Genomic DNA, 57671 nt, shown 5'->3' with positions numbered 1-57671 from the left:
CGCCTCGACATCGGGCCAGATGGAGTTGTCGGCCAGATTGGTCATGTCCGGCACCGGCACCTGAACGGAGAGCTCGACGGTCTTGGTCGACGCCGGCGCCACGATGGTGGTCGGGGACCCGCCGGAAAGGAAGCGCGCCACCTCCTCGGGCGGACGCACGGTGGCCGACAACCCGATGCGCTGGGCCGGGCCCCGCTCGGACAGATCGCGCAGCCGTTCCAGCGACAGCGCCAGGTGTGCGCCGCGCTTGGTGGCCGCAATGGCGTGGATTTCGTCGACGATGACCGTCTGCACCCCGGCCAGTGTCTCCCGGGCTGCTGAGGTCAGCATCAGAAACAGTGACTCGGGAGTGGTGATCAGCACATCGGGCGGGTGGGTGATGAGTTGGCGGCGCAGTGCCGGCGGGGTGTCACCGGACCGGACGCCCACGCTGATCTGCGGTGCGGGCAGGCCGCGGACGTGCGCGAGGCGGGTCAGTCCGGCCAGCGGGGTGCGCAGGTTGCGTTCGACGTCGACGGCCAGCGCTTTGAGCGGCGAGACGTACAGCACCCGGGTGCCTGCCGGCCGGTCCGACGAGGCCAGTCTGGCCAGGTTGTCTAACGCCCACAGGAAGGCCGCCAGTGTCTTGCCGGACCCGGTGGGCGCCACCACGAGCGTGTGGTCACCGTCGGCGATGGCATTCCAGGCGGCGTCCTGCGCGTCGGTGGGCGCGGCGAAGGTGCTGGTGAACCAGTCACGCGTGACCGCACTGAACCGGGCCAGCGCCCCAGGTGGATTACTCACCACACCATCGTGCCAACAGGCACCGACAACACCGGTGGAGCCGTGTCAGGCCTGCGGCTTGAAGCGCGCGGTCGACATCGCCTCGGCCAACTCACCCGGGATGTCCGGGACCCGCGCGATCGCCTCGAGCAGCGTATGCGCGCAGGCGTCGGCCAGCCGGTCGGCCTCCAGGGTCATATCCATGATGCGCTGCCGGCAGATCTCGAAGGTGAACGCGAGCCAGCCGTGGATGATCACCCGCAGGTCGCGCTCGACGTCGGGTTCCAGCACCTGCGTGCCCGGCATGCCGCTGACGACCTCGCCGATCCGGGTCATGATGTGTTCCATCTGCCGGTTCTTGGCTTCGTCGTCGATACCCAGCAGAACCGGGTCGGACCGGCCCAGACCGACGTATGCCGCCCAGGCTGCCTCCGGGTTCTGCTCGTGGTAGGCCATGTAGGCCAGCACGCCGGTGCGGATCTCCTCGAACATCGTCATACCGGACGTCGGCTGGATGTTGGTTGCCGAGTAGAGCCGGTCCGCCTCGTCCTTGACGACCGCGGCGAAGAACGCCCGCTTGTCCGGGAAGTAGTGGTACATCAGCGCGCGCGAGACACCGGCACGCTCGGCGATCTCGTCGATCCGCACCTCGTCATAGGGCCGCTTACCGAAGACTTCCGCCCCCAGGGCAAGCAGTTCCGCACGTCGATCCTCAGGCGATAACCGCCTCCTGGCTGTCGCCATAAGCAGTGATACTACTCACGGTCGGGGTGGGCTCCGCCATACCGGCGGGATAGCGGACTTGCCCGGGCCCGGTGGTCGGCCGGCGCGGGCAGGCGTTCTAGGTGCTCCAACCGGCCCCGCGACGGGTGTGAGCTGCGCTTCGAACCGGGCGCAGCGGTTTGCTGAGTGGTACCGCGGGGTACTGAATGACAACGGGTTCCAAGTTGGTTCAGCCAGCAGATACGAGGTGCTCCGATGCATACGGCAGACGAGAGGGTGCGTGGTGACCGCATAGGTCACGACGACAGGGAAGTCCACGCTGCCATCAAATTCGCCGTCCTGGCGACGCTGGCCGGCATCGGATTCGTAGTGGTGGCCGCGATGTGGGTCAGCACGTGCGGCGGGGGCAGCATCGACACGGTGGCGTGTGGTCCACCCGAACGCACCATGCTCGCGCTCGGCGGCCCCCTGATTCTGCTGCTGGCCGGCCTCTGGGCGTTCTTCCGCACCTACCGGGTCTGGCACGAGCAAGGGATCTGGTGGGGCTGGCACGGCGCCGGCTGGTTCCTGCTCACGTTGATGGTGATCACGGTGTCGATGGGAGTTCCGCCGATCGCCGGCCCGGTGCTGGGCCTGTAACGGCAACGCTTTTCCGCGGCGGTAAAGTTCGAGGCCGACGCGGGGGGTGCTGGCCGTTGGTAACTCCGGATGTCGTAGTTTTACCCGCGCTGACGACTGGGTATCAGGAGTAGACCATGATGAGCACCGGCACGAGTCCAATAGCGTGTGCGCCGCATCATGCGGGACAGAATCACCAGCGCTACCACCCCCACTCCAACTGGAACCACGATCACCCCGACCTACCCCCCGGCAATCACCGCGATGCTCTGTTGTCAGCGCGCGCAAGTCGTGTCGGAACCGTCTGTCTCGCCGGCAACTGGCGGCGACCATGACCAACCGTCTCGATCCATTGGTCCACGGCGGGTCTCAACCCGGCGCCACAGGCCGTGACCATGCCAGGAGTAGTGTCGGTCGAATATTGCCGGGAGGCCACATGACCGATGCGGATCTACGCGCTGACGGGCGTCAACGCGGTTATCGCGCCGTCGAACTCAAGGTAGCTGCACGGCTGGAAAACCTGGCCATGCTACGCACCCTGGTCGGCACCATCGGCACCTTCGAAGACCTGGATTTCGACGCCGTGGCGGACCTGCGGCTGGCCGTCGACGAGGTGTGCACCCGACTGATCCGTTCGGCAACCCCCGGCGCCTCGCTCACCCTGGTGGTGGATCCGCGAGACGACGAGCTAGTGGTCGAGGCTTCCACGGCCTGCGACACCCACGACGTCGTGTCTCCTGGCAGCTTCAGTTGGCACGTGCTCACCTCGCTGGCCGATGACGTCCAGACGTTCCATGACGGTCGCGAGCCCGATGCCACGGGCAGTGTCTTCGGCATATCGTTGACCGCACGACGGGCGGCCCCCGGTAAGTGACGGCCAGTTGACACAGCAAACTGCCGGCGGTTCAAATTCTCGACCGAATGAATACGCCGATGTCCCGGACATGTTCCGCGAGCTGCGGGTCTTTGCTGCCGGCTCAGCGGAGTTCCAGCGTCACCAGGACAAGATCGTGGAACGCTGCCTGCCGTTGGCGGATCACATCGCGCGGCGCTTCGAGGGTCGCGGCGAACCACGCGACGACCTGATCCAGGTGGCGCGGGTCGGGCTGGTCAACGCGGTCGTCCGGTTCGACGTGGAAACCGGTTCGGACTTCGTCTCCTTCGCGGTGCCGACCATCATGGGTGAGGTCCGGCGGCACTTCCGCGACAACAGTTGGTCGGTCAAAGTGCCGCGCCGGCTCAAGGAACTGCACCTGCGGCTGGGTACCGCCACCGCCGAGTTGTCCCAGCGACTCGGCCGCGCTCCCACCGCCACCGAGCTGGCCGTCGAACTCGGCATGGACCGCGCCGAGGTGGTCGAGGGGCTGGTCGCCGGCAGCTCCTACAACACGTTGTCCATCGACAGCGGTGGCGGCAACGAGGACGACGACGCCCGCGCAATCGCCGACACCCTGGGCGACGTCGACTCCGGTCTGGACCGGATCGAAAATCGCGAGGCGCTGCGCCCGCTGCTGGAGGCGCTGCCGGAACGCGAACGCATGGTGCTCGTGCTGCGGTTCTTCGAGTCGATGACGCAGACCCAGATCGCCGAACGAGTCGGCATCTCGCAGATGCACGTGTCGCGCCTGCTGGCCAAATCGCTGGCCAGGCTGCGCGATCAGCTGGAGTGAACCCGCCTACTTGATTTCGGCGAGCACCGTGCCCTGAGTGATGGCGGCGCCCTGCTCGACCGCCAGGCCGGTGATCACACCGTCCTTGTGCGCGGTGACCGGGTTCTCCATCTTCATCGCCTCCAGGACCACCACGAGATCGCCGGCGGAAACCTCCTGGCCTTCTTCGACGGCGACCTTCACCACGGTCCCCTGCATGGGGGCGGTCACCGCGTCACCGGAGGCCGCAGCGCCGCCGTGGCCGCCGCGCTTGCGTGGCTTGGGCTTGCGGCGCACCACCCCGACCGCGTCGGGAGCGCCGCTGGCCAGCGCCAGATCGCCGGGCAGGGAGACCTCGACGCGACGGCCGTCCACCTCGACGACCACCTTCTGCCGGGGCCGGGTCTCCTCCTCGTCGATGGGCTCACCGCCGGTGAACGGCTCGACGGTGTTCTCCCACTCGGTCTCGATCCAGCGGGTGTGCACCGTAAAGCCGTTCTCGTCGCCGATGAAGGCCGGATCGGACACCACGGCGCGGTGGAACGGGATCACGGTGGCCAGACCTTCGACGTGGAACTCGTCCAACGCGCGCCGCGAGCGGGCCAGCGCCTCGTTGCGGTCGGCGCCGTAGACGATCAGCTTGGCCAGCATCGAGTCGAACTGGCCGCCGATCACCGAACCGGCGTGCACCCCGGAGTCCAGCCGCACCCCGGGCCCGCTGGGGGTGTCATACCGGGTAACCGGGCCCGGCGCGGGCAGGAAGCCGCGCCCGGCGTCCTCGCCGTTGATCCGGAATTCGATGGCGTGTCCGCGCGGCGTGGGGTCTTCGGTGATGTCCAGTTTCTCGCCGTTGGCGATCTTGAACTGCTGCAGCACCAGGTCCAGGCCAGCGGTCTCCTCGGTGACCGGATGCTCGACCTGCAGGCGGGTGTTCACCTCCAGGAACGAGATCAGCCCATCCTGGCCGACCAGGTATTCGACGGTTCCGGCGCCGTAGTACTGGGCCTCTTTGCAGATCCGCTTGGCCGACTCGTGGATTTCCTTGCGCTGGGCGTCGGTGAGGAACGGCGCCGGGGCTTCTTCGACCAGTTTCTGGAACCGGCGCTGCAGCGAGCAGTCCCGGGTACCGGCCACGACGACGTTGCCGTGCTGGTCGGCGATCACCTGGGCCTCGACGTGGCGGGGCTTGTCCAGGTAACGCTCCACGAAGCACTCGCCGCGACCGAACGCGGCGACGGCCTCACGGGTAGCGGACTCGAACAACTCGGGGATCTCTTCGAGCGTGCGGGCCACCTTCATGCCGCGGCCGCCGCCGCCGAAAGCGGCCTTGATCGCGATCGGTACGCCGTGCTCCTTGGCGAAGGCCACCACCTCGTCGGCGTCCTTGACCGGGTCGGGGGTGCCGGGCACCAGGGGCGCCTGCGCGCGGGCCGCGATGTGGCGCGCAGTGACCTTGTCGCCGAGGTCGCGGATCGACTGCGGGCTGGGCCCGATCCAGATCAGCCCGGCGTCGATCACCGCTTGGGCGAAGTCGGCATTCTCCGACAGGAAGCCGTAGCCGGGGTGAATGGCGTTGGCGCCGGACTTGGCGGCCGCGTCGAGCAGCTTGCCGAAATCCAGGTACGACTCGGCCGAAGTCTGACCGCCCAGCGCGAACGCCTCGTCGGCCAGAGCGACGTGCGGAGCATCGGCGTCAGGCTCGGCGTAGACGGCCACGCTGGCCAGGCCGGCGTCCTTGGCCGCCCGGATCACCCGGACTGCGATCTCGCCGCGGTTTGCGACCAGAACCTTGGCGATTCGCGAGCTGGCGTGACTGGGCACTGCGCCTCCTGTTTTAGGCTTGGTCGTCTCTAAGAGAATTTCTTACAAGTCTTGTGCGGGAAGTTTATGCGGCGCGCCGAAGCCGGTGGAAACCGGTCTACCGTCACGCGGATTCGCGCAGCCGGCGCTTGATCCTGGCGAGCATCGCCGACATGCCGCGCAGCCGCAACGGGCTGATCAATTCGCCCAGCCCGAGGTCGGTGTAGAAGTCCTCCGGCACCGCCAGGATGTCGGCGGCGGGCTGTTCGTCGAGTCCGGTCGCCAGGATCGAGGCGAAGCCACGGGTGGTCGGAGCCTCGGCCGGCGCGCTGAAGTGCAATCGCACCCGATCCGGATCGCTGGCGTCGACATGCAGAAACAACGGCGACTGGCACTCGGGCACCGGCTCCATCGCAGACTCGGCCAGGTGCGCCGGAAGCGCCGGGAGTTCATTGGCGAACTCCAATAACAGCTGCAGCTTGTCCTGACCGTGCACGTCGGCGAAGTCGGACACCACCTCCGCCAGGGGCGCAGGCATGCTCATCCGGCGGGCGTCGCTGCCGGAGCCCGCCCAGGCTCGGGACCGCCGACGATCGGCACCCGCACGGTGTTGCCCCACTCGGTCCACGAGCCGTCGTAGTTGCGGACACCCGACTTGCCCAGCAGGTAGGTGAGCACGAACCAGGTGTGGCTGGACCGTTCACCGATGCGGCAATAGACGATGGTCTGGTCGTCCGGGTTCAGGAAACCGTAGAGCTCCTGGAGTTCCTCCGGACTGCGGAAGCGGCCGTTGTCGTCGGCTGCCTTGCCCCACGGAATCGAGCGCGCCGTGGGGATGTGGCCACCTCGCAACGCCCCCTCCTCCGGGTAGTCGGGCATGTGGGTGCGCTTGCCGGTGTACTCGTCGGGAGAGCGCACGTCGATCAGCGGCTGGCTGCCCAGCGCCGCGAGGACGTCCTCCTTGAAGGCCCGGATGGGTGCGTCGTTGCGTTGCACGACGGGGTAGCCGGTCGAGGTCTTGGTCGGCACGTCCAGGGTGGTGTCGCGGCGCTCGGCGAGCCAGAGGTCGCGGCCGCCGTTGAGCAGGCGGACGTCGGGATGACCGAACAGGGTGAACACCCACAGCGCGTAGGCGGCCCACCAGTTGCTCTTGTCGCCGTAGATCACCACGGTGTCGTCGCGGGCGATGCCTTTGCTGTCCATCAGCGCGGCGAACTGCTCGCCGTCGATGTAGTCCCGGACCCGGGGATCGTTGAGGTCGGTGTGCCAGTCGATCTTGACGGCTCCGGGAATATGCCCGACGTCGTAGAGCAGCACGTCCTCGTCGGATTCGACGATCGCCAGGCCGGGTGCGCCGATGTTGGCCGACAACCAGTCGGCGGTGACAAGCCGTTCGGGATGGGCGTAGCCCGACAGGGTGGGGCTGGGATCTGGGGGAAGTGGCACGTCATCGAGCCTACCCAGTGCCTGGCTACGACGGGTTGGCCGACCACAACGCAGCCACCGACACCCCGCACCGGGTCAGCAGGGTGCGCAGCAGCGGCAGGCTGACCCCGATCACCGTCGACGGGTCGCCGTCGACGCCGTCCACGAACCAGCCGCCGAGTCCGTCCACCGTGAAGGCGCCCGCGACCCGCAGCGGCTCCCCGCTGGCCAGGTACGCCTCCAGATCCGCACTCGTCGGGGTGCCGAAATGCACTGTGGTGACCGATGTTTGGGCCTCGATCTGCACCACGGCATGGTTGCGCAACCGGACCAGGCAATGCCCGGTGTGCAGGTGCCCGGCACGCCCGGCCATCGACTGCCACTGTCGGCGGGCGTCCTGGACCGACGCGGGCTTGCCACACAGCCGACCGTCGAGGTAGAGCATCGAATCGCAGCCGATCACCACGCAATCCGCGGTCACGTCAGGGTCGGTGAGCCGCGTCGTGACGTGTTCGGCCTTGGCGCTCGCCAGGGCTCGCACCACCTCGTCGGGTGCGGCGCCCGGGCCCAGCGCCGCGATCAGCGCGTCCTCGTCGACGCCGGAGACCACCACCAGCGGGTCAACGCCCGCCTGGCGAAGCACCTGCAGCCGGCCGGAGGAGGCCGACCCGAGCACCAGCCGGGTCATCGACGCATGTGCGTCAATTCCTGCAGGGTGATGCGTTGCCAGCTGAAGACGGGGTAGCGCAGCTTGTCCACCGGCAGGCCCCAGCGGGCCGGCTCGGGTTCCGGCGGCGCCGTCTGACCGCCGATGCTGCCCAGCAGGGCGATCAGCGCCGCCAACTCCTGGTCGGTCGGATGGCCTTTGACGATCCGGATGTGCGGCTCGTGCAGCAGCTGCGGCGCCTCGGGTGCCTCGGTCACGTCGCTCACCTCGCTCACAGGGGGATGTTTCCGTGCTTCTTCGGCGGCAACTGCGCGATCTTGCGCTCCAGCAGCCGCAGCGCCGTGCCGATGTACCCGCGGGTGTACGACGGCGGGATCACCGCGTCGACGTAGCCGCGCTCGGCGGCGATGTACGGGTTCACCAGGGTGTCCTCGTACTCCTGCTGCAACTGCAGCCGCAACGCGTCCACGTCCTCACCGTTCTGGGCCGCTTCCTTCAGCTTCTGCCGGTAGACGAAGCCCACCGCGCCGGAGGCGCCCATCACCGCGATCTGCGCCGTCGGCCACGCCAGGTTGACGTCGCAACCCATGTCCTTGGAGCCCATCACGCAGTACGCGCCGCCGTAGGCCTTCCGGGTGATGACGGTGATCTTGGGTACGGTCGCCTCGCCGTAGGCGTACAGCAGCTTGGCGCCGCGGCGGATGATGCCGTTGTATTCCTGACCGGTGCCGGGCAGGAAGCCGGGAACGTCGACCAGCATCACGATGGGGATGTTGAAGCAATCGCAGGTCCGCACGAAGCGGGCCGCCTTCTCCGAGGCGTTGATGTCCAGGCAGCCGGCGAACTGGGTGGGCTGGTTGGCCACGATCCCGACCGGCCGGCCGTCGATGCGGCCGAACCCGACGATGATGTTCTGCGCGTAACCCGCCTGGACCTCGAGGAACTCGTCGTCGTCGAGGATCCGGACGATCACTTCGTGCATGTCGTAGGGCTGGTTCGGTGAGTCCGGGATCAGGGTGTCCAGCTCGAGGTCCTCGTCGGTGAGGTTGTCCTCGATGGCCCCGACCGGCAGCGGGGCCGGCTCCCGGGGGGCGTCGGTGGCATTGTTGGGCGGCAGGTAGCTCAGCAGGTCGCGGACATAGTCGAAGGCGTCGTGCTCACCGGACGCCACGTAGTGCAGCGTGCCCGATTTCGCCATGTGGGTGTGGGCGCCGCCGAGTTCCTCCATGGTGACGTCCTCGCCGGTGACGGTCTTGATGACGTCGGGCCCGGTGATGAACATCTGGCTGGTCTGGTCGACCATGATCACGAAGTCGGTCAGGGCGGGGGAGTAGACGTGGCCACCGGCCGCGGCGCCCATGATCAGTGAGATCTGCGGGATCACGCCGGACGCCAGGATGTTGTTGCGGAAGATCCGGCTGTACAGACCCAGCGAGACGACGCCTTCCTGGATGCGGGCGCCGGCGCCGTCGTTGATGCCGATCAGCGGCCGGCCCGTTTTGATCGCCAACTCCTGGACCTTGACGATCTTCTCGCCGTAGACCTCGCCGAGGCTGCCGCCGAACACCGTGGCGTCCTGGCTGAAGATGCACACGTCGCGGCCCTCGATGGTGCCGTAGCCGGTGACCACACCGTCGCCGACCGGACGGTTGGCTTCGAGGCCGAAGTTCTTGCTGCGGTGTTTGGCCAGGGCGTCGAGTTCGACGAAGGATTCATCGTCGAGCAGCGCCGTGATGCGTTCGCGCGCAGTGAGTTTGCCTTTGGCGTGCACCTTCTCCACGGCGGTCTCGCCGACCGGGTGCAGCGACTCTTCGCGGCGCTTGTGCAACTCCGCGAGCTTGCCGGCGGTGGTGTGGATGTCGATGACGTGCTCGGCGGCGGGCTCGGCAGTGTGGTCGGCAACGCTTGTCATGGGAGTCGATGCTATCGGCAGACTCAGCCCGCCCGGTGGGAGGCCCTTAATATGCCCTTAAGTAGTCTCCGCTGATGGGCGACCATGCGGCGATCGAGTGGGCAGCCGAGACCGACGTAGTGGTCGCGGGCTCCGGCGGCGGGGGAGTGACCGGCGCGTACACCGCCGCCCGCGAGGGCCTCGACGTGCTGCTGGTCGAGTCCACCGAGCGGTTCGGCGGCACCACCGCCTACTCCGGCGGCGGCGGGGTGTGGTTTCCGTGCAATCCGGTGCTGCAGCGCGCCGGAACGGACGACACCATCGAGGACGCGCTCGCCTACTACCGCGCCGTCGTCGGCGACCGGACCCCGGTCGAGCTGCAGGAGACCTATGTGCGCGGCGGTGCGCCGCTGATCGAGTATCTGGAGCAGGACCCCGCCATCACGTTCGTGCCGCTGCCGTGGCCCGACTACTACGGCAGGGCGCCCAAGGCCCGGTTGGACGGCCAGCGGCACATCGCGGCCAAGCCGCTGAAGGTGGCCGCCGCCCCGGAACTGCGCGACGCCATCCGCGGGCCGCTGGACACCGACCGGCTCGGGGCGGCTACCCCGGCGGACTACTACGTCGGGGGCCGGGCGTTGATCGCGCGGTTCCTGACGGCGATCAAGCAGTACCCGAACGCGTCGCTGCGACGCGACACGGCGCTGGTCGAACTCGTGGTGTCCGACGGTGAGGTGGTGGGGGCCATCGTGGACAGCTGGGGCGAACGCACGGCCATTCGCGCCCGGCGGGGAGTGTTGCTGGCCGCCGGTGGTTTCGAAGGTAACGACGAGCTGCGCCGCCGGTACGGCGTGCCCGGCCACGCCCGGGACACGATGGGCGGGCCCGGCAGCCTCGGGCAGGCGCTGCAGGCCGGCATCGCCGTCGGCGCCGACACCGACCTGCTGGACCAGGCCTGGTGGTCGCCGGGCATGACGCACCCCGACGGCCGTTCGGCGTTCGCGCTGTGGTTCACCGGCGGCATCTTCGTCAACCAGGACGGCAACCGTTTCGTCAACGAGTCCCGGGCCTACGACCGGGCCGGCCGGGAGATCATCGCCCAGTTGCAGGACGGCTCGATGACGCTGCCGTACTGGATGATCTACGACGATCGGGAAGGCGAGGTGCCGCCGGTCAAGGCGGCCAACGTGTCGATCGTCGAGACGCAGAAGTACGTCGCGGCCGGGTTGTGGCACAGCGCCGACACCCTGGCGGAGCTGGCCGCCAAGATCGGGGTGCCACCGGCCGCGCTGGTGGCGACGGTGGCCCGGTTCAACGAATTCGCCGCGGCGGGTGTCGACCAGGACTTCGGCCGCGGTGACGAAGCGTTCGACCGCGCCTTCTCCGGCGGGGCCTCGCCCCTGGTGCCGATCGACACGCCGCCGTATCACGCTGCGGCCTTTGGCATCTCGGATCTGGGCACCAAGGGCGGGTTGCGCACCGATGCCGCCGCGCGGGTGCTCGACACGGCGGGCAACCCGATCCCGGGCCTGTACGCCGCCGGCAACACGATGGCCGCGCCGAGCGGCCTGGCCTACCCCGGCGGGGGTAACCCGATCGGGACCAGCATGCTGTTCAGTCACCTCGCGGTGCGGGACATGCTGCAGCGCAGCGGGAGCCTGCGGCGTTGAGCGTGAGCCCTGGGCGGCAATTTCACGTTTTTCCCGCCCAGGCTGCACCCGCTACGCCCACGATTCACACCAGATGGCGCGGTGCGGGACATGCTGCAGCGCGCCCGGAGCGGACCGGCCGCGTCTTAAGCTGAGCCGATGACCGACTCCGATCAGCCGGCCCTCGACGAAGCCGCCCTGCGCGCCGACGTGCTCGGCGACTCCTACTGGCGGCACCTCGACGTCGTCGCCCAGACCGGGTCCACCAACGCCGACCTGCTGGCCCGCGCGTCGTCAGGCACCGACATCGACGGCGCGGTGCTGATCGCCGAGCAGCAGACCTCCGGACGTGGGCGCCACGGCCGGCAATGGTCGGCCGCGCCGCGCGGACAGATCGCGCTGTCGGTGGGAGTGCGGGTGGACGACGTGCCCACCGCCGGGTGGGGTTGGTTGTCGCTGGCCACCGGGCTGGCGGTGGTTGATGCGGTGGCCTCCGTCAGCCCCGTGGAAGCGGGCCTGAAATGGCCGAATGACGTGCTGGCCGGCGGCGGCAAACTGGCCGGCATCCTGGTCGAGGTGACCCAGCCGTTCGCGGTGATCGGCATCGGCGTCAACGTGACCGAGGCGCCCCCGGACGTCGGGGCGACCTCACTGCGGGCTGAGGGCGTCGCGCAGCCCGACCGCGACCTCCTGGTCCGCCGGCTGCTGCGGGACCTCGGGGAGCGCATCGCCGCCTGGCGCGAAGCACGGGGAGCCGACCCCCGGCTGGCCATTGACTACCGGGCCCGCAGTCTCACGCTGGGATCCCGGGTGCGGGCCGAACTCCCCGGTGGCAGCGACGTCGTCGGGATCGCGCGGGATATCGACGACCACGGCCGGTTGATGCTGGAAACCTGGGACAGCAATTCCGGCAAATCGGGTCAGCTGGTCGTGGTGTCGGCCGGCGACGTCATCCATTTGCGCTGACGCAGCGATAGGTTTGTGCCATGGGCTATCCGGATAATGCACTGGCCAAGGGCGAGAAGGTGGTCCTGCACCGCCATCCGCATTGGAAGCGACTGATCCTCCCGGTGCTGGTGCTGATCCTGGTGACCGGCCTGGCCGCGCTGGGGTCCGGCGCCCTGGAGTCGACGCCGTGGCAACCGCTGACCAAGAAAATCATCTACGGCGTCATCTGGGGCGGCTGGCTGATCATCGTCGGCTGGCTCACGGTGTGGCCGATCCTGACCTGGCTGACCACGCATTTCGTGGTGACCAACCGGCGGGTGATGTACCGGCACGGCGTGCTGACCCGAAGCGGTATCGACATTCCGCTGGCCCGGATCAACAGCGTGGAGTTCCGGGACAGGGTATTCGAGCGGATGTTCCGCACCGGGACGCTGATCATCGAGTCGGCGTCCCAGGACCCGTTGGAGTTCTACAACATTCCGCGGCTACGCGAGGTGCACGCGCTGCTGTATCACGAAGTCTTCGACACCCTGGGGTCCGAGGAATCGCCCAGCTGAGCTGTCCTCGACCGGCGGTTGCGCCACGACTTCAACAACGTGACGTTGCCGTCTTCCAGCTCGTCCTCGAACACTTCGGCGATCCCGCCCGCGGTCAGCGCCGACTCCAGCGCCTTCTCCGGGTCGCGGGCGAACGCGTCCGGGAACACCCAGCGCCGGAAAGCCCAGAACCGGAACGCCATCTGCAGCAGATTGCCGATGATGTACGCCGAGAGAAAGTCGGCGAGGTTCTCCATCGTCAGGGACACGTTCGGCACCCGCAGTTCCAGCACGTAGCTGGAGAACCACAGTGGCGCCATGCTGAGCAACACACCTACGCCGCTGAACGCGAAGAACAGCAGCGCCTCGTGGTGCCGTTCGCGCCCACCGCGGTTACGGAAGCTCCATTCGCGGTTCAAGATGTAGGACGCGATGACCGCTACGATGCCTGCGATCACCTTCGCCGTCACCGGCTTGGACTCGAGGATGGTCAGCTTCAGCGTGTAGAAGATCGCCGAGTCGATGATGAACGTGGTGCCGCCGACAATGGCAAATTTGATCAGCTCGTGGTGGCGCATCGCAAAGGGCTGGACCACCCCGGGGAGGCGCGCAATTGTGGCATCGGCGAAGGACACAGCACGCCAGTCTACGGATGATCTCGAAATAGGCGCAAAATGATACATAACAATTTGGCACAACTCCCGGTAAACACGCCGGTCAGGTGCCATGACAACATGATGGCCGTGTCCAGACCCCGCACCCCGCTGGTAGCCATGGTCGGCGGTGGTCAGCTTGCCCGGATGACGCACCAGGCCGCCATCGCGCTCGGACAGAGTTTGCGCGTGCTGGCTAATTCGGCGGACGACCCGGCCGCCCAGGTCAGCCCCGACGTGGTGATCGGTTCGCACACCGACCTGGCAGACCTGCGCCGGGTGGCCGCCGGCGCGGCCGCGCTGACGTTCGACCACGAACACGTGCCGAACGAGCTGCTGGAGAAGCTGGTCGCCGAGGGCGTGAACGTGGCGCCACCGCCGCAGGCCCTGATGCACGCCCAGGACAAGCTGGTGATGCGGCGACGGTTGGAGCTGCTGGGCGCGCCGGTGCCGCGGTACATCGGCATCGAGACCGCCGAGGGTCTGGCCGAGCTGGACCGGTTCGCCGCGCGGATAGGAGGTCCGCTGGTGGTGAAGGCGGCCCGCGGCGGTTATGACGGCCGCGGTGTGGCGATGGCGGCTGATCTTGCGCATGCCCGCGAGTTCGCCGCTGAGTACCTGGCCGGCGGGGTGCCGGTGCTGGTCGAGGAGCGGGTGGCGCTGCGCCGGGAACTGTCCGCGCTGGTGGCCCGCTCACCGTTCGGGCAGGGCGCGGCGTGGCCGGTGGTGGAGACGGTGCAGCGCGACGGCATCTGCGTCCAGGTGATCGCGCCCGCGCCGGACCTGGCCACCGACGTGGCGTCCGCCGCCCAGCAGTTGGCGCTGCGGTTGGCCGGGGAACTGGGTGTGGTCGGGGTGCTCGCGGTGGAGCTGTTCGAGACCACCGACGGTTCTCTGGTGGTCAACGAGCTGGCGATGCGGCCGCACAATTCCGGGCACTGGACCATGGACGGCTCCTTGACCAGCCAGTTCGAGCAGCATCTGCGGGCGGTGCTGGACTACCCGCTCGGTGACACCGACGCCGTGGCGCCGGTGACGGTGATGGCCAACGTGCTAGGGGCCGCCCAGACACCGGCCATGTCCATCGATGAGCGTCTGCATCACCTGTTCGCCCGGATGCCGGACGCGCAGGTGCATCTGTACGGCAAGGCCGAGCGCGCCGGCCGCAAGGTCGGGCACATCAACTTCGTCGGCCGGCGCGCGACCGGTCCCGATGGCGTGGCCGGCCTGCGGGAACGCGCCGAGCTGGCAGCACACTGGTTGGCGCACGCGCAGTGGACGGACGGATGGGATGGGCACGCCGATGACTGAGCAACCCCGGGCACCCAGGGTCGGGGTGATCATGGGCAGCGACAGCGACTGGACGGTCATGCAGGAGGCCGCCCAGGCGCTGGCCGAGTTCGACATCCCGCACGAGGTACGGGTGGTCTCGGCGCACCGCACGCCCGCGGTGATGTTCGATTACGCCCGGCAGGCCGCGGACCGCGGCATCGAGGTGATCGTCGCGGGTGCGGGCGGCGCCGCGCATCTGCCGGGCATGGTGGCCGCGGCCACGCCGCTGCCGGTGATCGGCGTCCCGGTGCCGCTGGCCCGGCTGGACGGGCTCGACTCGTTGCTGTCGATCGTGCAGATGCCGGCCGGGGTCCCGGTGGCGACGGTGTCGATCGGCGGCGCGCGTAACGCCGGGTTGTTGGCGGTGCGGATGCTGGGTGCAGCGGACCCGCAGCTGCGGGCGCGGGTGGTGGCGTTTCAGGATCAGCTGGCCGAGACGGTCGCGGCCAAGGATGCGGCGCTGCAGAGTAAAGTTACCGATCAGTAGCAAGAGGTCTTAGGAGGCTGGCGATGGCTGGATGGGCCGGAAATCCGTCGTTCGATCTGTTCCAACTACCCGAGGAGCACCAGGAGCTGCGCGCCGCGATCCGCGCGCTTGCGGAGAAGGAAATCGCTCCGCACGCCGCCGATGTGGACGAGAACTCCCGGTTCCCGCAGGAGGCGCTGGACGCGCTGAACGCCTCGGGCTTCAACGCCGTGCACGTCCCGGAGGAATACGGCGGTCAGGGCGCGGACTCGGTGGCGGCCTGCATCGTCATCGAGGAAGTCGCCCGCGTCGACGCGTCGGCGTCGCTGATCCCGGCGGTCAACAAGCTGGGCACCATGGGCTTGATCCTGCGTGGATCGGACGAGCTGAAGAAGCAGGTCCTGCCGTCCATCGCCGCCGGGGAGGCCATGGCGTCCTACGCGCTGAGCGAACGCGAGGCCGGCTCGGATGCCGCCTCGATGCGGACCCGGGCCAAGGCCGACGGCGACGACTGGATCCTCAACGGCGCCAAAGCGTGGATCACCAACGGCGGCAAGTCATCCTGGTACACCGTGATGGCCGTGACCGACCCGGACAAGGGGGCCAACGGCATCTCGGCGTTCATGGTGCACATCGACGACGAGGGCTTCGTCGTCGGCCCCAAGGAACGCAAGCTGGGCATCAAGGGCTCGCCGACCACCGAGTTGTACTTCGAGAACTGCCGCGTCCCCGGCGACCGGATGATCGGCGACCCGGGTACGGGATTCAAGACCGCGCTGGCCACCTTGGACCACACCCGTCCGACCATCGGCGCCCAGGCCGTGGGCATCGCGCAGGGCGCGCTGGACGCGGCCATCGCCTACATCAAGGACCGCAAGCAGTTCGGTCAGTCGATCAGCAGCTTCCAGGCCGTGCAGTTCATGATCGCCGACATGGCGATGAAGGTGGAGTCCGCGCGGCTGATGGTGTACAGCGCCGCCGCCCGCGCCGAGCGCGGCGAGGGAAATCTGGGTTTCATCTCCGCGGCGTCGAAGTGCCTGGCATCCGACGTGGCGATGGAGGTGACCACCGACGCCGTGCAGCTTTTCGGCGGCGCCGGGTACACCGTCGACTTCCCGGTGGAACGGATGATGCGCGACGCCAAAATCACCCAGATCTATGAGGGCACCAACCAGATTCAGCGGGTTGTGATGTCCCGGGCGTTGCTGCGCTGAGCGTTATCCACCGGTGCGCATATAGTTTGTCCGAACTGGGCAGAAAGCCCGTCGCCATTGCATAGGATCCACTGACGATCGAGTCCACGCGATTGAGAAGCCAGTCGTGGTGGACGCGCCAACGTGTAGGCCTGTGTCGGCGCGCCGGCCGGGTGCCGACGCGTCGTACGACGACCACATGACGTGGTGCCACTGTTGCCCTGGGGAGCCGAATTTGGTGAGAAACGTAGGTCCGCGCCCGCCGGGGGCGGGGACTTGACGGTGCCGGGTTCCCTGCCGGGCTCTATGGTGCCGGCGGACAGCTGGCAGGCCCTGTCCCTGCTGCTGGTCGAAGACGACCGGGCCGACGCGGTACTGGTCGAAGAGCTGATCACCGATGCGGTCGCCGACATCGAAGTGGTGTGGGCCCAGTCGATGGCGCACGCCGAACGCGAGTTGGCCGCCGCCCGGCCCGACTGCGTGCTGCTGGATCTGAACCTGCCCGACGCCAACGGGATCGACGCGCTGGACCGCATCCTGCGCAGTGATGCCACCGTCCCGATCGTGGTGCTCACCGGACTGAACGACGAGTACTTCGGCGCCTCCGCGGTCGCCGCCGGCGCCCAGGACTACCTGGTCAAGGGGCGGGTTGAGCCGGAGATGCTGCGACGCGCGCTGCTCTATGCGATCGAGCGCAAACGCGCCGAGCTGATCGCCGCGGACCTGCACGCCAGCGAACTACGGGCGCGGGAGAACGCGCTGCTCGAACGCGGCTTGCTGCCGTCCCCGCTGCTGTTGGAGCGGCCCTGCGTGGAAATCGTGACCCGGTACCGGCCCAGCCGGGAGAACGCGTTGCTCTGCGGCGACTTCTACGACGTGGTCCAGACGCCCGACGGCGTCACCCACGTGCTGATCGGCGACGTCGCCGGGCATGGCCCGGATGAGGCGGCTCTGGGTGCGGCGCTGCGGATCGCTTGGCGCACATTGACTTTCACCGGCATTCACGGTGTGGACCAGATGCGCCAGCTGGAGCGGGTGTTGCACGCCGAGCGCGCCGAGAACGGTGTCTTCGCCACGGTGCTGAGCCTGGCGATACCGCCCGAGCCTGCACCGATCACCGCGGTCCGGGCCGGTCATCCGGGGATGCTGCTGCACGGCCCGGGATCGGTGGAGTGGATCGAGCCGCCCTACGGTCCCGCGCTGGGACTGCACAGCACCGACTGGCCCTTGCACGAATTGACCCTGCCCGCCGGGCACGGCCTGCTGCTGCTGACCGACGGCCTCTTCGAGGGCTATGCGGGGCCGGGCGGGCGGCGACTCGGCGAGGACGGCCTGCTGACGCTGGCGCGAGGACATGCGGGACTGTCGGGCCCGGAGTTCGTCGACGCCCTCATCGACGGTGCGGAAGAACTCGCCCGCAGCATGGGCGGCTTGAGCGACGACATCGCGGTGGTGCGCGTCGAACGGACGACCCGGTGACGGCCTCGTGAGGAACGACGCGCGGGGCACGCTGCCCAAGGCGCAGCTCACCGTCCGGGGCTGGCTGGTGTACGTGCTGGCCACGATGGGCGTGTTGGTGCTGGTGGGTGCCGTGATCGGCAGCTTGCTGCTGGACCGCACCGACGAGGTGTCGCGTTCGCTGCGCGACGACATCCAGCCGTCGCGGGTGGCGGCCGCCCAGTTGCAGTCGGCGTTGCGCGATCAGGAGACGGGCCTGCGGGGCTATCTGATCTCCGCCGATCCGCAGTTCCTCACCCCGTACTACGACGGGATACGCGCCGAACAGGCGGCCTCGCAGGACATTCGGCAGCGCCTGGTGCGACGGCCCGATCTGATCGCCGACCTGGAAGCCGTCGAGACGACCGCGGCCAGGTGGCGTCACGACTACGCGGAGCCACTGATTTCCCGGGTCACTCCGCACGTGGCGGCGGTGGTGCCCAATGCCACGGCGGCCCTGGGCAAGTCCGACTTCGACCACCTGCGCGCTCTCTTCGATGCGCAGAATGCCCATCTGACCGCGGCCCGCGACGGCGGCGCCGCCCGACTCGAGCGCATGAACGACTGGCGGGACCGGGTGCTGGGCGGGATGGTGCTGGTGTTCATCGCCACCGCCGCGTTGTTGGGCCTGCTGGTGCAGCGTGCGGTCACCCGTCCGCTGGCCGCGCTGGCCGCCTCGTGCCGGTCTATCACCGACGGCCATTTCACCGAGACCATCGAGCCGCCGCGTCGGCCCGCCGACATCCGCGGCATGGCCGTCGATGTGGAGAACATGCGGCAGGGAATCGTGCTGGCGTTGGAAGACTCCCAGATCGCCCAGGCCCAGCTGGACGAGCAGGCCAGCGATCTGCGCCGGTCGAACGCCGAACTGGAGCAGTTCGCCTACGTCGCGTCCCACGATCTGCAGGAACCGCTGCGAAAGGTCGCGTCGTTCTGTCAGTTGCTCGAGCGGCGGTATGCGGACAAGCTCGACGCCCGCGGTGTGGAATACATCAACTTCGCTGTGGACGGCGCCAAGCGCATGCAGGTGCTGATCAACGACCTGCTCAGCTTCTCCCGGGTGGGCCGGCTCAACACCAAGTACACCGCCGTCGAGCTCGACACCGCACTTGATTCGGCGGTGGCCAACCTCGCGGTCGCGATCGAGGAATCGCAGGCCGAGATCGTCCGGCTGAACCCGCGTCTGCCCCAGGTGTACGGCGACCCGACGCTGCTGACCATGCTGTGGCAGAACCTGATCGGCAATGCGGTGAAGTTCCGCCGGGAAGACCTCGCGCCCCGGATCGTCATCGACTGCCAACGCGGCACCGGCAACCGGCAGGGTTTCTGGCTGCTCAGCGTCGCCGACAACGGCATCGGTATTCCGCCGGAGTTCGTCGACAAGGTCTTCATCATCTTCCAGCGCCTGCACGGTCGCGACGCCTATGGTGGAACGGGACTCGGGCTCGCGTTATGCAAGAAGATCGTCGAACACCACGGCGGCACCGTGTGGATCGACACCTCGTATACCGAAGGGACACGGTTCGAGTTCACCCTGCCGATCGTCGAGTCCAACGGGGGGGCCGGCGCGGCGGTCCAACAGAGCTTGGTCACTGCAGAAGGAGCACGCGAATGATGATGATGGCACCCGGTCGGGCGATCGACATCCTGCTGGTCGAGGACGACCCGGGAGACGAACTCATCACCCGAGAAGCCTTCGAGCACAACAAGCTCAACAACCGGTTGCATGTGGCGCGCGATGGTGAGGAAGGGCTGAACTACCTCTACAAGCGCGGCGCCTACGAGCACGCGCCGCGGCCCGACCTCATCCTGCTCGACCTGAACCTGCCGAAATACGACGGCCGGCAACTGCTGCAGAAGATCAAGTCCGATCCCGAGCTGTGCCGGATTCCGGTCGTGGTGCTGACCACGTCTTCGGCGGAGGAAGACATCCTGCGCAGCTACAAGCTGCACGCCAACGCCTACGTCACCAAGCCGGTGGACCTCGACCAGTTCATGAACGCGGTCCGGCAGATCGACGAGTTCTTCCTTCAGGTCGTGCGGCTGCCCAACGGCTGAGCCATCGCGTCGGCGGACTCGGCGGCGTGCACGATGCCGTCCCGGTCGATCACGTGCACGTGGACCGTGGCGAAGTCGAAGAAGATGCCGACCACTTGTATCGCGCCCGACTCCAGCGCGGGCACCAGGATCGGGTTCCGGCTCAGCCGGTCCACCTGCATTGCGATGTTCACGATCGCCAGCTGGTCGACGTCGCTGAACCGGAAGCCGTTGGACGTGCTGCTCACCCGGGCCGTGTGATGGTTGCGGTAGGCGTCCAGACTCTCCTGGGCGTACTCCAGCCAGCGGCCGATCGCAGTGCCGGGGTCGACAGACGTGCCGTCCAGCAGCACCTGCATCGCGCGGCACGACGAATGACCGCAGACCACCACCGATGTCACGCCCAGCCGGTTGACCGCGAAGTCCAGCGCGGCGTCCACCGAGCGATCGGCGGGATCGTCGGGCACCAGGTTGCCGACATTGCGGACGATGTAAAGGTCCCCGGGCCGGCTGGCGGTGATGGTGTCCGGCAGAATCCGGGAATCCGCGCAGGTCAGGAACAGGGTGTCCGGGTTGGTCGAATCGGTCAACTCCGAGACGTGGTGGTGCAGGTGCGGCACGCCGCTGCGGTGATATTCCTCGACGCCGTCGAGGATCGACACGTCGGACCGATCTCCGTTGCGGTCCCGGCGTGACGTCCACGGGACTTCCCGCAACGAGCCCGACTTGAAGTGGCGTTTCGGTGGCCTGGTGTGCGCGGTGGACAGGTTCGCCGGTGAGATCTCATTGATTCGGACCCGCCCGCCGGTGGCTTCGTGGCTGGTCTTCCAGTCTGAGATGGCCTCCGAGATGGAATGGTCGATGTAGTCGGCGTTGAGGTTCAGCGTGACGTCAGAACCCTTCGGCAACGTGGACAGCACGCCCGTCAGGCGCGGCATCAGCAGGAAGCTGAGCGTGCCGTCGATGTCGACGCGCCACTCTTTGGTCTCGTCGCCCACCGGGCGGGCTTCGATGGGGGCCCGTACCACGCGCACCAGCAGGAAGCCGATCGCCACGGCCAAGCCGATCGCCACACCCTCGAGCAGGTTGAGGAACACCACGCACACGATGGTGATGCTGTAGATGACGGCGTTGCCGGTGCGCCAGGCCAACTGGACGTGGGCCAGTTTGACCAGCTGCAAACCGATCACGATGAGCAGGCCGGCCAGGGCAGCGGTGGGGATCAGCTTGACCAGGTCGGTGAACAGCGAGGCGAACAGCAACACCCACACGCCGTGCAGGATCGCCGACATCCGGGTCCGGGCACCGGCGGCCACGTTGGCCGAACTGCGCACGATGACGCCGGTGATGGGCAATCCGCCGAGCAGACCGGACAGCATGTTCGCGCTGCCCTGCCCGATCATCTCCCGGTTGAAGTTGGTGCGCGGACCGCTGTGCAGCTTGTCGACCCCGACCGCGCAGAGCAGCGACTCCACGCTGGCGATCAGCGCAATGGTCAGGACGCCGAAGACGATGGTGCTGATCTCGGTGGTCCAGGTCGGCCTGCCCGGTTCCGGAAGCTGGGGCAGGCCGATGGCGTCGAAGAAGCTGCCCTGCAGATTGATGCGCTCCACATCGAGGCCGACCGCCCTGGCCAGGATCGTCGCTGCCACGATGGCCACCAGGGCGCCGGGAACCATCCGCACTTTCGGCGGCAGCTTGCCCCACGCCAACAGGATGACGATGACCGTGCCGCCGACGATCACCTCGTGCAGTTCGTGGTGCAGGATCCCGTTGGGGATCGCGATCAGGTTCTGCCACGCCGAGCTGAACGATTTGCCGCCGATCAGCACATGGAACTGCTGCAGCACGATGGTGATGCCGATACCCGCGAGCATGGCGTGCACGACGACGGGAGCGATCGCCAGCGCGGCGCGCGCCATCCGGCTCACGCCGAACAGGATCTGCAGCACACCGGCCGCCAGGGTCATCATGCACAACATCTCGAACCCGAGATGTTCGATCAGCTCGGCGACCACCACGGTCAGGCCCGCAGCCGGGCCGCTGACCTGGACCGAAGAACCACCCAGCGCGCCGGCGACGATACCGCCGACCACCGCGGCGATCAGCCCCGCGGCGAGCGGGGCGCCGGAGGCGATCGCGATTCCCAGCGACAGCGGCAGCGCGACCAGGAACACGACCATGGATGCCGGGAGGTCATGGCGCAAATTAGTCAGGAGGCCGCCGGACTCCGGCGCCGCAGCGGAACCGGTGGTGGTGCTGCTCATAGGACTCCTCGGAACCCGGCCGTCTGGACAGTCAGCGGACCGTTGCGACCGCCGCTCGCCGGCGACCTTTCACGACCGGGGTGAACACGGCCTGTCCGTACCGTGTCCACCGAGCGGCGGACCGGCGGGAAACGTCATATCTGCCGGCAGCAAACATGTGAATCCCGCTATGATTTCCGCCGGAGGCGGACGCCCAAATCGTCCCTCGCGGCACGCGGAATCGGTCGGCCGAGCACCGATTCATGGCGTATTCAAAGAAAAGACACCGATTGGCGAACCGCGCTTAAGAACCGCCGGTGAGGTACAGCTCGTTGTGTTGACCGACCGCCGGCGGCGGGTCGGTGACCGTGGCGTCGAAGCTGGCGAAGCGCGCCGGGGTGCGGATCACGGTGACCGCGGCCTCGCCGTCGCCGACGACCAGGGCGAGGTCGTTCTCCGCGAACAGCGGGGTGTCCACCACCTGTTTCCAGCTGTAAGCCAGGCAGGCCATCAGGCCGCCCTGCTGCAGCAGCTCGACCCATTCGGCCGCGGTCTTGGTGGCCAGCGCCTGCTCGAGTTCGTCGGTCAGTTCCGGATAGTTGATCGCCCGGGACCGCTGGTCGGCGAACCGCTCGTCGTCGATCAGGTCGGGTCTGCCGATGATCTCGCACAGTTTGGTCCAGTGCTTGGGCACGTAGGCGCTGATCACCAGGTAGCCGTCGGAGGCGCGGAAGGCGTCCGACGGCTGGGTGGCAAAGCCGACGCCCTTACGTTTCTTGACCGGCGCGTCGGGTTTCGGGGCCGGCGCCGGCGCGCCGGTCTTGTTCAGGTGAATGGTCAGCTGATTGGCCTGCAGGCCGACCGCGACGTCGTACATCGCGACCTCGACGAGGTCGCCGACGCCGTGCCGTTCCCGATTGAGCAGGGCGGCCAGCACCGCCTGGGCCAGCACGTGACCACTGGCATTGTCGACCAGCTGGAACGGGATGATCTGCGGCTTGCCGCTGGGCGTCGGCATGCCGGTGCTCATGCCCGCTTCGGCGGCGACCATCAGATCGACGCCGGGGCGTGAGCCGTGGGGTCCGTTGCCGCCGTAAGCACTCAGCCGGGCATAGATCAATGTCGGGTTGCGGGACCGCAGTTCGTCCGGACCGAGGCCGAGCCGTTCCATGACGCCGGGCCGGAACCCTTCCAGCACCACGTCGGCGGTGTCGGCCAGCTGCAGGATTTGCTGCTTGGCCCGGTCGTCGGTGAGGTCGACGGCCACCGACTTCTTGCCGCGGTTGTTGGGCAGGAAGTAGGTCGCCAGTGGGGGCCGGCCGGGCAACACCGAGGTGAGGCGCCGGGACTGTTCGCCGCCAGGCGCCTCGATCTTGATGACTTCGGCGCCCAGGTCGGCCAGCACCTGTCCGGCCAGCGGTCCGGCCACGTTCTGGGTGAAGTCCAGTACCCGGAAGCCGTCCAGAGGTTTGGCGGCGGCGTTGTTCGGCATGGTTAGACAGATTAACGAGGCGCCGACGAGCGGGCGCGCATGGCACGGTCGCAGCCGGCGCACCGCTAGCATCGACGGGATGGAGACTGCGGCCACCTCCCACGTGCACGCGGCGCCTGCGCTGCACGACTCCGAATGGCAGCGCAACGCGCGGTGGGCACACCGGCTGGCCTGGGTCAGCCTCGCGGTGTTGCTGATCGAGGGTGGCATCGGTGTGTGGCAGGGCTTGGCGGTCGGGTCGGTCGCATTGACCGGCTGGGCCCTGGGCGGGGCATCCGAGGGCCTGGCCAGCGCCATGGTGGTGTGGCGGTTCAGCGGTGACCGGGTGCTGTCGGACACCGCCGAACGACGTGCCCAACGCGGTGTCGCGGTGTCTTTCTGGCTGGTGGCTCCGTATGTCGCCGCCGAATCCATCCGTCACCTGTTCGTCGGCGAGCACGCGGAGACGTCGGTGATCGGGATCGGGTTGACCGCACTGGCCCTGATCCTGATGCCGGTGCTCGGCTGGGCGAATCGCCGGCTGGGCACGCGTCTGCGGTCCGGGGCCACCGCGGGAGAGGGCACGCAGAACTATCTGTGCGCGGTGCAGGCCGCCGGGGTGCTGGTCGGGCTGGCCGTCACCGCGGCCTGGCCCGCCGGATGGTGGATCGACCCGGTGATCGGACTGGCTGTCGCTGGGATCGCGGTGTGGCAGGGAGTCCGCGCTTGGCGCGGCGAGGACTGCTGCTGATCCCTCCGGCAGCCGTCGGCTATTGGCCGGGGGAGCCGTCCGTTCCCTGCTGGGGGTTGATTCCGAAGGCTTTGCCGCCCTTGCCGCCGGCGCCGCCCGTGGCGAGGCCGTCGCCGCCGTTGCCTCCGTTGCCGCCGACGGACTTGCTGGTCGACGGGAGGGTGGCAGAAATCGTCGAATCGCCGCCGGTGCCGCCGGCGCCGCCGGTACTGCCGACATCGGTGCCGGCGCCGCCCTGACCGCCCGCCCCGCCGAAGCCGCTGCCCAGACCCGCGTTCTGCGCGCTGCCGCCGGCGCCTCCGTTGCCACCGGCGGCACTGCCGGCGCCACCCTGACCGCCGTTCCCGGCGGTGGCGGAAGCAGTCGAGGTGGTGGAGCCGATCGACGCGAAACCACCGACGCCCCCGTCGCCGCCCTTGCTAAACGTGCTGGTCCCGCCGGGTGCGCCGGCAGTGCCTGTCGCCGCACCCAAGCCGTTGTTCTCAGCCGATCCGCCTTCGCCGCCGACACCTCCGGTGCCGCCGGAACTGTTGCCGGCCGCGCCGGCTTTACCGCCGACGGCATTTGCCGTCGAGTTGGGGTTGTCGATCTGCGAATGGCCGCCGGCGCCCCCGGTGCCGCCATTTCCGATGCTGCCTTTGCCACCGGCACCGCCCGCCCCGGCGACGTTGTTGCCCAGTCCGCCGTTCTCCGCCTCGCCGGCGTTACCGCCGTTGCCGCCGGCGAATCCTGAGCCGCCGTTGCCGCCGGAACCGCTGGTAGCGGTCGCGGTGGAGGTCGTGGAGTCGATCATGCCGCCGCCGCCGTCGCCGCCGTCGCCACCTTGTCCGGCAAAACTGGTCCCACCGGCTGCGCCGTCGGAGCCGGTGACGGTGCCCAGGCCGGAGGTGTAAGCCAGGCCGCCGTCGCCGCCACGGCCGCCATCGCCGGTGCCGCCACCGTTGCCGCCCGCGCCGGCTACGCCACCGACGAGATCGGCCGTCGAGTTGGGGTTGTTGACCAGTGAGCTGCCGGCGGTGCCACCGTCACCGCCGCCGCCGGTGGCGCCCTGACCGCCGCTGCCACCGCCACCGGCGAAGTTGGCGCCGAGACCTTCGTTTTCAGCGTTGCCGCCCCGGCCGCCGTTGCCGCCGGAGGCGCCGTTGGTGCCGTCGCCACCCGTGCCCCCGGTGGCGGTCGCCGTCGAGTTCGCGTTGGCGATCAGTCCGGTGCCGCCGTCACCACCATCGCCTCCGCCGTCGCCACCGCGGCCCCCGTTGCCGCCGGTCGCGTTGCCGGTGCCGTGGGCCGTGGCCAATCCGCCGTCGCCGCCGCTGCCGCCACGAACGGTGCCGGCGCCGCCGTCGCCGCCGCGACCGGCGGTGGCATTCGCGGTGCCGGCACCGACTGCGTCGCCGCCCTTGCCGCCGTCGCCGCCGTGGACGCCGTCGCCGCCGTTGCCACCCGTCCCGCCGATGCCGGCGTCACCCGCGCTCCCGCCTGTCCCACCGGTCCCGGCGCTGCCGCCCTGACCAGCGGTGCCGCCGTTGCCGCCGTTGCCACCGGTACCGGCCGCCAGGTGACCGCCCCGGCCACCCAACCCGCCGTCGCCGCCGCGGCCGCCGTCGCCGTTGGTGCCGCCGAACAGTCCTGGCGCATTGCCTCCGGCTCCACCGGACGCCCCGGTGCCGCCGCGTCCGCCCAGGCCGCCGTCCGTCCCGGCCCCGCCGGTGCCGCCGGTTCCACCGATCCCGCCGGCTCCGCCGTCGCCCCACAACAGGCCGCCGTTCCCGCCTGCCCCGCCGGCGCCCCCGATCCCGCCGGGCCCGCCGAACTTGGTGGTGCCAGTGGCCCCCGGCACACCTTGGCCGCCGGCGCCGCCGGCACCGCCGCGGCCGAACAATCCGGCATCGCCACCACGGCCGCCGGCCTGCCCCACTCCGCCGGACCCGCCGTTGCCGCCGTTGCCCCACAACAGGCCGCCGGCGCCGCCGTTGGCACCGGTGCCGGCCGCACCGTTGGTGCCGTCGCCGATGAGCGGGCGGCCCAGGAGCAGGTTGGTCGGGGCGTTGATCGCCGCCAGCACTGCCTCTTCAAAGCTCTGCACCGACGCGACATTGGCCGCCTCGGCCCAGCCGTAGGCGCCCCCGGCCCCGGACAGGGCGCGTACGAACTGTTCGTGCAACGCCGCCGCCTCCGCTTGCATCGCCTGGTATTGGCGGCCGTGGGCGGAAAACAACGCGGCGATGGTCGCGGAGATCTCATCCGCGGCAGCGGCCGTCATCGCCGTCGTGGCGCCCGCGGCAGCCTGGCTGGCGCCGCTCACCGCCGAGCCCACTCCCGACGCCTGCGCGGCCGCAGCGGCAATTGCATCGGGCACTACGGACACATAGGACATGGTCTTCTCCTCGCCGCCAGATGGCTTACGGCCAGTTGGGCTGCCACCGGTGAGCGCATCGTATCGGTCACCCACCGCACGTTGGCCAATTTTGGCCAATTGGGTGGACCAAATTTCGTTGTCCGATGAAAGATATTGCCGCACAACAATATTGGCGACGTATGTGCGGCTCAGTCCAGTCGGTAGCGGATCAGTCGCGAGCTGTTGGCCACCACCGCGACCGACGACGCGTTGTGCAGGATCGCGGCCAGCACCGGTGACAGCGCGCCGCCCGCCCCGATCAGCAGCCCGGCGGCATTGACGGCGATCGACATGCCGTAGTTCTGTTGGATGACGTCCACCGCACGGGCGCCCAGGTCCCGCACGTCCAGCAGTCGGTGCAGGTTGTCGTTGGCCAGCGCCACATCAGCTGTCTCCACCGCGACGTCGGTGCCGGCCAGTCCCATCGCGATGCCGATGTCGGCGGCAGCCAGGGCGGGGGCGTCGTTGATGCCGTCGCCGACCATGCCGACCACGTATCCTTCGCCCTGTAGTTGCCGCACGGTCTCGAGCTTGTCCTCAGGCATCACCTCGGCGCGCCACTCGTCGATATTCAATTCGGCGGCCACCACCGCGGCGATGTCCGGGTGGTCTCCGGTCAGCATCACGATCCGGCGAATGCCGTTGGCTCGCAAGAGCTTCAGCACGTCGGCGGCCTCGGGTCGCACTTCGTCGCGCAGGCTGATCAGGCCCACCAGTTTGCCGTCCACCGCGAGCAGCAGCGGGGTCTCCGCCTCGGCGCGCAGCTTGTCGACCCACTCCTGTGCCTTCTTGGACACCCGGACCTGCTCGGCGCGCAGCAGTCCCGGACTGCCGAGCAACAGGGTGCGCCCGTCGGCCCAGGTCCGCATGCCCAGCCCCACCAGCACCTCGCACTCCTCGTGCGGCGGAATGCTGATGTGGCGTTCCTCGGTGGAGCGGATCACCGCCTCGGCCAGCGGGTGCCGTGAGTGGATCTCCGAGCTGGCGGCGTAGGCCAGCACCTGCTCGGGTTCCCAATCCTTGTGCAGCGAAACGATATTGGTCACCACCGGACGTCCGACGGTCAGCGTGCCGGTCTTGTCGAAGACGATCGCGTCGACCCGGCCGGCCTGCTCGAGATGCGAACCGCCCTTGATCAGGATGCCGCGCCGCGCGCCGTTGCCGATGGCCGCGCTGATGGACGTCGGGGTGGACAGCCCCACCGCGCACGGGCAGGCGATCAGCAGCATCGTCATGGCGCGCCGCACGTCGCCGGTGACCAGCAGGGTCAAGGCGGAGACGACGAACGACGTGGGCACGAAACGGCGGGAGAAATTCTCCCCGACCGTTTGGATCGGGGCGCGGTCGTGCTGCGCCTCTTCGACCCGGGTGATGATGCGGCCGATGGTGGTCTGGTTGCCGACGGCCTGCGCGCGCACCACCAGCCGGCCGCGCACCACCACCGACCCGGCGTGCACATGTGCTCCGGCTGTGATCGAGACCGGCAGGTTCTCCCCGGTGATCGCGGACTGGTTGACCACGGCCTCGCCGGCCACCACCTCGCCGTCGACCGGGATCGCGACGTGGTCGTGGACCACTACCTCGTCGCCGATCTGGACGGTGTCGATGGCGACCTGCACCTCGGTGCCGTCGGGCAGCCGCAACCAGGCGGTGTCCTGGTTGCCGCGCAACAACTCCGAGATGGCGCGCCGGGTTCGGCGCAACGTCAGGTCCTGCAGATATTCGCCGATGTTGAGTAGCCACAACACCGTCAGCGCCACCACATTCTCGCGCAGCACCAAGCTGGCCACGGTGGCCGCACTGACCAGCGCATCGGTGCCGAGCCGGCCCGAGCCCACCGAGCGCAGCGCGCCGCGCAGGAACGGGTAACCGGTGAAGATGGTGACGCCGGTGGCGACCACTCGCCCGCTCGGGCTGAGCAATGGGGGGCGGGTGAACACATAGCGGCGTATCCCGAGCAGTGCCAGCGCGGCGCCGCCGATGACCATGCGCAGCACGTCGGTGTTGCGGATCTCCGACGAGTGCGGGGCCCGAGCCGCAATCAGTTCCGCCGCAGTGCTTTTGGCGCCCGCTACGGCGTCGAGCACCGCGGCGCGGTCACAGCGGCTGGGGGAGTACCAGACGACGACCGACCCGGTCCGTGGGTAGGCGTGCACCACCCGCACGCCGTCGCACCCGGCGACGGCGTCCTCCACGGCGACGGCGCGCCGGGCATCGGAGCGAACCCAGTCGACCTTGATTCGCATCCGACCGGCGGCGTCGGAAACGACTTCCGGCGTCATGTGCTGGTCAGTGATCGTGGTCGTGGACTTCGCCGACGGCCGGGGTGGGTGCCTCTTCGCCGATGCGTTCGCGCGCTTCGGCCATCACATCGGCGATCTTGAGGCGGGCCGATTCGGCGGCTACTTCTGCCTTGCGGGTGCCGCGCAGACCCAGTTCGGCGCTCTTCACCGCGGTCTCGTGCAGGGGTGCTTTCCTGGCGGCTTTCTTGAGCACTTCGTAGGCGGTCACCCCGGCAAGCCCGGTGATCACCGTCGAAGCCGCCTTGGCCAAAAGCACCTGCACCGCCATCATCCGCACCTTTCTACAGGGTTTTCCCGACGCTAACATCCAAATATTGCGATATCAACATGAATCGTCGTGCCGGCGCTCGTCCAATTCGGTTCAGGCTGCGGCAAAATATGCGCGGCCTATGTATATGCCGCATCGCGGGGCGCGATGTGCGGCGGCCGAAGTACCCTGGCTTGTCTACTGATTCCGTCCTCGGGTCCCTGCGCCACGAGCGGTGCGATGAGTTCAACCCGGACACGGTGCTTCGAGGAGCAACGAGTCATGAATTTCGGGAGCTACCCGCCAGAGGTCAACTCGGCCCTCATGTTTGCCGGTGCTGGGTCGGGACCGTTCCTGGCCGCGGCCGAGGCGTGGGGTGCGCTCGGCACGGGACTGAATTCGGCGGCGAGTTCGCTCCAGGCCGTGGTGTCGGCGTTGACCGCTGGTCCCTGGTTGGGGCCGTCGTCGGCGTCGATGAGCGCAGCGGCGGCGTCATATGCGGCGTGGTTGCGAGCCACCGCTGCACAGGCCGAAGAAACCTCCGCCCGGGCCAAGGTCGCCGTCGCTGCCTACCAAACCGCGTTCTCGGCGACGGTTCCGCCGCCGATCGTGGCGGCCAACCGCAGTCAGTTGTCGACCCTGGTCGCGACCAATGTGTTCGGCATGAACACCCAGGCGATTGCGGCCACCGAAGCCGAGTACGGGGAGATGTGGGCCCAGGACGCGGCGGCGATGTACAGCTACGCAGCCTCCTCGGCCGCAGCGACCGAGCTGACGCCGTTCGAACCACCCCCGCAGATCACTGACCCGGACGGCGTGGCCAACCAGGCTGCAGCCGGACGGGCCGCGACGGAGAGCGCCGTCCAGCGAGCCTTTGCCGCGGTGCCTAGCGCGCTGCAGAGCGCGGCGACCCCGGCGGCGGCCGCGGAGGACCCCTTGCTCCTGCTCGCCGTGCTGGGCGATCTGTCCACCATCACCTTCGGCCTGTCAGCGGCCATCGCCACCCTTGGGCTCGGCGTGCCTGCCAGTGTGCTCGGGGTGGTCAACCTTCCGGTCGCCATCTACAGCACCATGGTGGGTCTGCACAGCGACGAGATCCTCAGCGGCTGGGATGGCGTTATGCCCTTTCCGAGCACGGAGCCGGCGCCGGTGGAGCCGTTTCCGGCGCCGCTGCTCAACTTGCCGGCGGGCACGGTACCGCCGCCGAAGTTGTCGGCCGGTCTGGGTGAGGCCAACACGGTCGGGGCGTTGTCCGTGCCGCCGACGTGGACCCTCGCCACCCCTTCGGTGCGCCCGGTCGCGTACACGCTGCCGGCGCTGGCTGGATCCGCAGCGGAAGTCGCCGCCGTACCGGTGGCGGGAGCCGGCTCGGCCGGCACGCTCGGTCAGCTGGCACTGGCGGGCATGGCCGGACGAGCCATGGCCGGAACCGTGGGCGCAGGACGGCGCGTCGGCAAGGATGCCGGGAAGGCGGTGGGGGCCGCTCGCGCCAGAACTGCTGGGACCCCCGGCGACAACGCGGCACCCGGCGAAACCGGTGAGCCGACCAACGACAAGCCCCGGGCTGTGGTCACCGGAGTCGCGGCCGAGCTACGTGAATTCACCAAGCTGCGCGACGAGGGGATTTTGACCGACGAGGAATACACCGAGCAGAAGAACCGCTTGCTGGGTCGCTGAGGCCCCGGTAGGGCGAATGCATCAGTCATCGAGAACCAACGAGACGAGGTATGCGCTGCAGTGGATTTCGGCATCTATCCGCCGGAGATCAACTCCGGTCGGATGTATACCGGTCCAGGACCGGGGCCGATGCTGGCCGCTGGACAGGCTTGGGCCAGCCTGGCGGACGAGCTGCACAGGGCGGTCAACGGATATCAGTCGGAGGTGTCGGAGCTCACCGCAGGGACTTGGACGGGTCCGTCGTCCGCGGCGATGAGCGCAGCGGCCGCGTCATATGTGGAATGGCTCCGCGCTACCGCCGCCCAAGCCGAGCAAACCGCCGCCCAGGCCCGGGTGGCGGCCGCCGCTTACGAGGCCGCGTTCGCGTCGACGGTGCCGCCTGCGGAGGTCGCCGCCAACCGCAGCCTGCTGGCAGCGCTGGTGGCGACGAATTTCCTGGGACAGAACACTCCGGCGATCGCGGCAACCGAGGCGCTGTACGCCGAGATGTGGGCGCAGGACAGCCTGGCAATGTACAACTATGCAGCTTCGTCGGCAGCCGCAACGGTGCTGACACCGTTCACCCCACCGCACCAGAACACCGTTCCGGGCGGGACGGCCGGCCAAGCCGCCGCGATCCGTTCGGTTGTGCCGCAAGCGTTGTCCGCAATGGCGGTCCCGGCCCAGTTCGAACAGTTCGAACTCCTGGTCGGCCTGGTCGGACTCTTTCTCGTTGCGCCAACCGAAATAGTGGCCCTTTTCGGGGTCTTACCGGCAGACGTGATCGGCAACTTCGGGGATTTTCCGCTGGCCGGGTTCACCGCTGCCTCGGGAGTCGATGACGACGAGACATTCAGCGCCTGGGACGGGGTGGAGCCGTGGCCCGGTACCGGACCGGCACCCGTGGAGCCGTTTGTGGCGCCGCTGGCGAAGCCGCCCGCGGGCGGGCTGCCAGTGCCGACGATGTCTGCGGCGGTGGCCCGCGCGAACGTGATCGGGGGCTTGACGGTGCCGCCGAGTTGGACCCGGACCGTCGCAGCCGAAATACGCCCGACCGCACTGACCACTCCGTTGGCTGGTGCGAACACGGCAGCGGCGGCAGAACTCGGCGCAGCGAACTCGGTCAATCAGATGGGAGCTGGCGTCATGGCCGCGCAGGCGATGGCCGGCCCGCCGGCCGGCGCGGACGGCCCGAAGAATGGCACGCCGGCGCGGCCCGCCAGCCCCCCCGAGCAAGCACCCACCGAGGATGTCGAGGTAGTGCCCGCTCCGCGGACCGTGATGACCGGCGTGGCTGCCGCGATTCGCGAGATCGCCGTACTGCGCGCCGCCGGACTGCTGAGCGAACAGGAATACACCGAGCAGAAGAAGAGCCTGCTGGAGATCTCGTTCGGCCAGTAGCTCAGCTGGCGGATGCCGGCCCGACTGATCACGCCGGTCCAGATCTGGAGGACGCGGGTTCCCAGGCCAGCTCCAGGCGACGCCGGTACCCAGTACGACCAGGACGGCGCCTACGGCGTCCCCGGCGCACCCGGGGAACCCGGCGGCGTGCCGGCGCCGCCGCCACCCCCGGGCCCACCGTGGGCCACTCCGAAGATCGAGCTGGCGTTGCCGCCCTTGCCGCCGTTGCCGCCCGGGCTGCCCGGCTGCGTCGCAGCACCGCCGGTGCCCCCGGTACCGCCGTCAGCGATCCCGGCAGCCTTGCTGATCGCCTCACCGCCGACGCCACCGGTCCCACCGCCGGCACCACCATTGCCGCCCGTGCCGCCGACGCCACCGGTGAGGTGGTTCGAGCCTTCGCTGTAGGCGATCCCGCCCGTGCCGCCGATACCACCGGTGCCGCTGAGGCTGGAGCCACCCACTCCGCCGGTGCCGCCGACCGCGTCTACCGACGAAGTGGGGTCGTAGATCATCACCTGGCCGCCGGTGCCTCCCTTTCCGCCGTTGCCGGTGGTGGCGTTGCCGCCCGCCCCGCCAGTGCCTGGGTCGACACTGCCGGTGCCGAACGAGTGCGTCCAACCGCCCTCGCCGCCCGCGCCGCCGGTGGTTCCTGCGCCGCCCGCGCCGCCGTCCCCGCCGACTGCCGTCGCCGTTCCGCCGACCAACTGCACTGCGCCGCTGCCACCATTACCGCCGGTGCCGCCGGTTCCCGTACCGGCGTCGCCACCCTGCCCGCCGGTGCCGCCGATCGCGTTCGCGGTGCCGTTGGTGATGGCCACGCCCGCGTTGCCGCCGGCGCCACCGTCGGCGCCACCGGAGCCGCCGGCGCCGCCGTCCCCGCCGTAGGCGTTGCCGGTCCCGCGGGTTGCGCCATACGCGCCTTCCCCACCGCTGCCGCCGGTGCCCGTTTCGCTGGTGCCGCCGTCCCCGCCGCTGCCGCCGAACGCCTCGGCGTCGGCTGTCGCGCTGTCGCTGCTAGCAGTGGCACCGTCCCCGCCGGCGCCACCGGTCCCGGAGGTGGCGGTGCCGCCCGCACCGCCACTGCCGGCCCAGACGCTGCCCTTTCCTTCATGGGTGGCCACCCCGCCGGCTCCGCCGGCACCACCTGAGACACCGGCACCGCCCGTGCCGCCGTCGCCACCGACGGCAGCCCCTGCTGAATCGACCTTGGCGTAGTACACGTCACCACCGATGCCGCCCTTGCCACCGGTGCCGCCGGAGGCATTACCGCCGGCGCCGCCGCGGCCGGCGAGCGCGTCGCCCGTCCCTTGGCCGACCACACCGCCACCCCTGCCGCCTTCCCCGCCGGCGACGGCGCCGCTGCCGCCGTCCCCGCCGGTTCCGCCGATACCGTCGCCGGCTCCGTACTGGAATACGACGTTGACCGAGCCGCCCTTGCCGCCGGCGGCTGCCTCGCTGCTGCCACCCGCGCCGCCGTTGCCGCTGCTGGCGTTGGCGGTGCCGGTGGGGTTGTAGCTTTGGGCCCCGCCGCCGTCACCGCCGTCGCCACCGTTGCCGCTGGAGCCGGCGCCCCCGGCGCCACCGTCGCCGCCTGCGGTGAATCCGATGCCTTCGCTGTAGGCATCGCCGCCACGGCCGCCGGTGCCGCCGGTGGTGCCCGCACCGCCGGCGCCGCCCTGACCACCGGTGTGGGGGCCGGCAACGGAGGAGAAGCTGGAGGCGTCGCCGCCGAGGCCGCCGTTGCCGCCGGGCCCGGTGCTACCGCCGTCTGCGCCCGCTCCGCCGGCACCACCGAACGCCGAGCCGGCGCCTTCACTGCTCGCGTTGCCCCCGGCCCCGCCGTGGCCGCCGCCGGCCGCACCGCTGCCTCCGGTGGCGCCCGCGCCTCCGGTGGCGCTGCCCGGCGCAGATGTCGCCGCCTGACCGCCGTCCCCGCCGGTCCCGCCGCGACCGGTGATGCTGTCGCCGCCGAGGCCGCCCATTCCGCCAACGGTGTTGTGGGTGGATCCACTGTTTTCGATAATCGCCATGCCCCCGGTTCCACCGGTGCCGCCGTCACCGGTGGTGCCGTCACCCCCGGCACCGCCGGTGCCTGCCGAGACCTGCCCGATGCCCGCGGTGTAGGCCGAACCGCCGTGCCCGCCGTCGCCACCGGTAACACCATTGCCGCCCACACCGCCGGTGACACCGGTGGCGGTTGCCATCGACCCCTCCAGGAAGATCACCGCGTGGCCACCATCGCCGCCTCGGCCGCCGGTGGTGGCGCCGTCGCCGCCGGCTCCCGCTGCGCCGCCGGTGGCCGATCCGGTGCCGTAGTTGTACGCGATGCCGCCGGCCCCGCCGCCGCCGCCGGTCGCGGTGTCGCTGCTACCGCCGGCGCCGCCGGCGCCGCCGACGGCATTGCCGGTGCCATAGCTGTACGCGTCCCCGCCGTAGCCGCCATAGCCGCCGATCCCGGTAGCCCCCGCCACGCCCTGGCCGCCGGTGGCCGTCCCGGCGCCGTAGACGTAGGCCTTGCCACCGATTCCGGCCGCGCCGATCCCTGCGGGACCCATTCCGCTGGTTCCACTGATTCCTCCGGTCGCGTCGGCAGTGCCGTAGCCGGTGGCGGTCCCTCCGAAGCCGCCGTCGCCTCCCACCTCGGTGCCTTCGCCGCCTGCACCGCCGGCACCGCCGACGGCGTGGCCGGTGTGCGTGGTCGACTCACCACCGGTGCCACCGGTGCCGCCGAAAACGCCGGTGCCGCCGGTGCCACCCTGCCCGCCGACACCGGAGCTGCCTGCCGTGCCGCCGGTGCCGCCGCTCCCGGCGGCACCCCCCTGGCCCGCGATGCCGCCGGTCCCGCCCATGCCACCTTTTTCGATGAGGTTGGTTCCGCCCTGGCCGCCTTTACCGCCGGTACCGCCCCGGCCGCCGTCGCCGTTGGTGCCGCCGTTGCCGGCGCCGCCGGTGCCGCCCTGGCCACCCTTTCCGCCGTCGGTGCCGACCAGGCCGGGGGACATGGCCGAATCGCCCTGCATGCCTGCGCCGCCCTCACCGCCCGCACCGCCTTCGCCGCCCGTGCCCGCCGCACCGGACGCGGCGCCGGCGTAGCCCGCCCCACCGATGCCGGCCGCCCCGCCGGTGCCTCCGTTGCCGCCGGTGCCCGCGCCCGAGCCGGTGTCGACCGCCCCGGTGCCGCCGGTCCCGCCGGCGCCGCCGGTGCCGCCGGTCCCGCCCGCGCCGCCGACGCCGTGCGCGCCTGCCGTCCCGCCGAACAGCGCCCTGGACTGTCCGCCGGCCCCACCTGCGCCGCCGGTGCCGCCGAAGCCGCCCTGTCCACCGTCGCTACCGGTTTCGCCGGCACCGCCGCTGGCGGCGGTGCCGGTCGCACCGGCCAGGCCCGCGCCGCCGGCACCACCGGTCCCGCCGACGCCACCAGCCCCGCCCGCCCCACCGTTGCCCCACAGGATGCCGCCATTGCCGCCGGCCCCGCCGGCCGCGCCGGCGCCACCGGTGCCGCCGATCACCCCGCTCGGCCCGGTCGCGCCGTTGGTCCCGATGCCGCCGGCCCCGCCGGCACCGCCGTGACCGAACAACCCGGCGTCGCCGCCGCGCCCACCGGCCATCCCGGCCGCCCCCGAACCGCCGTTACCGCCGTTACCCCATAACAGCCCGCCGGCCCCGCCGTTGGCACCGGTCCCGGCAGCGCCGTCCGCACCGTTGCCGATCAGCGGGCGGCCCAGCAACGCATTGGTAGGCGCGTTGATGACACCCAGCACGGCTTCTTCGAGACTCTGCAACGGTGCTGCGCTGGCCGCCTCGGCCAGGGCATAGGCCGAACCCGCCCCGAGCAACGTCTTGACGAACTGCGCGTGCGATGCGGCCGCCTGAGCGTGCAGCGCCTGGTACTGCTGGCCGTGGGTGGAAAACAGGGCGGCGATCGCCGCCGAGACCTCGTCCCCGGCGGCGACTGCCACCGCGGTCGTGGCGCCTGCCGCCGCGTGGCTGGCAGTCTGCACCGCCGATCCCACCCCGGACACCTCGCGGGCGGCGACGGCCATGATCTCGGGCACGGCGAACACATACGACATTCGTGGACTCCTTCGACGCGCGGCAACGGGAGACGGCTGGCACGTCGACTCCCGACCGGTCAGTCGCCATCGATCCAGCCGCATCGTATAGCTGGGCCATCGATAATTTGCTGTTTTCGCGCATTCGCAGTTGCGTTTCAATTCGGCACATAGGAGTCTCAAATGATCTTCGAACAATTCAAGTGATAGATGCATTTCTCGCAGGCCAGCGCGGCCCTCAGCGTGCGCAGTCTCGTCGGCCTGGGTGAATTCGTTGTGCCGCATCGTTTGCCGACCCGGCGGCAGCGCCGGGCCGTGCCGACAGGTGGTGACCGGTGCTCTATACGACTCGTGGCGAACGAATATTGCCGACCGGGCGGTTTGGTTGAATCGGGGCACGCGGAAAAGACTTCGAGCAATTTGCTGAATAGTATTCCACTACCTGGCTGTCACATTCACCGACACCGGCCGCCGGGCGCCGAACGACGTGGTGGGCGCCCCCGACGCGGCACCCGACGGCCGTTCCTGCGAATTGACGAGTCAGTTAATTCGATTTTGCCGTCCGAAAGCTCTCGTCATTTGTCCAGCACCCGGGTGACCTTCTCCGTTTCGACCCGACGCGGCAACGCGCCTGGGTCGGGGTTGGCCACCTGGACCAGCGACCCGCCCACCGACAGCACCGTCAGCAATCGGTCCACCAGGTGCTCGGGCCGGTCCCAGGCCAAGCTGGACAACACCCGATCCTCGCCGGTCAGACTCTGCAACGCCGCGGATTGTGCACAGGCGGCCAGCACCTGGGCCGCAGACTGACCGGCCAGCGCCGGGCCGGGGGTGCGCGCGGGGACGACCTGATCGCCATGCACCCGCACCGCCGTGGCGTAGTCGGTGACGCCGATCGGCAGATCAGGCACCGGCTTGCCGAAGGGATCCAACGACAGCACGGCGACCTCGCCACCATTGGCCGCGTCGTCGGCCTCGTCGAGCCGGTCGATCGTGCACAGCGCGACCTCGGCCGGTCCGTCCCGCACCGCTTCGGCGCCGATCCACCACACCCCGAACAGCACCGCCGCCGTCTGCCAGTGCGCCGGCAGCAGAACGGCGACCCGACTGCCCGGCCCGGCGCCCAGTTCGTCGCGCAACAGATTGGCCGTCTTGGCCGCCCAGTTGGCCAGCGTCACCGCGGACAGCTCGATCCGCTCGCCGGTGGCGTCGTCGTAGTAGGTGATGCGCGGGCCGACCGGGTCGGCGCGCAGCATCGGGTCCAGGATCGCTGCGGACAGCGTGGTCAGGGCAGACACGGCACGGTCAGTTTATGCACTCGGGGTTCTCGGAGCCCGCGGTCAAGATCGGTGACGGCGCCGGGACCGTGCCACCCGTGCTGTTGCCGGCCGCCGCACTCGAGACCCGCGCGGACGTCGCTGTCCCACCGTCGAGTCCGGATCCCGGGCCGGTGTAGTCGTTGGCCAGCACCACCCGCACCGATCCGGCCGGTATCGAGGTGTCGGCGACGACGGGCAGCCCGCCCAACAGTTTGGCGACCTCCTGGGCGCCCAGGTCGTCGGTCTTGGCGACCCGCACCTGACTGCTCTTGACGTGGCCACCCTCGTTGTTGCCCACCGAGCCGGCGGTAAAGCCCTTGGCGCTCAACGCATCCGACACCGCCGACGCGAGGCCGTTGATGTCGGTGTCGTTGACCACATTGGCGGTGGTCTTGGCCGGCGTGTAGGCCAGTTCCTCGGTTTTGCCCTGATCCTGTTCGTGCAGCAGGCCGCCGACCCACTCCTGAACCTGGTGGGCGTCCACCCGCACCACGCTCTGCATGCCGTCGTCGCTCCAGCCGGCACCGTCGAGCACCGGGATGGTCGCGAACGCCACGTTGCCACCGGCCAGCTGCTGCAGCTGCCGCACGAAATCCATGATGTCCCAACCGGAGGACAACACCACCGAGCGCTGCACGGCCTGCTCGAGTCGTCGCAGGGTGGCGGGACTGGACAGCGTCTTCCCGGAGATCACCCGGTGGGCCAGCGAGGCCATCACCGCCTGCTGGCGCACCACCCGGTCCAGGTCGCCGCGCGGCAGTTCGTGACGCTGGCGCACGAAGCTCAGCGCCTGGGGGCCGTTCAGCTTCTGCCGGCCGGCGGGGAAGTCGGCGCCGGAAAGAGGTTCGTAGACAGCGTCTTTGAGGCACACCTCGACGCCGCCGAGCGCATCGGCGATCAGGGAGAAGCCCAGCAGTCCGATTTCGGCGTAGTGGTCGACGGTGACGCCGGTCAGGTCGGCCACCGTCTTGATCAGCGCTTCGCGGCCCGCCTCGGTGCCGACCGCGGCGGCCTCGCCGGCCGAGGCGCCGGCTTTGACCAGGCTGACGCGCTTGGTCTCGCGGGTCTGTCCGTACACGCCGTTGATCTTGGTCTTGCCCAGGTTGGGGGCCTGGACGTAGGAGTCGCGGGGGATCGATATCGCGGTGGCCGACTTCCCGTTGTCGGGGATGCGGATCAGGATGATGGTGTCGGTGTTGGTGGCTTCCTCGTCGCCGGCGCGCAGCGATGCCAGTTCCTCAGCGGAGAGCGGGTTGCCGTGCGCGTCGGTGCGGCTGTCCAGGCCCACCAGCAGGATGTCGATCGCGCCGTCGTCGGCTCCGTGGCCCAGCGAGGGTGCCGACATGTGGAAGATGCCGTCCTCGAACGACTTCACGTTGCTCCAGGCGACGCCGGTACCGAGTACGACCAGGACGGCCATCGCCGTGCAAACCACACGCATCACACGAGTCACACTCTGCTCAAACACCACTGTAGGTTACTTGCGCAACACCGGCTTTCCGGGTAGCCAGGCCCGGCGTGCCAGACTCAAGACATGTCAGCCAGGCTCGTGATCACCGGTGCGGGCGGTCAGCTCGGCAGCCTGGTACGCGCACAGGCCACCCGCGCCGGCCGGAATGTGCTGGCCAGGACGTCATCGGAATGGGACATCACCGACCCCGCCGCGGCCGGGGTGATCGAGCCCGACGACGTGGTGATCAACTGCGCCGCCTACACCGACGTCGACGGCGCCGAAACCGACCAGGCCGGCGCGTACGCCGTCAACGCCGCCGGTCCCGAGCATCTGGCGCGTGCCTGTGCGCGCACCGGTGCCCGACTGATCCATATCTCGACCGATTACGTGTTCGACGGCGCGCAGTCGCGGCCCTACGAGCCGGGCGACCCGACCGCGCCCCAAGGTGTTTACGCGGCCAGCAAGCTCGCCGGGGAACAGGCGGTGCACGCCGCGCTGCCGGACGCCGTCGTGGTGCGCACCGCCTGGGTCTACACCGCTGGGGTGCACCGCAACGACTTTGTCGCGGTCATGCAGCGGCTGGCCGCCGGAGACGGACCGGTCAAGGTGGTCGACGACCAGACCGGCTCACCGACCTACGCCGCCGATCTGGCTGCCGCGCTGCTGGAGTTGGCCGACAGTGACGTTCGTGGGTGCCTACTGCACGCCGCCAACGAGGGTGTGGTCTCCCGATACGAGCAGGCCCGGGCGGTGTTCGAGGAAAGCGGCGCCGACCCGCAGCGGGTCAATCCGTGCGGCACCGACGAGTTTCCGCGGCCCGCCACGCGCCCGTCGTATTCGGCGCTGTCCAATCGGGCCTGGGTGGCGGCGGGACTGGCCCCGCTGCGTCCGTGGCGCAGTGCGCTGGTCGCGGCGTTGACCGCGGCGACCGATCGACCGTTACCCTCAACGCGTGACTGACGTTCTGCCGGTCGTTGCGGTGACCTATTCGCCGGGCCCGCACCTGGAGCGGTTCCTGGCGTCGTTGTCGCTGGCCACCGAACGTCCGGTCAGCGTGCTGCTGGCCGACAACGGCTCCACCGACGGAACACCGCAGGCCGCCGTCCTGCGCTATCCCAATGTGCGGTTGCTGCCCACCGGGTCCAACCTCGGCTACGGGACGGCAGTCAACCGCACCGTCGCCAAGCTCGACCAGCGCGACGAAAACTGGATGGACGACTGGGTGATCGTGGCCAACCCGGACGTGCAGTGGGGCCCGGGCAGCATCGACGCGCTGCTGGACGCCGCTGCCCGGTGGCCGCGGGCGGGTGCGCTGGGCCCGCTGATCCGGGACCCCGACGGGTCGGTGTACCCGTCCGCGCGTCACCTGCCCAGCCTGGTCCGCGGCGGCATGCACGCGGTGCTCGGCCCGGTCTACCCGCGCAACCGGTGGACCCGTGCGTACCGGCAGGAACACCTGGAGCCCAGCGAGCGCCCGGTGGGCTGGCTGTCGGGGTCGTGCCTGCTGGTGCGGCGCGCGGCGTTCGACCAGATCGGCGGTTTCGACGAGCGCTACTTCATGTATATGGAGGACGTCGACCTCGGCGACCGGCTCGGCAGAGCCGGCTGGCAGTCCGTGTACGTCCCCACCGCTGAGGTGCTGCACCACAAAGGCCACTCCACCGGCCGGGACCCGGCCAGCCACCTGGCTGCGCATCACCGCAGTACCTATATCTTCTTGGCGGACCGGCACTCCGGATGGTGGCGCGCCCCGCTGCGCTGGACGCTGCGCGGTTCGCTGGCGGTGCGTTCGCGCCTGATGGTGCGCAGCGCGCTGCGCCGGTCGCGCAAATCGTTGCAGCGGGAACTGGCAGAAGGGCGGCACTGAGTTGGCAACCCACCACGTCGATGCGGTGGTCCTGGTCGGCGGCAAAGGCACGCGACTGCGGCCCCTGACGCTGTCCGCGCCCAAACCGATGCTGCCGACGGCCGGGCTGCCATTTCTCACCCATCTGTTGTCGCGGATCGCCGCCGCCGGCATCGAGCACGTGGTGCTGGGCACGTCGTACCGGGCCGAGGTGTTCGAGGCCGAGTTCGGCGACGGATCCAAGCTCGGCCTGCAGATCGAGTACGTGACCGAGGAGAACGCGCTGGGCACCGGCGGCGGCATCGCGAATGTCGCCCCCAAGCTCCGCCACGACACCGTCATGGTGTTCAACGGCGACGTGCTCTCCGGCGCCGATCTGGGCCAGTTGCTGGAGTTTCATCGCGGGCATCAGGCCGACGTGACGCTGCACCTGGTCCGGGTCGGTGATCCGCGCGCGTTCGGTTGCGTCCCCACCGACGACACGGACCGGGTCGTCGCCTTTCTGGAGAAGACACAGGACCCGCCGACCGACCAGATCAACGCCGGCTGTTACGTGTTCGGCCGCGACATCATCGACCGCATTCCGCGCGGGCGCGAGGTGTCGGTGGAACGCGAGGTATTTCCGTCGCTGCTGTCGGCGGACGACGTCAAGGTGTGCGGATACGTCGACGCCACCTACTGGCGCGACATGGGCACCCCGGAGGACTTCGTGCGCGGCTCGGCCGATCTGGTGCGCGGGATCGCGCCGTCGCCGGCCCTGCACGGGCAGCGCGGCGAGTCGTTGGTGCACGACGGCGCGGCGGTGGCGCCGGGCGCGCTGCTGATCGGCGGCACCGTCGTGGGCCGGGGCGCCGAGATCGGCGCGGGGGTGCGGCTGGACGGCGCGGTGATCTTCGACGGGGTCAAGGTCGAGGCGGGCAGTGTGATCGAGCGCTCGATCATCGGGTTCGGTGCCCGCATCGGGCCGCGGGCGCTGATCCGCGACGGCGTGATCGGCGACGGCTGCGACATCGGTGCGCGCTGCGAACTGCTGCGCGGGGCGCGGGTGTGGCCCGGGGTCTCGATTCCCGACGGTGGGATCCGCTACTCGTCGGACGTCTGAGCTTCCTCCGGGCGGCGGGCGCGATCCACCAGGTACGCCAACGCGTGATCGGTGCCTTCGGGCAGCGCGTCCGCCGGCCACCAGCGCAGGTCGTCGGACTCGTCGCTGATGGCGATCCGGGCCCCCGCCGGGGCGTGCGCCACGAACTGCAGGTCCAGGTGCCGGGTCGGCTTGCCCAGCGAGCAGGTCAGCGCGTGGACGTGCACGGCGACGAGTTCCGGGTCCAGCGCCAGGTCGGGGATGCCGGACTCCTCGACGGCCTCGCGCAGCGCGGCGGCCTGGATGTCGGCATCGACATCCTGCTCGCAGTGTCCGCCGAGTTGCACCCAGCGGCGCAGCCGGGGATGCAGGGTGAGCAGCACCCGCTCGCCGCTGTCGTCGAGCACCAGGGTCGAGGCGGTGATGTGCCCGGGTTCGCACTCCCGCAGGCACGCGTCCGGGCGGGCCAGCACGAACCCGAGCACGGCCTGGCGCAGCGCGTCCTGGGCGGGTTCGGGCGCCTGCCACCCGGCGAGCAGGTCGATCACCGAATCCCGCAAGCTCATCGGCGGATCAACAGATCCGCGACCGGCGCCGGCTCGCGCGGTTCCATCGCCTCGGCGGGGTAGCCGATTGCGACGGCCCCCAGCGGATCCCAATCACGGTGCAGGCCAAGCTCTTCGCACACCAGGTCGGCGGCGAAGATCGTCGACCCGATCCAGCAGCTGCCCAGGCCGCGGACCGCCAGCGCAACCAGCAGACCCTGGACGGCGGCGCCGACGGCGACGGTGAACATGGTGTGCTCGGCCTCGGTGCGCGCGGCGTCCGGGTAGCTGTGCGCGCCGTCGGGCACCAGAAAGGGTATGACGACTTCGGGCGCGTCATAGAGAATCTGGCCGCGCGAGACGCGGCGCTCCACCGCATCGGCGGGCTTGCCGTCACCGCTGAGATCGGTCCGCCACTTGTCTTTCATCCGGTCCAGCAGCCGATTTCGGGTGGCCTGGGTCTGCAGCCACACGAACCGCACCGGCCGGGTGTGGTGCGGGGCCGGGGCGGTCAGCGCCTCGGCGACCGCGGCCTCGACCAGCTCCGCCGGCACCGGTTCGCTGCTGAACTGCCGCACCGAGCGGCGCATCAGCTGGGCCTGGCGGTGACCCAGGTCGAGGGCCTCGGCGGTGCCGAGCCAGAACAGGTCTTCGGTGCCTGCGCGCACCAGGTGCCGCGCGGTCGTGCCGTTGTCGGCGGGTTCGAGCCCCCGGATCACCGCCACCGGCATCGCGGTCAGCTTGCCCTTCACCAGGTCGGCTGCCGCCGCGATCTCGTCGGCGACGGCGATCTCGGTGACCACCAGATCATTGCCGTGCTGATCGACGGCGCCCGAATAGTTGTGCAGCACAGCTATTCCCGCACTTCCCACCGCAGCGTCGATCTGGCCGTTACGCCACGCCCGGCCCATGGTGTCGGTGATCACAACGGCGACGGTGACCCCGAGCAGTTCACCCAGCCGCGCCCGCAGCGCGGCGGCACTGCCGTCCGGGTCCACCGGCAGCAGCGCCAATTCCGATGTCCCGACGTTGGATCCGTCCACCCCGGCCGCGGCCTGGATCAGGCCCAGCCGGTTCTCGGTGATCAGGGTGCGTCCCTTGCGGGCCAGCACCCGGACCGCCTCGTCGTCAATCAGCTTACGGCGCAGGGTATCTCGCTGCTCAGGATCCGGGGGAGCCGGCACCAGGCGGCCTTCACATTTGGACACCACCTTGCTGGTGACCACCACCACGTCACCGTCGCGCAGCCATGGCATGGCGGCGGCCAGCGCGGCGCCCAGGTCGTCACCGGGACGGAACTCGGGAAGTCCGGGAACGGGCAGGATCTCGATCCTCCCGGCGGTGCCGTGTTCGCCCGTCGGCGGCAGCGTGGGCTGCCCGGTCATACTGTCACGCCAGCCAGTTTCAGCCCGGCGCGCACCATCTCAGCCGTGGTCGCCGGGTCGTTCATCAGCAGCGGGATGGATCGCACCGCCACAGCGTCGATTTCGGCGCGATCACCCTCGTGGATCAGCCAGCAGTCCAGTATCCCGGTGGTGCCGCGCGCACCGTAGTGCCGCCCGACGGCCTCGGCGGTGGAGTCCACGCCGATCACCGATAGACAGGCATCGGCCATGCCGCGCAACGGTTTTCCACCGATGATCGGTGAGTACCCGACCACCGGGGCGGTCGCGGTGCGCAGGGCGGCGCGGATGCCGGGTACCGCCAGGACGGCTCCGACGCTCACCACCGGATTGGACGGTGCCAGCATGATTACGTCGGCTTCGGCGATGGCTGCCACCGCTTCTGTTGTGGCGCTAGCCTTTTCGGCTCCGACGAAGGCGAAACTGTGGGTGGGGACTTGGGCGCGGTAGCGAACCCACCACTCCTGGAAGTGGATCGCTTTGCGCGAACCGTCGGACGGATCGGTGATCACCACATGCGTTTCACAGCGGTCGTCGCTGGCCGGCAGCAACCGCGCGCCCGGCTGCCAACGATCGCACAGTGCGGCGGTGATCTGCGACAGCGGGTAACCGGCGTTGAGCATCTGAGTTCGAATCAGGTGGGTGGCCAGATCGCGATCGCCGAGCCCGAACCAATCGGGTTGCACCCCGTAGCGCGCCAGTTCCTCTTTGGCATGCCAGGTTTCGTCCCGATGACCCCAGCCGCGCTCCGGGTCCACCCCGCCGCCCAGGGTGTACATGCAGGTGTCCAAGTCCGGGCAGATGCGTACGCCGTGGATCCACGCGTCGTCGCCGATGTTGACGACGGCGGTCAGTTCATGACCGGTTTGGTCCGGCCGAGCAAACTGTCCCAGGCCGAGGAAGTGTTGTGCGCCGAGCAGGAAGCGGGCGCCGCCGACGCCGCCGACCAACACGGTGACCTTCACACCGCAGGACAGTACCCGTCGCGCGCGGACGGGTTGTTATCGGTAACCACTGTGGCACAAGGGACTTGTGATAATACTGTGTTCGACACGCCCGAGTGCCGAAACAACAGAAACGCCGAAATTCGGTTACGAGATGGTATGGAAATGCGCCGAAGTGCTTGACCAGGGTCACCGGCACGTGTCTAATCACATCAGTGTCATTTCCCGGTTGGCCGGCCGGTTCCGGTGTCGCAGACCGAGATTCGATCACTTGTTCGAATTGGGTATCTGTACATCAGAACAGTGGTAAACCATTCACTCTCTATCAGTGAGGAGGCGGAGTCATGTCCTATGAATACCTTCGGGGCGTAATGGGGGGCACACCGCACACCACGTCCGGCTCGGTCGTGACGTCTCTGCCGACACCGAAAGCACCCGTCCGTCCTCATCTCAGCGTGGTTCCGGATGCGCCCGCCGCATTCGAGCCCGAGCCACTGCCGGAAGTCCCCGCCGACCAATGGCAGGACAAAGCGCTGTGCGCCCAGACCGACCCCGAGGCCTTCTTCCCGGAGAAGGGTGGCTCCACCCGCGAGGCGAAGAAGATCTGCCTGGGGTGTGAGGTCCGCCATGAGTGCCTCGACTACGCGCTGGCCCACGACGAGCGGTTCGGCATCTGGGGTGGACTGTCCGAGCGCGAACGTCGCCGCCTCAAGCGCGGCGTCATCTAGTCCGCCGCACAAAGTTCAGTCGTCGATCGTCGGGTCGATGACCGACGGCTCCACGTCCAGGTAGATCGCCACCTGGGCCACCAGGATCTCGTGCAGCAGGTCACCGAGTTCGACGGTGTCTTTCGCCCGTCGCTCAATCGGCTTGCGGAACAATACAATTCGCGCCCGCGTCGCGTTGCCGCGCACGTCGACCCCGGCGGGTATCAGACGGGCCAGGGCGATCGGTCCGTCCGCGATCACCTCAGGTGGCCACTGCACGCTGGCGGGATCCTTGGCCGCGATGCGGGGGATCTCGTCGACGGCGACGTCGAGTTCGGCTACCCGCTCACCGACCCGTCGCTCAATGGGTTCGTAGGCCTCCAGCACCGCCATGTCGAACCGCTCGGCGCGGCTGCGCCAGCCCGGCACGGTGGGCGGCAGCAACGGGCCGCGCAGATCGCGGCCCCTGCGCCGGGATCGGTGCCCGAACGTCCCGGCCCACCTGCCCGCAGGCCGACCGCTGCGGCCGGAGCCGCGGGAATCGCTCACGCGCCGATGGTAACGGTTGTACATCGTGGCTAGAACCGATGCGCGTGTCCGGCGCTTGAGCGGCGTTTGCGCACGATAGCCTTTCGCTCGTGAACGTACCCCGTCGCTGCTGCCGGCCCGGGTGTCCGCACTATGCAGTGGCAACGCTGACGTTCGTTTACTCGGACTCCACGGCGGTGGTCGGACCACTCGCTACCGCGCGGGAACCCCACTCCTGGGATCTGTGTGTCGGTCATGCCGGCCGCATCACCGCCCCGCGTGGCTGGGAGCTGGTGCGCCACGCCGGACCGCTCAACGCCGAGCCGACCAATCCCGACGAGGACGACCTGGTGGCGCTGGCCGATGCGGTGCGCGAGGGCGGGGTGCGTGCGAGTGCGGTCGTGAACGGCTTCACCGCGCGGGTCGACGGATACGACGGGTACGACGACATCCCACGCGCCGCTGGGGTAGGGGATCCGGTGCATTCGGCGGGAGCTCACGCCACCGGTGTGCTGGCGCCACCCGAACATCGGTCCGGACGCCGGCGCGGACACCTGCGGGTCCTGCCCGATCCTGCCGACTGAGCGCGCCGAACCGTCGATCGCCAACCGGACCGTTCCGGTCCGCAGTGCCGGCGGGCCGATAGGCTGACGGCGAAGAGTTCACGTCGTCAGGAGCACCCCACATGTCTTGGCCCGCCGCGGCTGTCCACCGTGTGATCAAGGCCTACGACGTCCGTGGGCTGGTCGGTGCGGAAATCAGCGAGCCCTTCGTCGCCGACGTCGGTGCCGCCTTCGCCCGGTTGATGCGCAGCGAGGGCGCCGGCCGGGTGGTGATCGGTCACGACATGCGCGACAGCTCCCCGTCGCTGGCGGCGGCGTTCGCCGACGGCGTCACCGGTCAGGGCCTGGACGTGGTGCGCATCGGTCTGGCCTCCACCGATCAGTTGTACTTCGGCTCGGGTCTGCTGGACTGCCCCGGTGCCATGTTCACCGCCAGCCACAACCCGGCGGCCTACAACGGCATCAAGCTGTGCCGCGCGGGTGCCAAACCGGTCGGTAAGGACACCGGTCTGACCGTCATCAGCGAGGACCTGATCGCCGGCGCGGCGGCCGGCTACGACGGCCCGGCCGGATCGGTGACCGACCAGGATGTGCTGGCCGACTACGGCGTGTTCCTGCGCTCGTTGGTGAACACCGCCGACCTGCGCCCGCTGCGGGTGGCCGTGGACGCCGGCAACGGCATGGCCGGCCATACCGCCCCGGCGGTGCTCGGTGCCATCGACTCGATCACGTTGTTGCCCTTGTACTTTGAGCTCGACGGCACCTTCCCCAACCACGAGGCCAACCCGCTGGACCCAGCGAACCTGGTGGACCTGCAGCACTTCGTGCGCGAAACCAACGCCGACATCGGCCTGGCGTTCGACGGCGATGCCGACCGTTGCTTCGTGGTCGACGAGCGTGGCCGGCCGGTCTCGCCCTCGACGGTCACCAGCCTGGTCGCCGCGCGCGAGCTGACCCGCGAGATCGGCGCCACCGTCATCCACAACGTGATCACCTCGCGCGCGGTGCCCGAGCTGGTGGCCGAGCGCGGCGGCACGCCGCTGCGCTCGCGCGTCGGGCACTCCTACATCAAGGCGCTGATGGCCGAGACCGGCGCGATCTTCGGTGGGGAACACTCGGCGCACTACTACTTCCGGGACTTCTGGGGCGCCGACTCCGGAATGCTGGCCGCGTTGTACGTGCTCGCGGCGCTCGGTGAGCAGCAGGACCGGCCGCTTTCCGAGCTGACCGCCGACTACCAGCGCTACGAGTCCTCCGGCGAGATCAACTTCACCGTCGCCGACGCGGCGGCGTGCGTGGATGCCGTGTTGAAGGCGTTCGGTGGCCGGATCCACTCCATCGACCACCTGGACGGGGTGACCGCGGACCTGGGCGACGGCCGCTGGTTCAACTTGCGCAGCTCCAACACCGAGCCGCTCTTGCGGCTCAATGTCGAGGGGCGCAGCATCGAGGATGTGGACGCGGTGGTCGCACAGATCAGCGAGCAAATCGCGGCCCGGGCCGACCCACCCCAGGCGGGACCGTGAGCACCGTCGGAGCTGTCGATCTCGAGGACGCCGAGGGTCTGCTGGCCGCCGACCGGGACGGCCTGCTGCGGGCGGCGTCGATGGCCGGCGCCCAGGTGCGCACCGTGGCTGCCGCGCTGGAGGAGGGCGAGCTCGAGTCCCTCGGCGGCAACGACCGGCCGCGCAGCGTGATCTGGGTGGCCGGGCGCGGCCCCGCGGAAACGGCCGGGGCTCTGCTGATCTCGACGCTGGCCACCGACGCTGCGGCGCCGATCGTGCTGGCCACCGAGGCTCCGTCCTGGATCGGTCCGCTGGATGTGCTGGTGGTGGCCGGCGACGATCCCGGGGACCCCGTGCTGGTCGGCGCGGCCGCCACCGGGGTGCGCCGCGGAGCGCGGGTGGTCGTGGCGGCGCCGTTCGAAGGTCCGCTGCGTGACTCCACCGCGGGCCGGGTCGCGGTGCTGGCGCCCCGGTTGTGGGCGCCCGACGAGTTCGGGCTGTGCCGGTATCTGGCGGTCGGTCTGGCGGTACTGCAGACCGTGGACTCCCGGCTGCCTCTTGATCTGGGGGCGCTGGCCGACGAACTGGACGCCGAGGTGCTGCGCAACAGCGCCGCACGCGAGTTGTTCACCAATCCGGCCAAGATGCTGGCGGCGCGGCTGACCGGGTGCCAGGTGGCGCTGGCCGGGGACAGCGCCGCAACGCTGACGCTGGCCCGGCACGGCAGTTCGATGGTGCTGCGCAATGCGCAGCAGGCGGTCGCCGCCACCGGCCTGGCGGACGCGGTGGCTGCGCTGCGCGGTGGGCCCGGCGGCCACCCCGCGCCGGAACACGACCTGTTCCACGACGAGCAGATCGACGGGCCGCTGCCCCAGCGGTTGCGGGTGCTGGCGCTGACGCTGGCCGCTGAGCGCACGGTGGTCGCCGCCCGGGTGGCCGGGCTGGACGACGTCTACCTGATCGGTGCCCAGGACGTGCCGGAAGCGCCGGCGCCCACCGCTGCTCAGCGCGTCGAGCAGCAACTGGCGGTGCTGGCCGTTCGGCTCGAGATGGCGGCGGTTTACCTGCGATTGGCACGGGGATAGATACAGGGTGGAACTGCTACGCGGAGCCATGCGCACCTACGCCTGGGGGTCGCGCACCGCACTCGCCGAATTCACCGGGCGGCCGGTGCCGGCCGCCCATCCCGAGGCCGAACTCTGGTTCGGCGCTCACCCGGGCGACCCGGCCTTTCTGCACACGCCGCACGGCGAGACCTCGTTGTTGACGGCACTGAGCGCCGACCCCGAGGGCCAGCTGGGCGCGGCGTCGCGGGCACGGTTCGGCGACGTGCTCCCGTTTCTGGTCAAAGTGCTGGCCGCCGACGAGCCGCTGTCGCTACAGGCCCATCCCAGTACCGCGCAGGCGGTCGAGGGGTATCGGCGCGAGGAGCGGCTCGGCATTCCGGTGAACTCGCCGGTGCGCAACTACCGCGACATCAGTCACAAACCCGAACTGCTGGTGGCGTTGCAGCCGTTCGAGGCGCTGGCCGGGTTCCGGCAAGTGGCCCGCACCAGCGACCTGCTGCGGGCGCTGGCCGTCTCCGACCTGGACCCGTTCATCGACCTGCTCGGCGAGGGGTCCGACGACGAATCCGATGCAGCCGGCCTGCGGGCGTTGTTCACCACCTGGATCACCGCCCCCCAGCCCGACCTCGACGTGCTGGTGCCCGCCGTACTCGACGGGGCCATCCAGTATCTGAGCTGCGGGGCCACCGAGTTCGCCGGCGAAGCGCGCACGGTGCTGGAACTGGGGGAGCGCTATCCCGGTGACGCCGGCGTGCTGGCGGCGTTGCTGCTCAACCGCATCAGCCTGGCCCCCGGCGAGGCGATCTTCGTGCCCGCCGGCAACCTGCACACCTATCTGCGCGGATTCGCGCTGGAGGTGATGGCCAACTCCGACAACGTGTTACGCGGCGGCCTGACCCCCAAGCACGTCGATGTGGCGGAACTGCTGCGGGTGCTGGATTTCACCCCGTCCGCCGAGTCGCAACTGCGTCCGCCGATCCGCCGCGACGGCCTGGCCCTGGTGTACGAGACCCCGGCCGACGAGTTCGCGGTCGCGCTGCTCGTCCTCGACGGTGAGCAGCTGGGCCACGAGGTCGACGCGCCGTCCCGCCATGACGGACCGCAGATCCTGTTGTGCGCCGAGGGGGAGCTGACGGTGCACGGCAAGACCGGGTCGCTGACGCTGGAGCGCGGAGCGGCGGCCTGGGTGGGCGCCGACGACGGTCCGATCCGGCTGTGCGCGCGCCAACCGGCCAAGGTGTTCCGGGCTACGGTCGGCTTGTAACCGCCCGCCGGGCCAACCGGCGCTCGCGTTTCTCGCCTACCCACAAGCGCATGTTGTGCGCGATGGTGCGGCCCAGGATGGACGGTGTCGGCACCATATACAAGCTGTCGAGCAGCGAGAAGCGGCGCAGAAACCATTCGCCGAGCACGGGATTGGTCTCGGCGGCGCCCAGGAACTGATCGAACAGCCCGCCCGCCGCGCGGTACCAGCGCGGTTCCGGGTCGGCGACGGCGTGGTGAAAAGTCACGTCGCCGATCGCGTTCATCATCCACACCGGGAAGGTGGTTTTGGCGGTCAGCCGACTCAGCTCGGTGGCCAGGTCCACGTCGGGGGTCTGCAGGGCTTGGCGCAGATTGCGGGCCTGCAACGAGGTCATGGTCATGCCCTGGCCGAAGGTGGGGTTGAAGCTGGCCACCGCGTCGCCGAACGGGATGATTCCGCCCGGGAAGCGCTCCACCTTGTGGTAGCGGCGCCAGCGGCTCACCGGGAAGGCGTGATAGGAGGGGTCGCCGACGGGTTCGGACTGCGCCAGCGCGGCGTTGAAATGGTCCGGCAGCATTTCTTTTGCCAGGCCCAGCATGTCCGGGAAGGTCCGCGGCGGTTTGGTGTGGCCCACCCCGAACGTCGTCAGCACCCAGGTGCGGTCCTCGTAATACAGCATCCCCAGCCCGAGCGGCTGGTCGTGGGAGGCCCCGGCGACCACCACCTTTTCCTGGATCAACCCCTCAGGCATCCGGAACCGGTGGGTCGCGTAGTTGATGCCGATGTCCACCGTCGTCTCCGGTGCGCGCTGGTAACCCCACTGCGTCAGCCAGACCGGCAGCCGGGTGCCGCGCCCGGCAGCATCCACGACCAGGTCGGCCGGCACGAACTCGGGATCCTGACCCGGGGTTTCGGGGTCCAGCAGCACGCCGGTCACCCGCTGTGTGGCAGGTTCGAACCGCGGTTCGGCGACGGGACGCTGCACGATCTCGACGTTGGCCAGCTCGAGCACCCGGCGTCGGAGCTGCCATTCCAGGTGCGGGCGGCTCGGCACGTAGGCGGTGAACTCGTCGCGCAGCGTGTGCCCGGTGCCCAGGACGTGTCCGGCCGCCCCCAGGTGGATACAGTCGGGCCGGTTCTCCAGCATCGGCACGCCCGCGGCGACCATGTCGTCGAGCAGGCCCGGAAACAGGCTCTCGAACTCTTTGGCCCCGCGGGCCATCAGCATGTGCAGGTGCCGGTCCTGCGGGACGGCGGCCCGGCTGGCCGGTTCGCCGGGCAGCTCGTCCCGCTCGAACACCGTCACCTGCGTATAGAAGTCCGACAGCACCTTCGCCGCGGACAATCCGGCGATGCTGGCACCGATGACTATTGCGTGATTCTTGTTCTCCGCGCTCCCCACCATCTGGGCAGAGTACCCAGTACTGTCCGGTCCATAAGTGATTGAAGGGGCGTGCTCGGATGGCAGATCGCTGGCGCAGGAAAACGGTCGAGCAGTCGATCGCCGACACCGACGAGCCGAGCACCCGGCTGCGTAAGGACCTCACCTGGTGGGATCTCGTCGTCTTCGGTGTCTCGGTGGTGATCGGGGCCGGCATCTTCACCGTCACCGCGTCGACCACCGGTGACATCACCGGCCCCGCCATCTGGATCTCGTTTCTGATCGCGGCGGGTACCTGTGCCCTGGCGGCGCTGTGCTATGCCGAATTCGCCTCCACGCTGCCGGTGGCCGGCAGCGCCTACACCTTCTCCTACGCCACCTTCGGCGAGGTGCTGGCCTGGGTGATCGGCTGGAATCTGGTGCTGGAACTGGCCATCGGCGCGGCGGTGGTGGCCAAGGGGTGGTCGAGCTACCTGGGCACGGTCTTCGGGTTCGCCGGCGCGGTCCAGCACTTTGCGTGGTTCACCTTCGACTGGGGCGCGCTGCTGATCGTCACGCTGGTGGCGGTCCTGCTGGCGCTGGGCACCAAGTTGTCGTCCCGTTTCTCCGCCGTGGTGACCACCATCAAGGTGGCGGTGGTGCTCCTGGTGGTCGTCGTCGGGGCGTTCTACATCAAGGGCGCCAACTACCGGCCGTTCGTGCCCGAACCCGAGGTCCAACACGGCGGCAACGGACTGGACCAGTCGGTGCTGTCGCTGATCACCGGGGCGGGCGGCAGCCACTACGGCTGGTATGGCGTGCTGGCGGGTGCTTCGATCGTGTTCTTCGCGTTCGTCGGCTTCGACATCGTCGCCACCATGGCCGAGGAGACCAAAGACCCGCAGCGCAACGTGCCGCGCGGCATTCTGGCGTCGCTGGGCATCGTCACCGTCCTCTACGTAGCGGTCTCGGTGGTGTTGTCCGGGATGATCTCCTACACCCAGCTCAAGACCGTCGATCACCACTCGGCCAATCTGGCCACGGCGTTCCAGGCCAACGGCGTGCACTGGGCCAGCGGCATCATTTCGGTCGGTGCGCTGGCCGGCCTGACCACGGTGGTGATGGTGCTGATGCTGGGTCAGTGCCGGGTGCTGTTCGCGATGGCCCGCGACGGTCTGCTGCCGCGCGGCCTGGCCAAGACCAGCGCCCGGGGCACCCCGGTCCGCATCACCGTGCTGGTGGCGGTCGTGATCGCGGCCACGGCTGCGGTGTTTCCGATCGACAAGCTCGAGGAGATGGTCAACGTCGGCACGCTGTTCGCGTTCGTGCTGGTCTCGGCCGGTGTCATCGTCCTGCGCCGCACCCGCCCGGACCTGCAGCGCGGGTTCAAGGCGCCGTGGGTGCCGTTGCTGCCGATCGCCTCGGTGTGCGCGTGTCTGTGGCTGATGCTCAACCTCACCGCCCTGACCTGGGTGCGCTTCGGGGTGTGGCTGGTGATCGGGGTGGTCATCTACGTCGGATACGGACGGCGGCATTCGCTGCAGCGGGGTCGTGCGGCGCAGGTGGAGGTCAGCACGCCGTAGACAAATGGGATGTCTTTGAGCATTTGATTTACAAAAACGGCCTCTTTGTCTAGACAAGAGACGCAAACTGCCGTAATGTCCAATCTCATCGTGGTGTGACACACAAGGAGGTTTGGCATATGACCACCCAGATCGACGCCCAGGCGACGGGAGCTCCGGCAACGGAGTGGCGCGACAAGAAGCGCTACCTGTGGCTGATGGGACTCATCCCCCCGACGGCGCTGTTCGTGATGCTGCCGATCAGCTGGGGGCTCAACCGGCTGGACTGGCACTTCGCGGCGCAGGTGCCGCTGTGGATTGGCCCGATCCTGCTCTACATCCTGCTGCCGCTGCTGGACCTGCGGTTCGGCCCCGACGGCCAGAACCCGCCCGACGAGGTGATGGAGCGGTTGGAGAACGACAAGTACTACCGGTACTGCACCTACATCTACATCCCGTTCCAGTACCTGAGCGTGGTGCTGGGCGCCTACCTGTTCACCGCGTCGAACCTGCACTGGCTCGGCTTCGAAGGCGGCCTGGGCTGGTTCGGCAAGATCGGCGTGGCGCTGTCGGTGGGTGTCCTCGGCGGCGTCGGGATCAACACCGCCCACGAAATGGGCCACAAGAAGGACTCCCTGGAGCGCTGGCTGTCCAAGATCACCCTGGCCCAGACCTGGTACGGCCACTTCTACATCGAGCACAACCGCGGCCACCACGTGCGGGTCTCCACTCCGGAGGACCCGGCGTCATCCCGCTTCGGCGAGACGTTCTGGGAGTTCCTGCCGCGCAGCGTCATCGGCAGCGCCCGCTCCTCGGTGCACCTCGAAGCGCAGCGGATTCGCCGGCTCGGCAAGAGCCCGTGGGACCCCCGCACCTACCTGTCCAACGATGTCCTGAACGCCTGGGCCATGTCGGTGCTGCTGTGGGGCGTGCTGATCGCGGTCTTCGGGGTGAGCCTGATCCCGTTCATGATCATCCAGGCGGTGTTCGGCTTCGGCCTGCTCGAAGCCGTCAACTACCTCGAGCACTACGGGCTGCTGCGGGAGAAGAAGGAGAACGGCCGCTACGAGCGGTGCGCCCCGGTGCACAGCTGGAACTCCGACCACATCGTCACCAACCTGTTCCTCTACCACCTGCAGCGGCACAGCGACCACCACGCCAACCCGACCCGGCGCTACCAGACGCTGCGCAGCATGGCCGGCTCGCCCAACCTGCCCAGCGGGTACGCCTCGATGATCACGCTGACCTACTTCCCGCCGCTGTGGCGCAAGGTGATGGACCACCGGGTGCTCGAGCACTACGACGGCGACATCACCAAGGTCAACCTGCACCCGCGGCTGCGGGCGAAGCTGCTGGCCAGGTACGGGGCCGCCCACGAGGTGGCCGCATGACCGCCACCTACCAGTGTCCGGTGTGCGATTACCGCTACAACGAGACCAAAGGCGATGCCCGCGAAGGCTTTCCGGCCGGCACGCCCTGGGAGCAGATTCCCGAGGACTGGACCTGCCCGGACTGCGCCGTCCGCGAAAAGCCCGACTTCATCGAGATAGGAGGAAAGTGACATGAACGACTACAAGCTCTACCAGTGCGTCCAGTGCGGTTTCGAGTACGACGAGGAGCTGGGCTGGCCGGAGGACGGCATCGAGCCGGGCACCCGCTGGGCGGACATCCCCGAAGACTGGAGTTGCCCGGACTGCGGTGCAGCCAAAGCCGACTTCGTGATGGTGGAGGTGGCCCGGTCATGATCGGCACCAATGTCGCGACGAATACGGCTATTGTCGCGCCTGTGAAGCGGATTCCCTACGCCGAGGCATCTCGCGCCCTGCTGCGGGAGTCGGTGCTGGACGCGATGCGGGACCTGCTGCTGACCCGCGACTGGTCGGCCATCACGCTCTCGGACGTGGCCCGGGCCGCCGGCATCAGCCGGCAGACCATCTACAACGAGTTCGGCTCCCGCCAGGGCCTGGCACAGGGGTACGCCCTGCGTCTGGCCGACCGGCTGGTCGACACCGTCCGAGCTGCCCTGGACGCCAACGTCGGCAACATCTACGAGTCGTTCCTGCAGGGTTTCCGGGCCTTCTTCACCGAGTCGGCCGCCGACCCGCTGGTGATCTCGCTGCTGACCGGCGTGGCCAAGCCGGACCTGCTACAGCTCATCACCACCGACAGCGCGCCCATCATCACCCGGGCCTCGGCCCGGTTGTCGACGGCGTTCACCCAGACCTGGTTGGCCACCAGCGACGACGACGCGCAGGTGCTCTCCCGCGCCATCGTGCGGCTGTGCCTGAGCTACGTGTCGATGCCACCGGAGTCCGACCACGACGTCGCAGCGGACCTGGCCCGGCTGTTGACGCCGTTCGGCGAGCGTCACGGGGTGAGTGCCGTTTCCTGAGGGCTCCCGCCGGGCGGCTACAGTGACTGAGGACCATACCTCGGGCGCAGTAGCCGCCCGGTTTATTCCATCAGTCCCCGTAAGCCCTGAGTAAGGATGAAACACGACCATGACCACGACCGAAAATTCGCTGACCCCCGACGTCCTCAACGGCATCGATTTCAAGGTTGCCGACCTGTCGCTGGCGGATTTCGGCCGTAAAGAACTGCGCATCGCCGAGCACGAGATGCCCGGGCTGATGTCGCTGCGCCGCGAGTACGCCGATGTCCAGCCGCTGAAGGGGGCCCGGATCTCGGGATCGCTGCACATGACCGTGCAGACCGCGGTGCTGATCGAGACGCTGACCTCGCTGGGTGCCGAAGTCCGGTGGGCCTCCTGCAACATCTTCTCCACCCAGGACCACGCGGCCGCGGCCGTCGTCGTCGGCCCGCACGGCACCCCGGAGGAGCCCAAGGGTGTCCCGGTCTTCGCGTGGAAGGGCGAGACGCTCGAGGAGTACTGGTGGGCCGCCGAGCAGATGCTCACCTGGCCGGACGAGGACAAGCCGGCGAACATGATCCTGGACGACGGCGGCGACGCCACCATGATGGTGCTGCGCGGAATGCAGTACGAGAAGGCCGGCGTGGTGCCGCCCGCCGAAGAGGACGACTCCGCGGAGTGGAAGGTCTTCCTCAACGTCCTGCGCAACCGGTTCGAGACCGACAAGGGTAAGTGGACCAAGATCGCCGAGTCGGTCAAGGGCGTCACCGAGGAGACCACCACCGGGGTGCTGCGCCTCTACCAGTTCGCCGCCGCCGGCGACCTGGCCTTCCCGGCCATCAACGTCAACGACTCGGTGACCAAGTCCAAGTTCGACAACAAGTACGGCACCCGGCACTCGCTGCTGGACGGCATCAACCGTGGCACCGACGCGCTGATCGGCGGCAAGAACGTGCTGATCTGCGGCTTCGGCGACGTCGGCAAGGGCTGCGCGGAGGCCGCCAAGGGCCAGGGCGCGCGCGTCTCGGTCACTGAGATCGACCCGATCAACGCCCTGCAGGCGCTGATGGAGGGCTACGACGTGGTGACCGTCGAGGACGCGATCGGCAACGCCGACATCGTGATCACCTCGACCGGCAACAAAGACATCATCATGCTCGAGCACATCAAGGCCATGAAGGACCATTCCATCCTGGGCAACATCGGTCACTTCGACAACGAGATCGACATGGCCGGTCTGGAGCGCTCCGGGGCCACCAAGACCAACATCAAGCCGCAGGTCGACCTGTGGACCTTCGGCGACACCGGTCGTTCGGTCATCGTGCTGTCCGAGGGCCGACTGCTGAACCTGGGCAACGCGACCGGGCACCCGTCGTTCGTGATGAGTAACAGCTTCGCCAACCAGACGATCGCGCAGATCGAGCTGTGGACCAAGAATGACGAGTACGACAACGAGGTGTACCGGCTGCCCAAGCACCTTGACGAGAAGGTGGCCCGCATCCACGTCGAGGCGCTCGGCGGCAAGCTCACCAAGCTGACCAAGGAGCAGGCCGAATACCTCGGCGTGGACGTCGAGGGCCCCTACAAGCCGGACCACTACCGCTACTGAGCGGCGGCGAGCCCGGCGTTGCCCCCGTCTGCCCGCCGAGCGTCACGCCAGTGTGGCTGTGGACGTCGAGCGTCACGCCAGCGTGACGCGCAGGCGTTAAGCTCGCGCGCCGGCCCCCGTCTGCCCGCCGAGCGTCACGCCAGTGTGGCTGTGGACGTCGAGCGTCACGCCAGCGTGACGCGCAGGCGTTA

Annotated in this window: 50 protein-coding genes and 1 pseudogene (1 of these 51 running past the window's edge); 29 read left to right on the top strand and 22 right to left on the bottom strand. The window is 69.2% G+C overall.

Annotation, left to right across the window (positions count from 1 at the left end):
* Together ACZYZ9_RS21635 and ACZYZ9_RS21630 are read right to left on the bottom strand one after the other, a co-directional pair.
* Positions 1–783, bottom strand: the 5' portion of a protein-coding gene (locus ACZYZ9_RS21635) for an ATP-dependent helicase (protein ID WP_463828312.1). The gene continues 3771 nt to the left of window position 1, outside the view; the window shows 783 of its 4554 coding nt (coding positions 1–783); its start codon is at positions 781–783; its stop codon lies off the left edge, out of view.
* A 45-nt stretch (positions 784–828) separates the two neighbouring features.
* Positions 829–1506 (bottom strand): TetR/AcrR family transcriptional regulator, encoded by a 678-nt coding sequence (locus ACZYZ9_RS21630; protein WP_463828311.1) that lies wholly within the window; start codon positions 1504–1506, stop codon positions 829–831.
* 234 nt (positions 1507–1740) lie between these two features.
* On the opposite strand from ACZYZ9_RS21630, the gene ACZYZ9_RS21625 reads away from it, so the two are divergent.
* From ACZYZ9_RS21625 to ACZYZ9_RS21615, 3 genes are all read left to right on the top strand, one after another.
* Entirely contained in the window at positions 1741–2124 is a 384-nt protein-coding gene (locus ACZYZ9_RS21625; protein WP_463828310.1) for a hypothetical protein, read from the top strand.
* A 415-nt stretch (positions 2125–2539) separates the two neighbouring features.
* Complete coding sequence (locus ACZYZ9_RS21620) at positions 2540–2977, top strand: anti-sigma factor (RefSeq protein WP_463828309.1); 438 nt, start codon at positions 2540–2542, stop codon at positions 2975–2977.
* A gap of 7 nt (positions 2978–2984) precedes the next feature.
* Positions 2985–3773, top strand: coding sequence for an RNA polymerase sigma factor SigF (locus tag ACZYZ9_RS21615; protein WP_463828308.1), 789 nt, complete (start codon positions 2985–2987; stop codon positions 3771–3773).
* A 6-nt stretch (positions 3774–3779) separates the two neighbouring features.
* On the opposite strand, the gene ACZYZ9_RS21610 is transcribed toward ACZYZ9_RS21615, so the two are convergent.
* From ACZYZ9_RS21610 to ACZYZ9_RS21585, 6 genes and pseudogenes are all read right to left on the bottom strand, one after another.
* On the bottom strand, positions 3780–5573 hold the full coding sequence (locus tag ACZYZ9_RS21610) for an acetyl/propionyl/methylcrotonyl-CoA carboxylase subunit alpha (RefSeq protein ID WP_463828307.1): 1794 nt from the start codon (positions 5571–5573) through the stop codon (positions 3780–3782).
* A 103-nt stretch (positions 5574–5676) separates the two neighbouring features.
* On the bottom strand, positions 5677–6096 hold the full coding sequence (locus tag ACZYZ9_RS21605) for a SufE family protein (protein ID WP_463828306.1): 420 nt from the start codon (positions 6094–6096) through the stop codon (positions 5677–5679).
* Complete coding sequence (locus ACZYZ9_RS21600) at positions 6093–6998, bottom strand: sulfurtransferase (protein WP_463828305.1); 906 nt, start codon at positions 6996–6998, stop codon at positions 6093–6095. Before ACZYZ9_RS21600 ends, ACZYZ9_RS21605 begins: the two co-directional genes overlap by 4 nt.
* Before the next feature lie 25 nt (positions 6999–7023).
* Positions 7024–7665, bottom strand: coding sequence for a Maf family protein (locus ACZYZ9_RS21595; protein WP_463828304.1), 642 nt, complete (start codon positions 7663–7665; stop codon positions 7024–7026).
* Positions 7662–7940: pseudogene (locus ACZYZ9_RS21590) on the bottom strand (acyl-CoA carboxylase subunit epsilon); the annotation flags it as partial. The pseudogene ACZYZ9_RS21590 and the gene ACZYZ9_RS21595, both read right to left, overlap by 4 nt.
* Positions 7916–9556 (bottom strand): acyl-CoA carboxylase subunit beta, encoded by a 1641-nt coding sequence (locus tag ACZYZ9_RS21585; protein ID WP_463828303.1) that lies wholly within the window; start codon positions 9554–9556, stop codon positions 7916–7918. The pseudogene ACZYZ9_RS21590 and the gene ACZYZ9_RS21585, both read right to left, overlap by 25 nt.
* A gap of 74 nt (positions 9557–9630) precedes the next feature.
* Here ACZYZ9_RS21585 and ACZYZ9_RS21580 point away from each other — a divergent pair, with 74 nt between their 5' ends.
* The 3 genes from ACZYZ9_RS21580 to ACZYZ9_RS21570 all read left to right on the top strand — a co-directional run bounded on the left by ACZYZ9_RS21580 (position 9631) and on the right by ACZYZ9_RS21570 (position 12689).
* Positions 9631–11205, top strand: a complete 1575-nt coding sequence (locus ACZYZ9_RS21580) for an FAD-binding protein (RefSeq protein ID WP_463828302.1) — start codon at positions 9631–9633, stop codon at positions 11203–11205.
* A 138-nt stretch (positions 11206–11343) separates the two neighbouring features.
* The gene (locus tag ACZYZ9_RS21575; protein WP_463828301.1) at positions 11344–12150 is read left to right on the top strand and encodes a biotin--[acetyl-CoA-carboxylase] ligase; all 807 of its coding nucleotides are present in this window, start codon (positions 11344–11346) and stop codon (positions 12148–12150) included.
* A 20-nt stretch (positions 12151–12170) separates the two neighbouring features.
* On the top strand, positions 12171–12689 hold the full coding sequence (locus ACZYZ9_RS21570) for a PH domain-containing protein (protein ID WP_463828300.1): 519 nt from the start codon (positions 12171–12173) through the stop codon (positions 12687–12689).
* On the opposite strand, the gene ACZYZ9_RS21565 is transcribed toward ACZYZ9_RS21570, so the two are convergent.
* A complete protein-coding gene (locus tag ACZYZ9_RS21565; RefSeq protein ID WP_463828299.1) occupies positions 12644–13303 on the bottom strand; it encodes a GtrA family protein in 660 nt (219 codons plus the stop codon). The two genes, ACZYZ9_RS21570 and ACZYZ9_RS21565, sit on opposite strands and share 46 nt — an antisense overlap.
* Before the next feature lie 99 nt (positions 13304–13402).
* On the opposite strand from ACZYZ9_RS21565, the gene ACZYZ9_RS21560 reads away from it, so the two are divergent.
* The 6 genes from ACZYZ9_RS21560 to ACZYZ9_RS21535 all read left to right on the top strand — a co-directional run bounded on the left by ACZYZ9_RS21560 (position 13403) and on the right by ACZYZ9_RS21535 (position 19867).
* Positions 13403–14632, top strand: a complete 1230-nt coding sequence (locus ACZYZ9_RS21560; protein ID WP_463828298.1) for a 5-(carboxyamino)imidazole ribonucleotide synthase — start codon at positions 13403–13405, stop codon at positions 14630–14632.
* Positions 14625–15140 (top strand): 5-(carboxyamino)imidazole ribonucleotide mutase, encoded by a 516-nt coding sequence (gene purE / locus ACZYZ9_RS21555; protein WP_463828297.1) that lies wholly within the window; start codon positions 14625–14627, stop codon positions 15138–15140. Before ACZYZ9_RS21560 ends, purE begins: the two co-directional genes overlap by 8 nt.
* A gap of 23 nt (positions 15141–15163) precedes the next feature.
* Entirely contained in the window at positions 15164–16333 is a 1170-nt protein-coding gene (locus ACZYZ9_RS21550; protein WP_463828296.1) for an acyl-CoA dehydrogenase, read from the top strand.
* Positions 16334–16645: 312 nt separating this feature from the next.
* The gene (locus ACZYZ9_RS21545) at positions 16646–17791 is read left to right on the top strand and encodes a PP2C family protein-serine/threonine phosphatase (protein ID WP_463828361.1); all 1146 of its coding nucleotides are present in this window, start codon (positions 16646–16648) and stop codon (positions 17789–17791) included.
* Positions 17792–17876: 85 nt separating this feature from the next.
* Positions 17877–19424: a sensor histidine kinase gene (locus ACZYZ9_RS21540; protein ID WP_463828360.1), complete on the top strand. Its 1548-nt coding sequence runs from the start codon at positions 17877–17879 to the stop codon at positions 19422–19424.
* 2 nt (positions 19425–19426) lie between these two features.
* The gene (locus ACZYZ9_RS21535) at positions 19427–19867 is read left to right on the top strand and encodes a response regulator (protein WP_463828359.1); all 441 of its coding nucleotides are present in this window, start codon (positions 19427–19429) and stop codon (positions 19865–19867) included.
* Here ACZYZ9_RS21535 and ACZYZ9_RS21530 read toward each other — a convergent pair.
* Both ACZYZ9_RS21530 and ACZYZ9_RS21525 read right to left on the bottom strand, forming a co-directional pair.
* On the bottom strand, positions 19840–22113 hold the full coding sequence (locus ACZYZ9_RS21530; protein ID WP_463828295.1) for a SulP family inorganic anion transporter: 2274 nt from the start codon (positions 22111–22113) through the stop codon (positions 19840–19842). The genes ACZYZ9_RS21535 and ACZYZ9_RS21530 overlap by 28 nt on opposite strands.
* Positions 22114–22396: 283 nt before the next feature.
* Positions 22397–23584 (bottom strand): CoA transferase, encoded by a 1188-nt coding sequence (locus ACZYZ9_RS21525; protein ID WP_463828294.1) that lies wholly within the window; start codon positions 23582–23584, stop codon positions 22397–22399.
* Positions 23585–23663: 79 nt separating this feature from the next.
* Here ACZYZ9_RS21525 and ACZYZ9_RS21520 point away from each other — a divergent pair, with 79 nt between their 5' ends.
* Complete coding sequence (locus ACZYZ9_RS21520; RefSeq protein WP_463828293.1) at positions 23664–24314, top strand: cation efflux transmembrane domain-containing protein; 651 nt, start codon at positions 23664–23666, stop codon at positions 24312–24314.
* 19 nt (positions 24315–24333) lie between these two features.
* On the opposite strand, the gene ACZYZ9_RS21515 is transcribed toward ACZYZ9_RS21520, so the two are convergent.
* From ACZYZ9_RS21515 to ACZYZ9_RS21505, 3 genes are all read right to left on the bottom strand, one after another.
* Positions 24334–26691, bottom strand: a complete 2358-nt coding sequence (locus ACZYZ9_RS21515; protein ID WP_463828292.1) for a PE family protein — start codon at positions 26689–26691, stop codon at positions 24334–24336.
* A gap of 170 nt (positions 26692–26861) precedes the next feature.
* The gene (gene ctpC / locus ACZYZ9_RS21510; protein ID WP_463828291.1) at positions 26862–28994 is read right to left on the bottom strand and encodes a manganese-exporting P-type ATPase CtpC; all 2133 of its coding nucleotides are present in this window, start codon (positions 28992–28994) and stop codon (positions 26862–26864) included.
* A 7-nt stretch (positions 28995–29001) separates the two neighbouring features.
* Positions 29002–29283, bottom strand: a complete 282-nt coding sequence (locus ACZYZ9_RS21505; protein WP_463828290.1) for a DUF1490 family protein — start codon at positions 29281–29283, stop codon at positions 29002–29004.
* A 261-nt stretch (positions 29284–29544) separates the two neighbouring features.
* Here ACZYZ9_RS21505 and ACZYZ9_RS21500 point away from each other — a divergent pair, with 261 nt between their 5' ends.
* Entirely contained in the window at positions 29545–30939 is a 1395-nt protein-coding gene (locus ACZYZ9_RS21500) for a PPE family protein, SVP subgroup (RefSeq protein WP_463828289.1), read from the top strand.
* Positions 30940–30999: 60 nt separating this feature from the next.
* Positions 31000–32319, top strand: a complete 1320-nt coding sequence (locus ACZYZ9_RS21495) for a PPE family protein (protein ID WP_463828288.1) — start codon at positions 31000–31002, stop codon at positions 32317–32319.
* Positions 32320–32429: 110 nt separating this feature from the next.
* On the opposite strand, the gene ACZYZ9_RS21490 is transcribed toward ACZYZ9_RS21495, so the two are convergent.
* The 3 genes from ACZYZ9_RS21490 to ACZYZ9_RS21480 form a co-directional block, all read right to left on the bottom strand.
* Positions 32430–36392, bottom strand: coding sequence for a PE family protein (locus ACZYZ9_RS21490; RefSeq protein ID WP_463828287.1), 3963 nt, complete (start codon positions 36390–36392; stop codon positions 32430–32432).
* Between the two features lie 554 nt (positions 36393–36946).
* The gene (locus ACZYZ9_RS21485; RefSeq protein WP_463828358.1) at positions 36947–37627 is read right to left on the bottom strand and encodes a TIGR03089 family protein; all 681 of its coding nucleotides are present in this window, start codon (positions 37625–37627) and stop codon (positions 36947–36949) included.
* 49 nt (positions 37628–37676) lie between these two features.
* Entirely contained in the window at positions 37677–39131 is a 1455-nt protein-coding gene (locus ACZYZ9_RS21480) for an LCP family protein (RefSeq protein WP_463828357.1), read from the bottom strand.
* A 93-nt stretch (positions 39132–39224) separates the two neighbouring features.
* Here ACZYZ9_RS21480 and rfbD point away from each other — a divergent pair, with 93 nt between their 5' ends.
* From rfbD to manB, 3 genes are read left to right on the top strand one after another with little or no spacing between them, the layout of a single operon-like run.
* Positions 39225–40103, top strand: a complete 879-nt coding sequence (gene rfbD / locus ACZYZ9_RS21475) for a dTDP-4-dehydrorhamnose reductase (RefSeq protein WP_463828286.1) — start codon at positions 39225–39227, stop codon at positions 40101–40103.
* Entirely contained in the window at positions 40096–41010 is a 915-nt protein-coding gene (locus tag ACZYZ9_RS21470; RefSeq protein WP_463828285.1) for a glycosyltransferase family 2 protein, read from the top strand. Before rfbD ends, ACZYZ9_RS21470 begins: the two co-directional genes overlap by 8 nt.
* A 1-nt stretch (position 41011) precedes the next feature.
* On the top strand, positions 41012–42091 hold the full coding sequence (manB, locus tag ACZYZ9_RS21465; RefSeq protein ID WP_463828284.1) for a mannose-1-phosphate guanylyltransferase: 1080 nt from the start codon (positions 41012–41014) through the stop codon (positions 42089–42091).
* Here manB and ACZYZ9_RS21460 read toward each other — a convergent pair.
* From ACZYZ9_RS21460 to cofD, 3 genes are read right to left on the bottom strand one after another with little or no spacing between them, the layout of a single operon-like run.
* Complete coding sequence (locus tag ACZYZ9_RS21460; RefSeq protein WP_463828283.1) at positions 42073–42636, bottom strand: NUDIX hydrolase; 564 nt, start codon at positions 42634–42636, stop codon at positions 42073–42075. The genes manB and ACZYZ9_RS21460 overlap by 19 nt on opposite strands.
* Positions 42633–44000 (bottom strand): coenzyme F420-0:L-glutamate ligase, encoded by a 1368-nt coding sequence (locus ACZYZ9_RS21455; protein ID WP_463828282.1) that lies wholly within the window; start codon positions 43998–44000, stop codon positions 42633–42635. Before ACZYZ9_RS21455 ends, ACZYZ9_RS21460 begins: the two co-directional genes overlap by 4 nt.
* Positions 43997–44983, bottom strand: a complete 987-nt coding sequence (cofD, locus tag ACZYZ9_RS21450) for a 2-phospho-L-lactate transferase (protein WP_463828281.1) — start codon at positions 44981–44983, stop codon at positions 43997–43999. Before cofD ends, ACZYZ9_RS21455 begins: the two co-directional genes overlap by 4 nt.
* A gap of 350 nt (positions 44984–45333) precedes the next feature.
* Here cofD and ACZYZ9_RS21445 point away from each other — a divergent pair, with 350 nt between their 5' ends.
* Complete coding sequence (locus ACZYZ9_RS21445) at positions 45334–45690, top strand: WhiB family transcriptional regulator (RefSeq protein WP_463828356.1); 357 nt, start codon at positions 45334–45336, stop codon at positions 45688–45690.
* 15 nt (positions 45691–45705) lie between these two features.
* On the opposite strand, the gene ACZYZ9_RS21440 is transcribed toward ACZYZ9_RS21445, so the two are convergent.
* A complete protein-coding gene (locus tag ACZYZ9_RS21440) occupies positions 45706–46125 on the bottom strand; it encodes a metallopeptidase family protein (RefSeq protein ID WP_463828355.1) in 420 nt (139 codons plus the stop codon).
* 182 nt (positions 46126–46307) lie between these two features.
* Here ACZYZ9_RS21440 and ACZYZ9_RS21435 point away from each other — a divergent pair, with 182 nt between their 5' ends.
* The 4 genes from ACZYZ9_RS21435 (at position 46308) to manA (ending at position 50596) form a co-directional block, all read left to right on the top strand.
* Positions 46308–46781: a DUF3499 domain-containing protein gene (locus ACZYZ9_RS21435; protein WP_463828280.1), complete on the top strand. Its 474-nt coding sequence runs from the start codon at positions 46308–46310 to the stop codon at positions 46779–46781.
* A 101-nt stretch (positions 46782–46882) separates the two neighbouring features.
* Entirely contained in the window at positions 46883–48286 is a 1404-nt protein-coding gene (locus ACZYZ9_RS21430) for a phosphomannomutase/phosphoglucomutase (protein ID WP_463828279.1), read from the top strand.
* On the top strand, positions 48283–49350 hold the full coding sequence (locus tag ACZYZ9_RS21425; RefSeq protein ID WP_463828278.1) for a TobH protein: 1068 nt from the start codon (positions 48283–48285) through the stop codon (positions 49348–49350). Before ACZYZ9_RS21430 ends, ACZYZ9_RS21425 begins: the two co-directional genes overlap by 4 nt.
* Positions 49351–49357: 7 nt before the next feature.
* A complete protein-coding gene (gene manA / locus ACZYZ9_RS21420; RefSeq protein ID WP_463828277.1) occupies positions 49358–50596 on the top strand; it encodes a mannose-6-phosphate isomerase, class I in 1239 nt (412 codons plus the stop codon).
* On the opposite strand, the gene ACZYZ9_RS21415 is transcribed toward manA, so the two are convergent.
* Positions 50580–51950 carry an FAD-dependent oxidoreductase gene (locus tag ACZYZ9_RS21415; RefSeq protein WP_463828354.1) on the bottom strand — a complete coding sequence of 457 codons (1371 nt, stop codon included), beginning with the start codon at positions 51948–51950 and terminating at the stop codon, positions 50580–50582. The genes manA and ACZYZ9_RS21415 overlap by 17 nt on opposite strands.
* Positions 51951–52039: 89 nt before the next feature.
* Between ACZYZ9_RS21415 and ACZYZ9_RS21410 the strand changes: the two genes are divergently transcribed.
* The 6 genes from ACZYZ9_RS21410 to ahcY all read left to right on the top strand — a co-directional run bounded on the left by ACZYZ9_RS21410 (position 52040) and on the right by ahcY (position 57480).
* Positions 52040–53521 (top strand): amino acid permease, encoded by a 1482-nt coding sequence (locus ACZYZ9_RS21410; protein ID WP_463828276.1) that lies wholly within the window; start codon positions 52040–52042, stop codon positions 53519–53521.
* Positions 53522–53640: 119 nt separating this feature from the next.
* The gene (locus tag ACZYZ9_RS21405) at positions 53641–54891 is read left to right on the top strand and encodes an alkane 1-monooxygenase (protein ID WP_463828275.1); all 1251 of its coding nucleotides are present in this window, start codon (positions 53641–53643) and stop codon (positions 54889–54891) included.
* Positions 54888–55061, top strand: a complete 174-nt coding sequence (locus tag ACZYZ9_RS21400) for a rubredoxin (protein ID WP_463828274.1) — start codon at positions 54888–54890, stop codon at positions 55059–55061. Before ACZYZ9_RS21405 ends, ACZYZ9_RS21400 begins: the two co-directional genes overlap by 4 nt.
* A gap of 1 nt (position 55062) precedes the next feature.
* Positions 55063–55245 (top strand): rubredoxin, encoded by a 183-nt coding sequence (locus ACZYZ9_RS21395; protein WP_463828273.1) that lies wholly within the window; start codon positions 55063–55065, stop codon positions 55243–55245.
* Positions 55242–55892, top strand: coding sequence for a TetR family transcriptional regulator AlkX (alkX, locus tag ACZYZ9_RS21390; protein WP_463828272.1), 651 nt, complete (start codon positions 55242–55244; stop codon positions 55890–55892). Before ACZYZ9_RS21395 ends, alkX begins: the two co-directional genes overlap by 4 nt.
* Positions 55893–56001: 109 nt before the next feature.
* Positions 56002–57480, top strand: a complete 1479-nt coding sequence (gene ahcY, locus ACZYZ9_RS21385; protein ID WP_463828271.1) for an adenosylhomocysteinase — start codon at positions 56002–56004, stop codon at positions 57478–57480.
* The last annotated feature ends 191 nt before the right edge of the window (positions 57481–57671 follow it).

This window comes from Mycobacterium sp. IDUB_28, assembly GCF_055419285.1.
This window is presented reverse-complemented; position numbering and strand designations above follow the sequence as displayed.

Excerpts from the sequence above, each read along its gene's own strand:
- ACZYZ9_RS21630 (WP_463828311.1), bottom strand. The coding sequence starts at position 1,506 with ATGGCGACAGCCAGGAGGCGGTTATCGCCTGAGGATCGACGTGCGGAA.
- ACZYZ9_RS21625 (WP_463828310.1), top strand. The coding sequence starts at position 1,741 with ATGCATACGGCAGACGAGAGGGTGCGTGGTGACCGCATAGGTCACGAC.
- ACZYZ9_RS21620 (WP_463828309.1), top strand. The coding sequence starts at position 2,540 with ATGACCGATGCGGATCTACGCGCTGACGGGCGTCAACGCGGTTATCGC.
- ACZYZ9_RS21605 (WP_463828306.1), bottom strand. The coding sequence starts at position 6,096 with ATGAGCATGCCTGCGCCCCTGGCGGAGGTGGTGTCCGACTTCGCCGAC.
- ACZYZ9_RS21595 (WP_463828304.1), bottom strand. The coding sequence starts at position 7,665 with ATGACCCGGCTGGTGCTCGGGTCGGCCTCCTCCGGCCGGCTGCAGGTG.
- ACZYZ9_RS21585 (WP_463828303.1), bottom strand. The coding sequence starts at position 9,556 with ATGACAAGCGTTGCCGACCACACTGCCGAGCCCGCCGCCGAGCACGTC.
- ACZYZ9_RS21580 (WP_463828302.1), top strand. The coding sequence starts at position 9,631 with ATGGGCGACCATGCGGCGATCGAGTGGGCAGCCGAGACCGACGTAGTG.
- ACZYZ9_RS21575 (WP_463828301.1), top strand. The coding sequence starts at position 11,344 with ATGACCGACTCCGATCAGCCGGCCCTCGACGAAGCCGCCCTGCGCGCC.
- ACZYZ9_RS21570 (WP_463828300.1), top strand. The coding sequence starts at position 12,171 with ATGGGCTATCCGGATAATGCACTGGCCAAGGGCGAGAAGGTGGTCCTG.
- ACZYZ9_RS21560 (WP_463828298.1), top strand. The coding sequence starts at position 13,403 with ATGATGGCCGTGTCCAGACCCCGCACCCCGCTGGTAGCCATGGTCGGC.
- purE (WP_463828297.1), top strand. The coding sequence starts at position 14,625 with ATGACTGAGCAACCCCGGGCACCCAGGGTCGGGGTGATCATGGGCAGC.
- ACZYZ9_RS21550 (WP_463828296.1), top strand. The coding sequence starts at position 15,164 with ATGGCTGGATGGGCCGGAAATCCGTCGTTCGATCTGTTCCAACTACCC.
- ACZYZ9_RS21540 (WP_463828360.1), top strand. The coding sequence starts at position 17,877 with ATGGGCGTGTTGGTGCTGGTGGGTGCCGTGATCGGCAGCTTGCTGCTG.
- ACZYZ9_RS21535 (WP_463828359.1), top strand. The coding sequence starts at position 19,427 with ATGATGGCACCCGGTCGGGCGATCGACATCCTGCTGGTCGAGGACGAC.
- ACZYZ9_RS21530 (WP_463828295.1), bottom strand. The coding sequence starts at position 22,113 with ATGAGCAGCACCACCACCGGTTCCGCTGCGGCGCCGGAGTCCGGCGGC.
- ACZYZ9_RS21525 (WP_463828294.1), bottom strand. The coding sequence starts at position 23,584 with ATGCCGAACAACGCCGCCGCCAAACCTCTGGACGGCTTCCGGGTACTG.
- ACZYZ9_RS21520 (WP_463828293.1), top strand. The coding sequence starts at position 23,664 with ATGGAGACTGCGGCCACCTCCCACGTGCACGCGGCGCCTGCGCTGCAC.
- ACZYZ9_RS21515 (WP_463828292.1), bottom strand. The coding sequence starts at position 26,691 with ATGTCCTATGTGTCCGTAGTGCCCGATGCAATTGCCGCTGCGGCCGCG.
- ctpC (WP_463828291.1), bottom strand. The coding sequence starts at position 28,994 with ATGACGCCGGAAGTCGTTTCCGACGCCGCCGGTCGGATGCGAATCAAG.
- ACZYZ9_RS21505 (WP_463828290.1), bottom strand. The coding sequence starts at position 29,283 with ATGGCGGTGCAGGTGCTTTTGGCCAAGGCGGCTTCGACGGTGATCACC.
- ACZYZ9_RS21500 (WP_463828289.1), top strand. The coding sequence starts at position 29,545 with ATGAATTTCGGGAGCTACCCGCCAGAGGTCAACTCGGCCCTCATGTTT.
- ACZYZ9_RS21490 (WP_463828287.1), bottom strand. The coding sequence starts at position 36,392 with ATGTCGTATGTGTTCGCCGTGCCCGAGATCATGGCCGTCGCCGCCCGC.
- ACZYZ9_RS21485 (WP_463828358.1), bottom strand. The coding sequence starts at position 37,627 with ATGCTGCGCGCCGACCCGGTCGGCCCGCGCATCACCTACTACGACGAC.
- ACZYZ9_RS21480 (WP_463828357.1), bottom strand. The coding sequence starts at position 39,131 with ATGCGTGTGGTTTGCACGGCGATGGCCGTCCTGGTCGTACTCGGTACC.
- rfbD (WP_463828286.1), top strand. The coding sequence starts at position 39,225 with ATGTCAGCCAGGCTCGTGATCACCGGTGCGGGCGGTCAGCTCGGCAGC.
- ACZYZ9_RS21460 (WP_463828283.1), bottom strand. The coding sequence starts at position 42,636 with ATGAGCTTGCGGGATTCGGTGATCGACCTGCTCGCCGGGTGGCAGGCG.
- ACZYZ9_RS21455 (WP_463828282.1), bottom strand. The coding sequence starts at position 44,000 with ATGACCGGGCAGCCCACGCTGCCGCCGACGGGCGAACACGGCACCGCC.
- ACZYZ9_RS21445 (WP_463828356.1), top strand. The coding sequence starts at position 45,334 with ATGGGGGGCACACCGCACACCACGTCCGGCTCGGTCGTGACGTCTCTG.
- ACZYZ9_RS21430 (WP_463828279.1), top strand. The coding sequence starts at position 46,883 with ATGTCTTGGCCCGCCGCGGCTGTCCACCGTGTGATCAAGGCCTACGAC.
- ACZYZ9_RS21410 (WP_463828276.1), top strand. The coding sequence starts at position 52,040 with ATGGCAGATCGCTGGCGCAGGAAAACGGTCGAGCAGTCGATCGCCGAC.
- ACZYZ9_RS21405 (WP_463828275.1), top strand. The coding sequence starts at position 53,641 with ATGACCACCCAGATCGACGCCCAGGCGACGGGAGCTCCGGCAACGGAG.
- ACZYZ9_RS21400 (WP_463828274.1), top strand. The coding sequence starts at position 54,888 with ATGACCGCCACCTACCAGTGTCCGGTGTGCGATTACCGCTACAACGAG.
- ACZYZ9_RS21395 (WP_463828273.1), top strand. The coding sequence starts at position 55,063 with ATGAACGACTACAAGCTCTACCAGTGCGTCCAGTGCGGTTTCGAGTAC.
- alkX (WP_463828272.1), top strand. The coding sequence starts at position 55,242 with ATGATCGGCACCAATGTCGCGACGAATACGGCTATTGTCGCGCCTGTG.
- ahcY (WP_463828271.1), top strand. The coding sequence starts at position 56,002 with ATGACCACGACCGAAAATTCGCTGACCCCCGACGTCCTCAACGGCATC.